Annotated in this window: 49 protein-coding genes (1 of these 49 only partly in view); 28 read left to right on the top strand and 21 right to left on the bottom strand. The window is 41.4% G+C overall.

Annotation, left to right across the window (positions count from 1 at the left end):
• The 5 genes from priA to H5186_RS05600 form a co-directional block, all read left to right on the top strand.
• Window positions 1-1,834: the 3' portion of a primosomal protein N' gene (priA, locus tag H5186_RS05620; protein ID WP_182717693.1), read on the top strand. The gene continues 353 nt to the left of window position 1, outside the view; the window shows 1,834 of its 2,187 coding nt (coding positions 354-2,187); the start codon falls outside the window, past its left edge; the stop codon is at window positions 1,832-1,834.
• Between the two features lie 21 nt (window positions 1,835-1,855).
• Window positions 1,856-2,386 carry an SPOR domain-containing protein gene (locus H5186_RS05615; RefSeq protein ID WP_149982624.1) on the top strand — a complete coding sequence of 177 codons (531 nt, stop codon included), beginning with the start codon at window positions 1,856-1,858 and terminating at the stop codon, window positions 2,384-2,386.
• An 80-nt stretch (window positions 2,387-2,466) separates the two neighbouring features.
• A complete protein-coding gene (gene hslV, locus H5186_RS05610) occupies window positions 2,467-2,985 on the top strand; it encodes an ATP-dependent protease subunit HslV (protein WP_145238496.1) in 519 nt (172 codons plus the stop codon).
• 11 nt (window positions 2,986-2,996) lie between these two features.
• Window positions 2,997-4,325, top strand: a complete 1,329-nt coding sequence (gene hslU, locus H5186_RS05605) for an HslU--HslV peptidase ATPase subunit (protein ID WP_182717691.1) — start codon at window positions 2,997-2,999, stop codon at window positions 4,323-4,325.
• 68 nt (window positions 4,326-4,393) lie between these two features.
• Window positions 4,394-4,768, top strand: a complete 375-nt coding sequence (locus H5186_RS05600; protein ID WP_182794228.1) for a gamma-butyrobetaine hydroxylase-like domain-containing protein — start codon at window positions 4,394-4,396, stop codon at window positions 4,766-4,768.
• Window positions 4,769-5,048: 280 nt separating this feature from the next.
• Here the strand turns inward: H5186_RS05600 and H5186_RS05595 are convergent, their stop codons facing one another.
• From H5186_RS05595 to H5186_RS05580, 4 genes are all read right to left on the bottom strand, one after another.
• Complete coding sequence (locus H5186_RS05595) at window positions 5,049-5,309, bottom strand: hypothetical protein (protein ID WP_182794227.1); 261 nt, start codon at window positions 5,307-5,309, stop codon at window positions 5,049-5,051.
• Window positions 5,310-5,893: 584 nt separating this feature from the next.
• A complete protein-coding gene (locus H5186_RS05590) occupies window positions 5,894-7,774 on the bottom strand; it encodes a methyl-accepting chemotaxis protein (protein WP_182794226.1) in 1,881 nt (626 codons plus the stop codon).
• Window positions 7,775-7,890: 116 nt separating this feature from the next.
• Window positions 7,891-8,919: an MJ1255/VC2487 family glycosyltransferase gene (locus H5186_RS05585; protein ID WP_149982619.1), complete on the bottom strand. Its 1,029-nt coding sequence runs from the start codon at window positions 8,917-8,919 to the stop codon at window positions 7,891-7,893.
• Window positions 8,916-9,455, bottom strand: a complete 540-nt coding sequence (locus H5186_RS05580; protein WP_182794225.1) for a phosphatase PAP2 family protein — start codon at window positions 9,453-9,455, stop codon at window positions 8,916-8,918. The genes H5186_RS05585 and H5186_RS05580 overlap by 4 nt, the downstream gene beginning before the upstream one ends.
• Window positions 9,456-9,673: 218 nt before the next feature.
• Here H5186_RS05580 and rraA point away from each other — a divergent pair, with 218 nt between their 5' ends.
• A complete protein-coding gene (gene rraA / locus H5186_RS05575; RefSeq protein WP_145238473.1) occupies window positions 9,674-10,171 on the top strand; it encodes a ribonuclease E activity regulator RraA in 498 nt (165 codons plus the stop codon).
• A gap of 3 nt (window positions 10,172-10,174) precedes the next feature.
• On the top strand, window positions 10,175-11,221 hold the full coding sequence (locus tag H5186_RS05570; protein WP_182731684.1) for a formimidoylglutamase: 1,047 nt from the start codon (window positions 10,175-10,177) through the stop codon (window positions 11,219-11,221).
• Window positions 11,222-11,228: 7 nt separating this feature from the next.
• Here H5186_RS05570 and H5186_RS05565 read toward each other — a convergent pair whose 3' ends face one another.
• Window positions 11,229-12,884, bottom strand: coding sequence for a GGDEF domain-containing phosphodiesterase (locus H5186_RS05565; RefSeq protein ID WP_179959215.1), 1,656 nt, complete (start codon window positions 12,882-12,884; stop codon window positions 11,229-11,231).
• Window positions 12,885-13,014: 130 nt separating this feature from the next.
• Window positions 13,015-14,262: an imidazolonepropionase gene (hutI, locus tag H5186_RS05560; RefSeq protein WP_182717687.1), complete on the bottom strand. Its 1,248-nt coding sequence runs from the start codon at window positions 14,260-14,262 to the stop codon at window positions 13,015-13,017.
• 108 nt (window positions 14,263-14,370) lie between these two features.
• Between hutI and hutC the strand changes: the two genes are divergently transcribed.
• The 3 genes from hutC (at window position 14,371) to hutH (ending at window position 18,389) form a co-directional block, all read left to right on the top strand.
• A complete protein-coding gene (hutC, locus tag H5186_RS05555) occupies window positions 14,371-15,078 on the top strand; it encodes a histidine utilization repressor (RefSeq protein WP_149982615.1) in 708 nt (235 codons plus the stop codon).
• Between the two features lie 102 nt (window positions 15,079-15,180).
• Window positions 15,181-16,854: a urocanate hydratase gene (gene hutU / locus H5186_RS05550; RefSeq protein WP_182794224.1), complete on the top strand. Its 1,674-nt coding sequence runs from the start codon at window positions 15,181-15,183 to the stop codon at window positions 16,852-16,854.
• Window positions 16,855-16,856: 2 nt separating this feature from the next.
• The gene (hutH, locus tag H5186_RS05545) at window positions 16,857-18,389 is read left to right on the top strand and encodes a histidine ammonia-lyase (protein ID WP_182740286.1); all 1,533 of its coding nucleotides are present in this window, start codon (window positions 16,857-16,859) and stop codon (window positions 18,387-18,389) included.
• On the opposite strand, the gene H5186_RS05540 is transcribed toward hutH, so the two are convergent.
• Window positions 18,386-19,159, bottom strand: coding sequence for an NADP-binding protein (locus tag H5186_RS05540; protein WP_182760688.1), 774 nt, complete (start codon window positions 19,157-19,159; stop codon window positions 18,386-18,388). The genes hutH and H5186_RS05540 overlap by 4 nt on opposite strands.
• 126 nt (window positions 19,160-19,285) lie before the next feature.
• On the opposite strand from H5186_RS05540, the gene H5186_RS05535 reads away from it, so the two are divergent.
• Together H5186_RS05535 and hemN are read left to right on the top strand one after the other, a co-directional pair.
• On the top strand, window positions 19,286-21,316 hold the full coding sequence (locus H5186_RS05535) for a methyl-accepting chemotaxis protein (protein ID WP_182794223.1): 2,031 nt from the start codon (window positions 19,286-19,288) through the stop codon (window positions 21,314-21,316).
• Between the two features lie 110 nt (window positions 21,317-21,426).
• The gene (gene hemN / locus H5186_RS05530; protein ID WP_182717683.1) at window positions 21,427-22,800 is read left to right on the top strand and encodes an oxygen-independent coproporphyrinogen III oxidase; all 1,374 of its coding nucleotides are present in this window, start codon (window positions 21,427-21,429) and stop codon (window positions 22,798-22,800) included.
• Window positions 22,801-22,862: 62 nt separating this feature from the next.
• On the opposite strand, the gene H5186_RS05525 is transcribed toward hemN, so the two are convergent.
• The 3 genes from H5186_RS05525 to H5186_RS05515 all read right to left on the bottom strand — a co-directional run bounded on the left by H5186_RS05525 (window position 22,863) and on the right by H5186_RS05515 (window position 25,347).
• Window positions 22,863-23,375, bottom strand: coding sequence for a DUF2489 domain-containing protein (locus H5186_RS05525; RefSeq protein ID WP_220491317.1), 513 nt, complete (start codon window positions 23,373-23,375; stop codon window positions 22,863-22,865).
• A complete protein-coding gene (yihI, locus tag H5186_RS05520) occupies window positions 23,375-23,959 on the bottom strand; it encodes a Der GTPase-activating protein YihI (RefSeq protein ID WP_182717682.1) in 585 nt (194 codons plus the stop codon). Before yihI ends, H5186_RS05525 begins: the two co-directional genes overlap by 1 nt.
• Before the next feature lie 755 nt (window positions 23,960-24,714).
• Entirely contained in the window at window positions 24,715-25,347 is a 633-nt protein-coding gene (locus tag H5186_RS05515) for a cytochrome c (RefSeq protein ID WP_149982610.1), read from the bottom strand.
• A gap of 295 nt (window positions 25,348-25,642) precedes the next feature.
• Here H5186_RS05515 and yihA point away from each other — a divergent pair, with 295 nt between their 5' ends.
• The gene (gene yihA / locus H5186_RS05510; protein ID WP_145238434.1) at window positions 25,643-26,305 is read left to right on the top strand and encodes a ribosome biogenesis GTP-binding protein YihA/YsxC; all 663 of its coding nucleotides are present in this window, start codon (window positions 25,643-25,645) and stop codon (window positions 26,303-26,305) included.
• Here yihA and H5186_RS05505 read toward each other — a convergent pair whose 3' ends face one another.
• Both H5186_RS05505 and H5186_RS05500 read right to left on the bottom strand, forming a co-directional pair.
• On the bottom strand, window positions 26,306-26,827 hold the full coding sequence (locus H5186_RS05505) for a DUF1285 domain-containing protein (protein ID WP_182717681.1): 522 nt from the start codon (window positions 26,825-26,827) through the stop codon (window positions 26,306-26,308).
• Entirely contained in the window at window positions 26,827-27,414 is a 588-nt protein-coding gene (locus H5186_RS05500; protein WP_182717680.1) for a YceI family protein, read from the bottom strand. Before H5186_RS05500 ends, H5186_RS05505 begins: the two co-directional genes overlap by 1 nt.
• 437 nt (window positions 27,415-27,851) lie before the next feature.
• Here H5186_RS05500 and H5186_RS05495 point away from each other — a divergent pair, with 437 nt between their 5' ends.
• The gene (locus H5186_RS05495; protein ID WP_182794222.1) at window positions 27,852-28,772 is read left to right on the top strand and encodes a triacylglycerol lipase; all 921 of its coding nucleotides are present in this window, start codon (window positions 27,852-27,854) and stop codon (window positions 28,770-28,772) included.
• Between the two features lie 3 nt (window positions 28,773-28,775).
• The gene (locus H5186_RS05490; RefSeq protein ID WP_182794221.1) at window positions 28,776-29,585 is read left to right on the top strand and encodes a lipase secretion chaperone; all 810 of its coding nucleotides are present in this window, start codon (window positions 28,776-28,778) and stop codon (window positions 29,583-29,585) included.
• A gap of 138 nt (window positions 29,586-29,723) precedes the next feature.
• On the opposite strand, the gene polA is transcribed toward H5186_RS05490, so the two are convergent.
• A complete protein-coding gene (gene polA / locus H5186_RS05485; protein WP_182717677.1) occupies window positions 29,724-32,459 on the bottom strand; it encodes a DNA polymerase I in 2,736 nt (911 codons plus the stop codon).
• Window positions 32,460-33,026: 567 nt separating this feature from the next.
• Between polA and elbB the strand changes: the two genes are divergently transcribed.
• From elbB to H5186_RS05470, 3 genes are all read left to right on the top strand, one after another.
• Complete coding sequence (gene elbB, locus H5186_RS05480; protein ID WP_149982603.1) at window positions 33,027-33,677, top strand: isoprenoid biosynthesis glyoxalase ElbB; 651 nt, start codon at window positions 33,027-33,029, stop codon at window positions 33,675-33,677.
• Window positions 33,678-33,869: 192 nt separating this feature from the next.
• Window positions 33,870-34,262, top strand: coding sequence for a cytochrome c5 family protein (locus tag H5186_RS05475; protein ID WP_149982602.1), 393 nt, complete (start codon window positions 33,870-33,872; stop codon window positions 34,260-34,262).
• A 188-nt stretch (window positions 34,263-34,450) separates the two neighbouring features.
• Window positions 34,451-37,030 (top strand): diguanylate cyclase domain-containing protein, encoded by a 2,580-nt coding sequence (locus H5186_RS05470; protein WP_182717676.1) that lies wholly within the window; start codon window positions 34,451-34,453, stop codon window positions 37,028-37,030.
• A gap of 47 nt (window positions 37,031-37,077) precedes the next feature.
• On the opposite strand, the gene rep is transcribed toward H5186_RS05470, so the two are convergent.
• Window positions 37,078-39,096: a DNA helicase Rep gene (rep, locus tag H5186_RS05465; RefSeq protein WP_145238754.1), complete on the bottom strand. Its 2,019-nt coding sequence runs from the start codon at window positions 39,094-39,096 to the stop codon at window positions 37,078-37,080.
• A gap of 113 nt (window positions 39,097-39,209) precedes the next feature.
• Between rep and H5186_RS05460 the strand changes: the two genes are divergently transcribed.
• The 4 genes from H5186_RS05460 (at window position 39,210) to H5186_RS05445 (ending at window position 41,391) form a co-directional block, all read left to right on the top strand.
• Window positions 39,210-39,482 (top strand): ubiquinone biosynthesis accessory factor UbiK, encoded by a 273-nt coding sequence (locus tag H5186_RS05460; RefSeq protein ID WP_145238407.1) that lies wholly within the window; start codon window positions 39,210-39,212, stop codon window positions 39,480-39,482.
• 112 nt (window positions 39,483-39,594) lie between these two features.
• Window positions 39,595-39,801 carry a ParD-like family protein gene (locus H5186_RS05455; RefSeq protein WP_149982600.1) on the top strand — a complete coding sequence of 69 codons (207 nt, stop codon included), beginning with the start codon at window positions 39,595-39,597 and terminating at the stop codon, window positions 39,799-39,801.
• A complete protein-coding gene (gene map, locus H5186_RS05450) occupies window positions 39,794-40,579 on the top strand; it encodes a type I methionyl aminopeptidase (protein ID WP_182758652.1) in 786 nt (261 codons plus the stop codon). Before H5186_RS05455 ends, map begins: the two co-directional genes overlap by 8 nt.
• 14 nt (window positions 40,580-40,593) lie before the next feature.
• Window positions 40,594-41,391 carry a helix-turn-helix domain-containing protein gene (locus H5186_RS05445; protein WP_182784092.1) on the top strand — a complete coding sequence of 266 codons (798 nt, stop codon included), beginning with the start codon at window positions 40,594-40,596 and terminating at the stop codon, window positions 41,389-41,391.
• Window positions 41,392-41,500: 109 nt separating this feature from the next.
• Here H5186_RS05445 and can read toward each other — a convergent pair whose 3' ends face one another.
• From can to ilvG, 7 genes are all read right to left on the bottom strand, one after another.
• Window positions 41,501-42,160, bottom strand: a complete 660-nt coding sequence (can, locus tag H5186_RS05440; RefSeq protein WP_145238393.1) for a carbonate dehydratase — start codon at window positions 42,158-42,160, stop codon at window positions 41,501-41,503.
• Window positions 42,160-43,353, bottom strand: coding sequence for a methyltransferase (locus tag H5186_RS05435; RefSeq protein WP_182717673.1), 1,194 nt, complete (start codon window positions 43,351-43,353; stop codon window positions 42,160-42,162). Before H5186_RS05435 ends, can begins: the two co-directional genes overlap by 1 nt.
• A gap of 32 nt (window positions 43,354-43,385) precedes the next feature.
• The gene (locus H5186_RS05430; RefSeq protein ID WP_182740394.1) at window positions 43,386-44,435 is read right to left on the bottom strand and encodes an ABC transporter substrate-binding protein; all 1,050 of its coding nucleotides are present in this window, start codon (window positions 44,433-44,435) and stop codon (window positions 43,386-43,388) included.
• Window positions 44,436-44,591: 156 nt separating this feature from the next.
• Window positions 44,592-46,142 (bottom strand): threonine ammonia-lyase, biosynthetic, encoded by a 1,551-nt coding sequence (ilvA, locus tag H5186_RS05425; RefSeq protein ID WP_182717671.1) that lies wholly within the window; start codon window positions 46,140-46,142, stop codon window positions 44,592-44,594.
• 2 nt (window positions 46,143-46,144) lie between these two features.
• The gene (gene ilvD / locus H5186_RS05420; RefSeq protein WP_145238380.1) at window positions 46,145-48,001 is read right to left on the bottom strand and encodes a dihydroxy-acid dehydratase; all 1,857 of its coding nucleotides are present in this window, start codon (window positions 47,999-48,001) and stop codon (window positions 46,145-46,147) included.
• A 115-nt stretch (window positions 48,002-48,116) separates the two neighbouring features.
• Window positions 48,117-48,359, bottom strand: coding sequence for an acetolactate synthase 2 small subunit (gene ilvM, locus H5186_RS05415; RefSeq protein WP_145238377.1), 243 nt, complete (start codon window positions 48,357-48,359; stop codon window positions 48,117-48,119).
• Window positions 48,356-50,005: an acetolactate synthase 2 catalytic subunit gene (gene ilvG / locus H5186_RS05410; RefSeq protein WP_182740395.1), complete on the bottom strand. Its 1,650-nt coding sequence runs from the start codon at window positions 50,003-50,005 to the stop codon at window positions 48,356-48,358. The genes ilvM and ilvG overlap by 4 nt, the downstream gene beginning before the upstream one ends.
• 567 nt (window positions 50,006-50,572) lie before the next feature.
• Between ilvG and H5186_RS05405 the strand changes: the two genes are divergently transcribed.
• From H5186_RS05405 to H5186_RS05380, 6 genes are read left to right on the top strand one after another with little or no spacing between them, the layout of a single operon-like run.
• The gene (locus H5186_RS05405; protein WP_182760682.1) at window positions 50,573-52,240 is read left to right on the top strand and encodes a phosphoethanolamine transferase; all 1,668 of its coding nucleotides are present in this window, start codon (window positions 50,573-50,575) and stop codon (window positions 52,238-52,240) included.
• A complete protein-coding gene (locus tag H5186_RS05400; RefSeq protein ID WP_182717668.1) occupies window positions 52,233-52,607 on the top strand; it encodes a diacylglycerol kinase in 375 nt (124 codons plus the stop codon). The genes H5186_RS05405 and H5186_RS05400 overlap by 8 nt, the downstream gene beginning before the upstream one ends.
• Complete coding sequence (locus H5186_RS05395) at window positions 52,598-54,562, top strand: LTA synthase family protein (RefSeq protein WP_182767482.1); 1,965 nt, start codon at window positions 52,598-52,600, stop codon at window positions 54,560-54,562. The genes H5186_RS05400 and H5186_RS05395 overlap by 10 nt, the downstream gene beginning before the upstream one ends.
• A gap of 56 nt (window positions 54,563-54,618) precedes the next feature.
• Window positions 54,619-55,293 (top strand): response regulator transcription factor, encoded by a 675-nt coding sequence (locus H5186_RS05390; protein ID WP_182717666.1) that lies wholly within the window; start codon window positions 54,619-54,621, stop codon window positions 55,291-55,293.
• Entirely contained in the window at window positions 55,274-56,722 is a 1,449-nt protein-coding gene (locus tag H5186_RS05385) for a sensor histidine kinase KdpD (protein ID WP_182794220.1), read from the top strand. The genes H5186_RS05390 and H5186_RS05385 overlap by 20 nt, the downstream gene beginning before the upstream one ends.
• A gap of 46 nt (window positions 56,723-56,768) precedes the next feature.
• The gene (locus tag H5186_RS05380; protein WP_182717664.1) at window positions 56,769-57,647 is read left to right on the top strand and encodes a TraB/GumN family protein; all 879 of its coding nucleotides are present in this window, start codon (window positions 56,769-56,771) and stop codon (window positions 57,645-57,647) included.
• The last annotated feature ends 24 nt before the right edge of the window (window positions 57,648-57,671 follow it).

The raw sequence follows: 57,671 nt of genomic DNA, 5'->3' as shown, positions 1-57,671 counted from the left end.
TATTAGTATGGTGGCACTAACTGCAAAAGGCGCTAAATTACCGTCTTTAAAAGCAAAGAGCCAACTAAGCTTACTCAAACAACTGGCAGATTCGGGTAAATCATCACTTACAGAATTAAAAGCGCTGGGGTTTAGTAAAAAAACTATCGACAGCTTACTTAACAAAGAGCTGATCAGCCAAACGATTGAACACGACAACCAATGGCAACAACAACTTCCCACCGTAGGCACTAAGCCGACTCTAAATAAAGAGCAAGCAGTAGCCTGTACCACCATTAATCAAGCGGTCGGTTTCAATAGCTTTTTACTAGAAGGTGTTACTGGCAGTGGTAAAACCGAGGTTTACTTACAATGCCTTGAAGAGGTTTTAAAACGCGGTGAACAAGCACTCGTACTAGTGCCTGAAATTGGCCTTACGCCACAAACGGTTAATCGATTTCGTCGTCGCTTTCCTGATACGCCGATTATGCTGTGGCATTCAGCACTGACCGATAACGAACGCTTACAAACTTGGCGCTTTTGTGAAAAAGCCAGTTGCGCAATTGTGATTGGTACACGTTCGAGTATCTTTTTACCATTTTTAAAGCTTGGTATGATCATTGTTGATGAAGAACATGACGGTTCATTTAAACAACAAGATACCTTACGTTACCATGCCCGTGATTTAGCCGCATACCGCGCTTTTCAACATAAAATACCGCTGATCTTAGGCTCAGCAACCCCGGCGCTCGAAACCTTGCATAAGGCAATTCATAATAAATACCAACTGCTGAGCCTAACGCAACGTGCGCAAACCAGTACCGACAATAAATTTCAGCTGATTGATATGAAAGGCCAGCCGGATCAAGCTGGTATAGCCCATGCCAGTCTTGCCACTATGCGTCAGCATTTAAAACGAGGCAAACAAGTGATGGTATTTCTAAACCGTCGCGGTTTTTCGCCTACCCTGATTTGCCATGAATGTGGTTGGTTAAGTGAGTGCACACGTTGCAGCACCAGTGCGACTTTTCACAAGGCCATCGGCCAGATGATTTGCCATCACTGCGGTGAGCAAGAACGCGTGCCGCATCAGTGTCCAGACTGTGGTAGTACACAAATATTTCCTAACGGCAAAGGCACCGAACAAATAGAAGAGTTTTTAACAACCGAGTTTCCTGATACCCCGATTAGCCGGATTGATCGCGACTCAACGCGTCGTAAAGGCAGTTTAGAAAAAGCCCTAGACGATATAAACCAAGGCGGTGCAAGGATTTTAGTTGGCACCCAAATGCTTGCCAAAGGTCATCACTTTGCTGATGTGAGCTTAGTATTGATCCTTGATGTCGACGGCGGCTTGTACTCGTGCGACTTTCGCGCCACAGAGCATTTAGCACAATTGGTTACTCAGGTGGCTGGCCGTGCTGGGCGCAGTGGCGAACCAGGTCATGTATTATTGCAAACTCACTTTCCCGAACATCCTTTATTACAAGATTTAGTCAATAATGGTTATCAAGATTTCGCCCGTTTTGCACTGCAAGAGCGCGATGACGCACAGCTACCACCAATAACTAATATGGCGATTGTCCGCGCTGAAGGTCACAACATAAAGCAAGTGGTCGATTTTTTAACAGATTTAGTTCCAGTCCAAGGTCTAACTGGTATACAATTGCTAGGTCCGATCCCTGCACCGCTCGAGCGAATTGCGGGGAAATATCGCTTTCAATTGCATATTCAAGCGCTCGAACGCCCTCTATTACACCAATATCTCGCGCAAATGGTAGACTACTTAAGTACCAGTAAATTAGCGCAAAAGGTGCGATGGAGCTTAGATGTAGATCCAATAGATATGATTTAAGGTTAGAAGCCCAATACCACCATGGCACAACACGATTTTATTAATAAAAAACCGGGCAACCGTAATAGTAAAAAAACAGCGCCACCGAAAAAACCATTCCCCGTATTATTAGTACTGGTTACCGTACTACTTGTTGGCGGTTTTAGTTTTGGTTTATGGTATGTCAAAACCAATGCAGATCCAAAGCTGGTTGAACAACAAGCAAACCCAACACCTGCAAAAGTGCAACAAGAGTTGCCTAAACCACGCCCTCCTGAATTCATAAAAGAAATCAAAGAGCATGAAATTCAAGTTGAAGTAAGAGAGCTTGAACAAAAAGGCCCTTATGTAATGCAATGCGGCTCATTCAGAACCCATGGCCAAGCAGAAACCTTAAAAGCTAAAATTGCATTTGCCGGATTAATCGCCGAAATTCGTGAAACAACCGGCACTAACGGTGTCTGGTATAAAGTGCGTTTAGGTCCTTATAAAACCAAACGTTTAGCCGAAAGTGATAAAAACAAACTAAAGCGTAGCAAAATAACTGGTTGCGGAATTTGGAATTGGACTTGATTTTAGCCCATTAACCCATATTAACTCATCATCAATCGCTTTTAACGAGTCGCCCCTGCGACTCGATGATGAGGAATAACATGACCACTATTGTAAGTGTACGTCGCGGCGATAAAGTCGTCATTGGTGGCGATGGCCAAGTTTCACTTGGTAACACCGTAATGAAGGGCAACGCCCGCAAAGTTCGACGCCTTTATAATGGCAAAGTGATCGCCGGTTTTGCTGGCGGCACTGCTGATGCCTTCACCCTGTTCGAACGTTTTGAAAGCAAGCTTGAAATGCACCAAGGCAATCTAACCAAAGCCGCAGTTGAAATGGCTAAAGATTGGCGTAGCGATCGCGCCTTGCGCAAACTCGAAGCATTACTTGCTGTTGCCGACTCCACAGCCTCACTGATAATTACTGGTAACGGTGATGTTGTGCAGCCTGAAAATGATTTAATTGCCATTGGTAGTGGTGGTAACTTTGCCCAATCAGCTGCAACTGCCCTACTTGAAAACACCGATTTAAGCGCCCGCGAAATTGTTGAAAAAAGCCTGACAATTGCCGGCAATATTTGTGTATTCACAAATAACTTTCAAACCATCGAAGAATTGTAATAGGAACTGCTATGTCTGATATGACTCCCAGAGAAATCGTTCATGAACTTGACCTGCATATAATTGGTCAAGCAAAAGCAAAAAAAGCAGTGGCTATTGCCCTTCGTAATCGCTGGCGCCGCATGCAACTAGATGAAGATCTTCGCGCTGAAGTAACGCCGAAGAATATCCTGATGATCGGTCCAACCGGTGTTGGTAAAACTGAAATTGCCCGTCGTTTAGCAAAACTTGCCAACGCGCCTTTCATTAAAGTCGAAGCGACTAAGTTCACTGAAGTGGGCTATGTTGGTAAAGAGGTTGAAACCATCATTCGCGACTTGGTTGATGTATCAATCAAAATGACCCGTGAACAACAAACTAAAAAATTCAAACATCGCGCAGAAGAAGCTGCCGAAGAACGTATTTTAGATGCACTACTGACTCCTGCTAAAGATTCGTCTGGTGAAAGCCAACGCGATGAAGGATCTTCAACGCGTCAGATCTTCCGTAAAAAATTACGCGAAGGTCAATTAGACGATAAAGAAATTGATATTGATTTAGCCCAAGCACAACCAAATGTTGAGATCATGGCACCACCTGGTATGGAAGAAATGACCAACCAGCTGCAAGGCATGTTCCAAAATATGGCGGGTGACAAGCGCACTAAACGCAAACTTAAAATTAAAGAAGCGTTTAAATTATTGGTTGAAGAAGAAGCCTCTAAATTAGTAAACCCTGAAGAGCTAAAAGAGCAAGCAATCTTCGCAGCCGAACAAAACGGTATTGTGTTTATCGACGAGATAGACAAAATCTGTAAACGCGGTGAATCATCAGGTCCAGATGTAAGCCGTGAAGGCGTACAGCGTGACTTACTGCCACTGATTGAGGGCTCAACCGTGAGCACTAAGCATGGCATGGTGAAAACTGACCATATGTTGTTTATTGCCTCTGGCGCATTCCAAATGGCAAAACCATCTGACATGATCCCAGAACTACAAGGTCGCTTACCTATTCGTGTAGAGCTTGAAGCATTAACCGCTGACGACTTTAAACGTATTTTAACCGAACCACATGCCTCGCTGACCGAGCAACAACATGCACTACTTAAAACAGAGCAAGTAAGTGTAGAGTTTAGCGATGACGCCATCGAGCGCATTGCCAAAGCGGCATGGCAAGTTAATGAAAAAACCGAAAACATTGGTGCACGTCGCCTACATACGGTAATGGAAAAACTGATGGAAGAAATTTCCTATGATGCATCAGAGCAAGCTGGCACCAGTTTAGTCATTGATGCCGCCTATGTTGAGAAGCATTTAGGTGCACTGGTGGAAGATGAAGACCTAAGTCGCTTTATTCTTTAATTTTAAAACTAGAACTTAGGGCCCAGGCTCTAAGTTCTTGGTTCTAGGCTCAATACACAGGCATAACAATGAAGCAAGTGATCAAGGTACATCATCATACCGTTAGCAAAACCCTTGATGTCTATTTTGACGATGACACCCACTGTACTTTTAGTAGTGAGTTTTTACGTGTTCATTCACCGTCTGCCGAAGTACAAGGCCATGGTAACGAACCAATGAAATTGGTACTCGGTAAATCGCAGGTTAGCATCAAAAACATCGAGCCAGTCGGCCACTACGCACTGCGTTTAGACTTTGACGATGGCCACAACAGCGGTTTATTTAGCTGGGTATACTTCAGCCACCTACAAGCCCAACATGACGATTTATGGCAAACCTACCAACAACGCATCGCAGAACATCAAGCCAATAAAGACAGCGTACCGATCAAGTTTGTGCCTTAGCGAGTTTGCGAGTTAAAAGGTTCAAGGTGAAAGTTAGCGCAGCTCGGCGTTAAAGTTAACTATGTCATTCTGGTTGAGTGTAGCGAAGCGTAACGAGAAGGTGCTAGGTAACTAGGTTTTTAATAAGTCCTAAAATAGTATGATTACCGTAAGCTACTTGCAGCTGCATCGACAGACGATGTAAACAAATTTGTTTATTGATTTTAAGTTTGGCCGTTACCGAATTTAAACCGTCAAAGGTAATACTATTGCCTATTGACTGAGTTAAGGCTCATATATGTTAGGGTTGCTTTCTGACTTTAAACCTATGATAAATAAAACCAATAACAAATGATATTACTAAGCATGCCGCAATTAGTTTTACACCTAACATTTCAAGAGGAGACTGACCTTTTGGAAAATAATCAAAATATGAAACACCACTGTTAAAGCATTCACCAAAATTTGGCTCAATAATATCAACAAAACCTGAACAAAATAATGCAGAACCACCATAAGATAATATAAATAATATCAGTAAAATCCAGCTTAAAAGTTTCATTGATACTCTCGTAATCCTAACGAGCCTGTAGAATAACTCGTTTTTAATTTATTGTTATTGATGGTTTAACCATAGCGGAGTTGCTATTTTGATTCAATCGCTTAGTAATATTCATGTTAGATTATCAGTTATTTAAGCATGCCAATACTAAGCGCTAAGTTTCCTTCATTTACTGCTCATTCCCTTCTCTGTGTGCAAAAAAATTTAGTGAATTATTCACAAAGAGGTCAAGAGACGCTGCGTTTTAGAGGTAGGGCCTAAAGGCTGAGGTTGGCGTAGGTCGTGCTTTAGCAGTCAATTCCAATAGTTAATTGATTTTCGCCATAAATGACGACCTACAATGGAGCTAGGCGTATACCCGCAGCTCGTTGCTCAAAACCCGAAGCTTTTCACTCCCTTCTCTTTGTGCAAAAGATCTTTAATTGAAATATTTACAAAGAGGCTCAGAGGCGCGGCGCTTATTTAATTATCCAAACAAAAAAGCCATAACTTTCAAACAACTCAGGGCTGCTTAAAACTTATGGCTTAGCGCTTAAAGCTCAGCTAACTCCTAGAGCCTAAACCCTAGAACCTAGCTTCTGTTTTTAAACCTTAAACTTATCTATCGCGGCGTAAAGCACTCTTGCTTGCTCTGATACCTCTTCGCTAGTTTGTGCATTTTTTGATGAATGAGCTGAGGCATCTTCGGCGATATCACGAATACGCACGACGTTTTTATTCACCTCAGAAGCAACTTGGCTTTGCTCGTCAATTGCGGTGGCAATATGCGTGCTCATTTCCATAATAGTTTGCACATCTTCGGTAATAGAGTTCAGTAGTTCACCCGCTTTTGTTGCTTGTGCTGCGCTTTCGCCGCCTTGTGTTCGGCATCGTTGCATTATGCTTACGACTTCTTGAGTACGCCCTTGTAAAATCGAGATAATGCTCTCAATCTCTTTGGTTGACTCTTGAGTCCGCTGTGCAAGTGAACGCACTTCATCAGCAACAACAGCAAAGCCACGGCCTTGCTCTCCGGCGCGCGCAGCTTCAATTGCGGCATTGAGTGCTAGTAAATTAGTTTGTTCAGCAATACCACGAATAACATCCAATACTGAGCCAATGGTTTCACCGTCTTTTTCAAGCTGTGATACTACGGTAGTGGCATTACCCAGTGAATCAGATAATTGATTGATCTGCTTAACCGTTGCTTCAACTTCCTTGCGTCCCTGTTGAGCACTTTGATTGGTTGATTCTGCTTTTTTGGCTGCAGCCTCGGTATTATGAGAAATGTCTTGAATGGTAGCTTGCATTTCAGTTGCGGCGGTTGCAACCATATCAGCTTCATGCAACTGCTCTTGCATGCCCGAGCTGGTTGCAGCAGTAGTCTCCGATAAATGATCGGTAGCGATATTTAAAGTTGTTAAAGCTGTATTCACTTCGTAGATCAGTTCTTTAAAATCATTTATGAGACTATTAAAATCGATCGTCATGGTAGTAACTTCGTCTTTACCACTATGATCTATTGTAAGTCGTAAATCATTGTTGCGACGAATTTCATTGATGGTGTGATACACCCGTTCAATCGGCACGATAATCGAGCGACTTGTAAAGTACACCAAAATCATCACCAGTAAGCTGGCAACAATAAAAATTGCGATAGCAATCATTTGTGCTTGTGCAGCAGTAGACTCAACTTGTTGTTTCGTTGCAGTCGTAATTAAAGTGACTAAATCATCACTTTGTTTAACGCTGTCTCTCATTTTACCAAGTGCACCTGAACCTAAATCCAGACCTAATGCAACTTGCGCATCAACTAACGACTTAAACTTACTTTTATAAATTGCAAGTAAACGTAACAGCTCAGACTGGTCACTTGAAGCCAAGTTTTCGTTGCGAATTTGACGTTCTAGCTGCGATACGCCGTCTTCAAAACGAGTTAAATATTTTAGGTCAAAACGCAGCATAAAATCTTTTTCAGAGCGTCTAAGCTGCAACATCAAAGTGAGTAAATGATAGTTATCTTGCTTATTTAACAGCGTTTCCATTTGATGTACAGCATCTCGTAGTTCGCCATAAAGCGCATCTTTAGGGTGCAAACCAATTTTCTTTTGTAATTTTACAACTTTTTGAAAGTCGTCATTATACTGCTTAGCAAGTGCTACAAATTGCTCGACTTGCGCAGTGGCAATATCAAGCTCGGCTGATAACTTAGCCAACATTTTTATTTTAACCTGTAGCTGCTCATATTCTTGATCGAATAACTCTAAGCTGCCTTCTTGCTTATAAAACAAAAAGTCTTTTTCGTACTTACGCATTGACAGTTCGTGTATATCAAGCTCTTCAGCATACTGAATCGTTTCATTTAGTTTCAGCATAATGCGTGCCTCATAGATAATGACGCACAACATAACGACCATAGCGAGACCAACAACTAATGCATTGACTTGTAAACGACGTTTAATAGTCAAATTTTGGAGTAAACTCATTAACAACAGCCTATAAAATAAATCACTGCAAGATAGTATAGTTAAATAACTAACAATTGGCTTACATTATTATTCTTTTTTACTACAGTGCTTTAAAAAATCCGTTGATTTTGAATTTAACCTACCGAAGCCCACAAATTTTGATGTAATTCCTGTGTGTTATGCCACTGTTTAGCTGCTAACCACTCAACTAATGGCTGTGGATCACTTGGAAAATTAATCTGTTTTTGTGATGTACTATTGAGCCAGTCATCCAACGCATTGGGGTTTAAGTAATTCATTACGTGCGCGGCTTTCATTGCTAATAATGTTTGTGCATTGGCGTCTTGTTCAAACTGCCCTGACAATGGTTTCAATAACAGTTTTTTACCTAATTTTAGTGCTTCGCTAGAGAGCTCAAAACCCGCATTTGCGATCACGCCACTGGCATTGGCTAAATCATTTAAAAAGCCACCACGTGAAGGGGCTCGTAGATGAATATTAGCGGATGAACTATCCTGAGCTTGCGGGTGGTAACAATAAAATTCTTTTTCAGGAAAATCTTGTAAGTAATCAATCACACTTCGCAGTTCTTCAAAAGGTAAATATACCAATACTTTATTGTCAACATTGACCGGATTATCATGTCGATGATGAGCAATAAAAGGAGGGATGATATTTTGTGCGAATGGCTGCCAATGCACGCCTAAATAGGTATCAGCAGGAGCATAATATTTTATTAATGAGCGGCGCAGTAAACTATGGCCAAACATTGGTACTTTGGGTGATAAAAATGCAGCTTGATGACTCATGCCTATTACTGGCACTGCTTGGCGTTTTGCTGCCCATGCAGTGATCGGTTCAAAGTCATTAAACACAAAATCATAACCCGATACATCTAACTGCTTTATGTCTTTTAGTAATCTACATATACGGCTATTTTTCACTGTTTGGTAACTATTGACTTGACCATTTTGAGTAGTAAAAGATAACCCCCGAAAGCTGCGATAATTAGTAAACTCGTCCATATCAAAGTAATTCTGCTGGGCTCGCCCTGAAAACACATAATCTACAGCAATCCCCATTTGCTTAAACGCATTCGCCATCACCCTTGCTCGGGTTATATGACCATTACCGGTCCCTTGAATGCCATAAAGTATTTTCATAAGGTAGCCACTATCAAGATTGCCAATAAACCACAGCTTCCCCCCATCAATGCACCAAGCATTACATCAACAGGAAAATGTACCCCAAGTAACACCCGCGATGCTGCGACCCCCGTTGCCCACAAAAAACATAACTCTGCGAATTGCGGGAAATACTGCGCTAAGATAACGGCAACTAAAAATGCGCCAGCACTGTGCCCTGACGGTAAACTAAATTTATCGCTGGGCGTAATGTAAGCGCCTTTTACTAAACAATCACATGGCCGAATTCTGGCAAAACTATTTTTAGCCACGTAATAAATGGGTCGCTCAATTAAAAAGCCCAGCAATAGAGTCATCGCCATAAGCCGTAATTCAGCTTCACTGCTAAGCCAGCCAAAACCAACAGCGATTAATACATAAAGCCCTCCATTGCCTGTTTTTGAGAAACCTAAAGCTGAATTTTTTAACCATTTTGGGGCATTGCCATTAAATAGCATCAAAAACAAACTTTGGTCCAGTTGGACAACTTTTTTTAGCATGTTGTTCTCACTCATTACTTGCTCCTTTAATTGTGCAAACTCTGTACACAATTTCAGCTTAGGCGGTGAAAATAACAATTGAGTGACGCTTTTAAGACACTAATATTGCTTTTCCTGTTTTAGCGCAATAATTGTTTAAAAAGAGCGCAATTTACTGTTATTAAGTCGTTGTTATTGCATTTAAGAAAGGTATACTGAACATCAGCTCACGTATCTTTAGAAAGGATAGAAAAATGGATTACAGCACTTCAGATTTATGCGATCACTTTGCCGATGTGGTCGATGTGCTCGAACCTATGTTTATTAACTTTGGTGGTCGTCACAATTTTAGTGGCCGTATTAAAACCGTCAAATGTTTTGAAAATAATGAACTGATCCGCGACATACTCTCTCAAGACGGCGAAGAATGTGTATTATTAATTGATGGGGGTGGTTCAACTCGTCGCGCATTAATCGATATCGAGCTTGCTGAACTAGCTGTAGAAAATAACTGGCAAGGCATTGTGGTATACGGTGCAGTACGTCATGTTGATGAACTTGAAGAGCTTGATTTAGGTATTCAAGCAATTGCTTCAATCCCTGTTGCAGCAGACAGCACCGGTGCTGGTGAAGACGGCATTGGCGTTAACTTCGCTGGTGTATCATTCTTTGATGACGACTTTATCTATGCAGATAGCACCGGTATTGTATTATCTGGTGAAGAACTTGAACTGGAAATCGTAGAAGAATAACGAGTGTCAAACCACCTACATATCTATGATGAAGCGACTGTAAAACCTTGGTGTAGCAGTCGCGCTAATGAAAGAAAAGCATGGCAGTCAATAGCCCTACTTGACACTGGTGTTGATCCTTTACAAGCCATGCACGATGCCGCGCAATTTGGTATTAAGTATGTATTACTAGGTATTTGCGAAGATATCGGGCCTCGCGCCAACTTAGGCAATGGTGGTGCCGAAGATGGCTGGCAAGCATTTCTTAAACGCTTTTTAAATCAACCTGATAACCAATTTTTAGCGAACGAAAAAGTTTTGTTATTAGGCGAAGTCGCGATCAGCGATTTGACTCTTGCGGCGCGCGATTTATCAAACCAAAATCCTCAGCAACTAACACAATTACGCCAGTTATGCGCCCAGCTTGATCAACGTGTTGAGCAAGTGCTGAGCTTAATTTTTGCTGCAGGGTTAGAGCCAATCGTTATTGGCGGTGGCCATAATAACTGCCTTGGTATTATTCGCGCATTAAGCAAGCATAAACAGCGCCCAATAAACGCGATCAACTTTGACCCTCATGCCGATTTCCGTGACTGTGAAGGCCGCCATAGTGGTAATGGTTTTCGCTATGCATATAACGAGCAACACTTAAATAATTATCATGTTATTGGCATGCACGAGCTGAAAAACAATCAAGCAATTATTGATGCTTTAGCTGCTGCCCAATTTAGTTATGATAGCTACCAAGCGCTGCAAGTGAGGCGCGAAAAAACCTTAACTGAAGCATGCCAGCAGGCACTATATAATCTAATTGATGCACCACTTGGGGTTGAAGTGGATCTTGATAGCATTTCATTAATGCCCGTCAGTGCGTATACCAATTGTGGTTTTAGTGTTAGCGATGCCGAGCACTTTGTGCATTTAGCTGCCAGTCAAGTAAACAGCCAATACTTGCATTTATGTGAAGCAGCCCCCAACCAACATCCTAGTGGTATACAGGCCGGAATGAGCGATGCAGGGCAAATAATCACAGCTCTCGTGAATGCTTATTTACAAGCCAAAGCAAACTAAAAAACGATTACGGATGCTCTATTTGCCATTGTTTTAACCAAGAGATCATGCCAACACTGCTCAGTGGATGACTGTAGTAATAACCCTGCGCAGCATAGGCGTTTAAACTTTTTACAAAATTAAGCTGCTCCAGTGTTTCTACCCCTTCGCAAATTACCTTCGCATTTTGTTGGTTATGCATATCAACCATACCACTTATCAAACTACGAACATGGCTTTGATGACTGAAATCAGCTGTTAATGAAGGCGCTATTTTCACATATGCAACGGCTAAATTTGGTAACTTAGCAAGCCAAATAGGGCTATCACCAAGGCCATCCACACAGACTTTAATACCAATGCTATTGATGCGTGCGACCATTGCTTTACCTTGCTCATCTAAACTCATAAACAGATTAAGTGGACACTCGACAATTAAATCGCCAGTTTGTAGTTGATGTTCGATAAAAATGTGATCAAGGAATTCGATAAATTCTTCATTTAGCATTTCAGAGCCAAATAAATTGATACTCAAAGGCATCGTTATGCCTTCCATGCGCAGTGCCATTGCAAGCTCTGCGGCGCGTTCAATAACAAATGTGGCTAATGGATAAGCAAGCCCTGCAACACGTATATCATCAATAAATCGATTAGCCGATAAAATCCCTTGTCTGGGATGTTGCCAACGCAGTAACAACTCTAAAAATTCAATTTTTTCATCGTGATTGCAAATGATGGGTTGGAAGTACAGTTCAAGTTCGCTAGAAAAATCGATATTTGCTAATTCTTGCAAACGCGCTTGCTGTTCTAGTTGCTCTATTCTCATTTGTTGATGGTACACCACCACTTGTTGTTTTGGGTGGCTATCTAAAGCGAGGTAAGCAAACGAAATTAAATTATCAAAGCTATTTTCTTGTTCATCGCAATCAACGAAACTGGCCCGTGCATTGACTTTAATAGTGCAATTAGCCACATTAAACGGCTTCAAGGTGGCCCCTAGTATTTGATTGATTAATTGCTCATGTAGATGTTTTTGCTGCGCTAAATTACATATAAATGCAAAATTAAGGCCACCAAGGTGAGCTAATTTTTGTTCCCCAGCTAAATTAATCACTTCTTCAATAAGCAGTAGTTGCTTAATACGGTTTGCAGACTGCGCTAATAGTAAATCCCCAAAGTCTCGGCCAATATGCTGATTAACCTGAGCAAACCCCTCCAACCGGATAACCACCAACGCAGCTCGTTGTTGATTGTTTTTACGCCAGTCGTAATAACCTTGTCGTAACTGCTTAATATCGGGAAGATTTAATAACGGCGCAGGCTCCATAAAGTGATTTATATGCGCTGCGTCATCAGCCTCAGCAACAAGCTCTTCATCATCAAAATAGCCAGACATAGCCAGTACAATGCTCGCCAGTACAATTAAATAAAGAGGTAACTCAAGTAGTAAATGAGCCGCTAAGCACACCGTAAATACAAGTGCTGAGCAACAGCTCAAAGTGAGCATAGTCCATTTATTTTGCGAAAATGCCAGCCATAAATGCAAACCAATACTCAGTGCAAATAGTAACTCCAAAAAGTTAAAGCCGCCGCTTAATACTGCCAGCCCAAGTACCCCATTGCTGAGATAGCTAAAGCGCAGTAATGGCTTTTTAACCACGCACAAGGCACAGATCATCGCCATAAAAATAGCGCCGGCTAAAAAAGTAGGCGTCAATATATTGTTTAAAAAAGCGCTCCCTGCAGAATATTCAAGTCCCGTATTTGTTAATAGCGCGATTAAAATCATTTTTTGAGTACAACATTACAACAGACTAATTTAGTCTACCCAAAATCCACAGATTTAACAGTTTATTCACGCCAAATTGATAACTTAATTGTGCTGGGTGGGATATTTGCCAATGAGCTATATCGGCACGCATGCCGACTTTTAACACTCCGCGATCAGTTAAACCCAATGCTTTGGCGGCATTACGCGTAACTCCGGCGAGAGTTTCTTCAGGAGTTAAGCGAAATAAAGTACACCCCATATTCATCATTAATTGCAAAGAACACAAGGGTGATGTACCTGGATTAAAGTCTGTCGAAATCGCTATTGGTACTTGATACTGTTTTAATAGCTCAATTGGCGGCTGTTTGGTTTCGCGTAAAAAATAAAATGCCCCGGGTAATAATACCGCCACAGCGCCTGCTGCAGCCATGGCCTTTACTCCAGCTTCATCTAAATGTTCAATATGATCAGCAGATAACCCATTAAATTCAGCGACTAATTGTGCTCCTTGCTGATTTGAAAGCTGTTCAGCATGACATTTCACTGGCAAATTATGTTTTTTTGCGGCATTAAAAACTCGTCGAGTTTGCTCATTACTAAAACCAACATTTTCGCAAAACACATCGACAGCATCGGCTAAATTTGCAGTGACCACTTGCTCAAGCATCTCATTACAAACCAGATCGATATACTCATCACTGCGACCTTTATATTCCAAAGGTAGGGCATGCGCCCCCAAAAATGTCGTTTTTACATCAATTGGGTGATTTTCACCTAACAAACGTGCCACTTCGAGGATTTTAACTTCATTTTCGCAATCAAGTCCGTAACCAGATTTGATCTCAACGGTACTCACTCCCTCGGCATAGAGGGCATTGAGACGATCCTTCGCGAGCACAAATAAAGCCTCATGATCCGCAGCTCGTGTGGCTGCTACCGTACTAGCGATCCCCCCACCTTGCGCTGCTATTTGCTCGTAACTAACACCTTGTAAACGCTGTTCAAACTCTTCAGCTCTTGAGCCGGCAAACACTAAGTGGGTATGACAATCAATTAAACCAGGTGTTAGCCACTGCCCTTTTGCTGAAAGCATCGGCGTTGCTAATACGTCGAATTTAGGTAAATCGGCCTGTTTACCCAACCACACAATGACACCTTTACGGATTGCCAGCGCTGCATTTTCGATGGCGCCATAAGGTGCTGCAATACTGCAATCCATAGTTGCGATATTGGCATCGGTGATCAATAAATCCCAGTCATTAGCCGGATCATTTGCAGTGATTGTTGTCATATTAACTCCGAAAATTATTTTTTCTCAGTCTAACAAGTCATCTTGTATATACAAGGTAAATATGCCATCTTATAGTTAATAGTAAATTTAAAAGACCATAATAATTTAATGACGACACCTAAGTTCGCACAAATAAAGCAATTTATTGTTGATAATATCCGCAGCGGCGCATGGCTTGAAAACCAACGTGTGGCTTCTGAAAATGAATTGGCCGAACAATTTAGTGTTAGTCGAATGACTGCGCGCCGAGCGTTAAGCGAATTAACCGAAGCAGGTATTCTTACTCGTAGCCAAGGTTTAGGCACGTTTGTTGCCAGTTTTAAATCACAATCATCATTGCTTGAAATTAAAAATATAGCAGATGAAGTCAAAGCCCGTAACGGCAATTACAGCTGTACAGTATTAGTGCTTGAATCTATCAGCGCCATTGCGCCAATTGCGATTGCACTGGGTGTTGAAGTAGATAGCGTGGTGTATCGCAGTGTATTAGTGCATAACGAAAACGAACAGCCACTGCAAGTTGAGGAGCGCTTTGTTAACCCGGCCCTAGCAACAAGCTACCTTCAACAAGATTTTACTGCGTTAACTCCGCACGAATATTTATCGAGCGTCGCACCATTAACTGAAGCGCGCCATACGGTAGAAGCAATAATGCCTAACAGCGAAATGTGCCAATGGCTTAATTTATACCATGAAGAGCCATGCTTACAGGTGATTAGGCGTACTTGGTCATCATCTGGGATTGTTAGTTTTGCCCGTTTAGTATCACCGGGTAGTAAGTATCGCTTAGGCGGACATTTAACTTTTAAAAAGTAATATGTAAAAAATAACATTAGAAAGAATATAAAAATCAAAATGATGCGCTTCACAGCGTATTTTTTGAAACCAATAAGCTTGTATATACAACAGGAGTAATCTATGAACAACAGACTTGATGAATCTCGCGTTATTCGCGCCCCACACGGCGATAAAATCAGCGCTAAGAGCTGGCTCACCGAAGCAGCTAAGCGCATGTTAATGAATAATTTAGATCCTGAAGTAGCCGAACATCCACATGCTTTAGTTGTGTACGGTGGGATTGGTCGTGCAGCGCGTGATTGGCCTTGCTTTGATAAAATCATCGAAACTCTCGACAGACTCGAAGACGACGAAACGCTACTCGTACAATCAGGCAAACCTGTTGGGGTATTTAAAACTCACAGTAATGCACCGCGAGTATTAATTGCCAACTCAAACTTAGTACCTCACTGGGCTAATTGGGAGCATTTTAACGAGCTCGATAAACTTGGTTTGATGATGTATGGGCAAATGACTGCGGGATCATGGATCTACATTGGATCACAAGGCATAGTACAAGGTACCTACGAAACCTTTGTAGCAATGGCAAAACAACATTTTAATGGTGACGCTGCTGGAAAGTGGGTGCTAACCGGTGGCTTAGGCGGTATGGGCGGCGCGCAGCCACTTGCGGCAACCATGGCGGGATTTAGCGCACTCGTAGTTGAATGCGATGAAACGCGTATCGATTTTCGGATCAAAACCCGCTATGTGGATGTTAAAGCAACCGATTTAGATCATGCACTGGAGCTTATCAACGAGGCGTGTGGCAAAGGCGAAGCGCTGTCAGTCGGCTTACTTGGTAATGCCGCTGATGTATTTAGTGAGCTTGTTAACCGAGCTATTACTCCCGATGTAGTGACCGATCAAACCTCTGCTCACGACCCGTTGAATGGCTATTTACCGCAAGGTTGGAGCATGCAACACGCGGCTAAAATGCGTGAACAAGAACCACAAGCGGTTGTCAAAGCAGCTAAGCAATCTATGGCTGTGCAAGTCAACGCAATGTTAGCACTACAACAAGCTGGTGCTGCAACAACTGACTACGGCAATAACATTCGTCAAATGGCATTTGACGAAGGCGTAACAAATGCCTTTGATTTCCCAGGTTTTGTGCCAGCTTATATTCGTCCATTATTTTGCGAAGGAATTGGTCCATTCCGTTGGGTGGCATTATCAGGCGATCCTGAAGATATTTATAAAACCGACGCAAAAGTGAAAGAGCTTATTCCTGACGACAAACACTTACATAACTGGCTTGATATGGCTCGTGAACGTATTCAATTCCAGGGCTTACCTGCTCGTATTTGCTGGGTTGGCTTAAAAGACCGCGCTCGTTTAGCGCTGGCGTTTAATGAGATGGTCAAAAATGGTGAGCTTAAAGCACCGATTGTGATCGGCCGTGACCATTTAGACTCAGGCTCAGTTGCGAGTCCAAACCGTGAAACCGAAGCAATGAAAGACGGCTCAGATGCAGTATCAGATTGGCCATTACTTAATGCATTACTGAATACCGCAGGAGGTGCAACATGGGTGTCACTTCATCATGGTGGTGGTGTAGGTATGGGCTTTAGCCAACATTCTGGCGTAGTCATTGTTGCTGATGGCACCGACGAAGCAGCTGCGCGGGTTGGCCGCGTATTATGGAATGATCCTGCAACGGGCGTTATGCGCCACGCGGATGCAGGTTACGATATTGCAATTAATTGTGCGACCGAGCAAGGCCTCGACCTGCCAATGTTAAATAAGGAATAATCATGTTTAAACTCACCCTAACACCTGGAAAGCTCGATTTAGCAACACTGCGCCAAATTAATTTATCACCAGTGACGTTAACGCTCGCCAAAGATAGCGAGATAAAAATAGCAGCCAGTGCACAAACCGTGCAAGACGTGATTGATCAACACAGAACGGTATATGGCATTAATACCGGTTTTGGCTTACTCGCCAATACTAAAATTGCTGAACATGAATTAGAGTTACTCCAGCGATCCATTGTACTTTCCCATGCTGCGGGCATCGGTGCTTATATGGATGACAGCACAGTACGATTGATGATGGTATTGAAAATTAATTCATTATCACGTGGCTTTTCTGGCATTCGCCTAAAAGTGATCGAATTCTTTATGCAGTTACTTGCTGCACAAGTCTATCCATGCGTGCCAAAAAAAGGCTCGGTAGGTGCATCTGGCGATTTAGCGCCACTTTCACATATGTGTTTACCACTGCTCGGCGAAGGCGAAATGCGCTATCAAGGTAAACTCATTAGCGCCAATGAAGGTCTTAAAATAGCCGGTCTTGAGCCATTAACACTGGCCGCTAAAGAAGGCTTGGCTTTGTTAAATGGCACTCAAGCCTCTACCGCATTTGCGCTTCAAGGTCTATTTCGGGCTGAAGATTTATATGCACAAAGCTGCGCGATTGGCTCAATTAGTATTGAAGCTGCAATGGGAAGTCGCTCGCCATTTGATGCACGTATTCATGAAATTCGTGGCCAACTTGGTCAAATCGATACCGCGGCAATGTTTCGCGACATGCTCGGTGAACATTCACAGATCAGCGAAGCTCATGTGGATTGTGAAAAAGTACAAGACCCGTATTGCCTACGCTGTCAGCCACAAGTACTTGGTGCATGTTTAACGCAAATTCGCCAAGCCGCCGAAGTGTTGTTGTGTGAATCTAATGGTGTAACCGACAACCCATTAGTATTTGCTGATGTAGGCGATATTATTTCGGGAGGTAACTTCCACGCCGAGCCTGTGGCTATGGCAGCCGACAATTTAGCATTAGCGATTGCCGAAATTGGTGCACTAGCTGAGCGCCGTATTGCGTTACTGATTGATTCAAACTTATCAAAGTTGCCACCTTTCTTAGTTGAAAACGGCGGCGTTAATTCAGGCTTTATGATTGCACAAGTAACCGCAGCAGCATTAGCGTCTGAAAATAAATCATTGGCGCACCCTGCTTCTGTGGATAGCTTACCAACTTCAGCGAACCAAGAAGACCATGTTTCTATGGCAACTTTTGCAGCACGTCGTCTGCAAGAAATGGCTGATAACACGCAAGGCGTACTGGCAATTGAATGGTTGGCATCTGCGCAAGGGTTAGAATTTAGAAAGCCATTGCAGGCATCAGCCAAAGTTGAACAAGCTAAAGCAACACTGCGCACAAAAGTGAGCTACTACGATAAAGACCGTTATTTTGGCCCAGATATCGAAGCAGCTAATTTATTATTACAACAAGGTGAGTTGTGTAATTTATTACCTAAAGGCGTATTACCGTCGTTTTAAATAGCAAACTGATAGTTAAAACCAAGTGATTCAATAGCCGAACCATCAATGATGCGTTCGGCGCTTTCGTCACTCGTAAATGTAGGAGGGGTTGTTCCGTATTGCTGGCATTTTTGCTGATAGTAATCTGCTTTGCTTGGATGAGCTGGATTGACGACATTGTAAATTGGCGCTGCAACTTGCCAATTCTCCAACACACTAACAATCGCATTAATAACATCTTGTTGCTGCACCATATTAACGGTTTGGTTGCTCGAACTTTGTAGTTCTTTGCCTGCCACAAAACGCCCAGGCTCTCGCTCTGGCCCAATTAAACCACCGAGTCTAAGTACTTTTCCACCCGCATTTAATACCAGTTGCTCAGCATCAATTAATGGCTGTTGGCGTGCAGTACTTACTTTAATCTCACTTTGCTCTGTATAGGTTAGATTATCTTGATCATAAACAGCCGTTGATGAACACAACAAAAAACCTTTTGCATTCATGGTGCCTGCCAGTTCAATGGCTAATTTTAACGTGGCTAAATAATGGCTATCAGCGTGGCGACTACGTGGTGGTATAGCACACACCCACCACGCATTATATAAATCTAGTTGATGAACTAATTGCTGATCTGCAAATACTAACTGGCGCTGAAAAGCATGTTGATGCTCAGCGCTACGATGAGTGCCTTGAACATCCCAGCCTTTTGCAAGCTGTTGTAAGCACAATGGCTGACCCAACCAACCTGCGCCCAATACTATTAATTGGTCTTTATTTGTACCCGCCACGCAACATTCCTCTTACAATTAAATAGAAATTTGTTCACTTCTCTCATCGCACACAATAGCGATTAAGATAAAGATATGATTAGATAAGAGTGCTTACTCTACTAAATAATAAGAATGTGTGCACTTATGTTACGAAATCTATCATTACGAAAAAAAATCCTGTTATTAATTGGTGGCACTATCAGTGTGCTGTTACTTATTGCCTCGGCTTACTTTGTGAACCATATAGCCGCCTTGTCTCGTCAAAGTATTGAACGCGAAGCATACAGCTACTTACAAAGTGAACAGCTGTCAATGCAGAGCTATTTTGCTCAATATGGCAAAGTTGTAGAAACTTTTGTGAATAATCCTCATCTCGTTAACTGGTTTGACGCATGGGATAAACGCGACCAAACACTCCAAGGTGCGCTAGGCTACGACGAAGTAAATCAAGACTTTATACGCATTAGTAGCAATGATGAAAATATTCTCTCGGCATTTTTTGCCTCCGCCAAAACCGGTGAATATTTTAAAGAGCATGAACGTACTACCCACTATAATGGCCAGCCGTATTACGCTTATAAACGTGGTTGGTGGCAAGATGCATTAAAAATTAACCGTTTATATGTCGGGCCCATTTCAGTTGATTTAACCACAGGTAATGCCTCTGCGGTTGTGCAACAGCCTGTTTATAATAAGCAACGCGAACTAATTGGTTTTGGTGGCGTAGATTTACAACTGAATAAAATCAATAAAATGGTCGAAGATATTCGTTTTAACGGTCAAGGTTTTGGCTTTTTACTCGATGGCGACCAAAAAGTGGTGCATTTCTCAAAACGTACCAACCATAAACTTTCAATCACCGATGAAGGCCCTAACGGTAAAGAAGGCTTAGAAGTACTTGAAAAACAATTTAGCGACACGCAAGGCTTCAGTGCGCTCAACCAGCAAATGAAAAATAACGTCGCTGGTGATGCCAAAGTAACCTTGCAAGGGCAAGAGTACTTTGTGGTTTATAACCGCTTACAATTAGAGCATCCTTATTTAAACTGGTACGTGGGTATTTTAGTGCCACGCACTATGATTGATGAGCCAGTAAATGACGCGGTCATGACCACCACCAGCTCGGTCGTTATTATTTTATTAATCATCATCGCAATGATTTTGTGGGCCACACAGATGATCTCACAACCGATCATCACCTTAACCCATATTATGCGCGATATTGCTTCTGGGGATGGCGATTTAACCCAAAAAATTACTATTGATAGCAAAGATGAAGTTGGCCAGTTAGCTCATCATATGAATACCTTTATCGATAAATTACGCGTTATGATGCTTAATACCGCAGTACAGGCTGAACAACTTACCGATGCGGCGGCACAATTAAAATCGGTTTCGCAACAAACTAATGACGAAATTCAACAAGAAAAACAGCAGGTTGATAGTGTTAGCGCTGCAGTAACCGAAATGGCGACCACGGTTATGGAGATCTCCCGTAATGCACAACACACCAACAATGCAGCTGAGGAAGTCCAACAGATCACTGCAGATGGCGCCACTCGCTCGCAAAATGCACAAAGCGTGATGACCGCCTTAGCTGACCATATTGGCGAAGCTGCTAAAGTGGTCGCAGGCCTAGAGCAAGAAAGTGGTAACATCGGCGCCGTAGTTGATGTGATCAATTCCATTGCAGAGCAAACCAATTTGCTGGCGCTGAACGCTGCAATTGAAGCCGCCCGTGCTGGTGAGCAAGGCCGTGGCTTTGCGGTCGTAGCCGATGAAGTTCGCTCGTTGGCCAGTCGCACACAAGAGTCAACTGATGATATTCGCAACATGATCTCACGCTTACAGCAAATTGCACAGCAAGCTTCAACTATGATGCAACAAGGACAAGAGCGCGCGCAAAGCTCGGTTACGCAAACGCAAGAAGTACTAGATGCATTGCAAAACATTGCTGACTCAGTGACTAAAGTACAAGATCAAAGTCATCACATTGCCACCTCAACCGAGCAACAAACGGTGGTTGCCGAAGATATAAATAATAGTTTAGCGGCAATTAATCACTTAGTGAACAGCACTGCAGATCATGCCCTTGAGCTTGCTGATGAAGCCAGGGACCTTAACGAGCTTGCCAGCTTACTAAATAAAACCGTTAATCAGTTTAAGCTTAAGTAAGCCAATATTGATAAGCAAAAGAGTGCTCCGGCACTCTTTTTTGTTGTAGATCAATATTCCCTCGACGCATCCTTTTTATACTAACGAAAATGATATAAAAGGTGCGCGTGATGATTAATTTACCCAAATGGGATCAAAGCTTAATAAATAAGTACAATGTGTCTGGACCAAGATACACCTCCTACCCCACAGCATTGTCGTTTAATGATGGCTATCAACAACAAGACTTGATCAGTGCAATTAACTCATCAAACAGTCGCAGCTTATCTTTATATATCCACATTCCGTTTTGCAGTCAGCTTTGCTATTACTGTGGCTGTAACAAAGTAATAACCCGCCATCAATCAAAAGCTGACTTATACCTAGATTATCTTGAAAAAGAAATCATCGCTCAAGCGCTGCTATTTGATAGCTATCAAGTACAGCAACTGCATTTAGGCGGTGGCACGCCCACTTTTTTAACAACCAGCCAAATGAGCCGTTTAATCGCGCTACTTGAGCTGCACTTTAAGTTTGCTCCCGATGCAGAGCGTGGTATTGAAATAGACCCTCGCTCACTGGCAACTGACATGCTCAGCCACTTGCGTAGCCTTGGCTTTAACCGTGTATCATTTGGCATTCAAGATTTTAATGATGATGTACAGCTTGCCGTTAACCGTCCACAAAGTGCTGATGCAGTAAAAAGTTTGATTGGTGAAGCCCGTGAACTCGGCTTCAAATCAATTAATGCAGATATGATTTATGGCTTACCACTGCAAACCCCTGAGAGCTTTAAAGAGACTATTGAGCAATTAATTGCCCTTAGTCCTGATCGTGTATCGGTATTTAATTACGCGCACTTACCGGATCGCTTTGCCGCTCAGCGAAAAATTAAGGATGCAGATTTACCTAGCGCTCACGATAAGCTCACCATGTTTAAGAATACCTTAGAACAAATGAGTAACGCAGGTTATCAGTTTATTGGTATGGATCACTTTGCAAAAACCAGTAATGAGTTAGCTATTGCACAAAATAGTCAGCAATTACATCGTAATTTTCAAGGCTACACCACTCATGGAGACTGTGATTTGCTGGGTTTAGGGGTGTCATCAATTTCACAAATTGGCACTGCTATTTTGCAAAATCAAAAAGAGTTAAAGCATTACTATCACGCGATTGATAATCAGCTTGGCAGTGCAATCAGCAAAGGTATGAAACTTGATAATGATGACGTTATTCGCGCTGATGTGATCAAACAGCTTATTTGCCACTTTGAACTGAATATGCAAAGTATTGCTAATACCTATCAACTCGACTTTAAAGATTACTTTGCCAGCTCACTGCAAGCTCTTGAGCCACTAATAGCAGATGGCATGGTGACTATCGATGCAGACTTAATAACCGTCACAGCACGCGGCAATTTGTTTATTCGTATCATTTGTATGTGTTTTGATGCTCATTTACAAAAACAGATTAACGCGACTCGGTTCTCTCGGGTAATTTAATCTGAGTGCACAAGCATAAAAAAAGCAGACCGAGGTCTGCTTTTTTTATTGATACTGTAAAATTAGTTAAACACCACGTTTTCGCTACCAGGGGCTGCTTTAAACTCTTCAATGATTTTCTCACAGTCAGCTTTAATTTGCTCTGCATGAGTTTCTTCAGCACGCCAGCGAGCGCTGTCTTGTTTAAATATTTCTTTTTTCGAATATTTTTTACGAGCGTCATGAGTTGGCATTTCTTTTACCACTTCATACATCGCAAATATGCCTGGATAACGCCCTGGAAGGTCTTCGTCATCCTCAAAGCTGTATTGCGACATTAGCACCCAAATACGCAAACACCCTTCTGAGAACTCACATTGCTCTTGGTGCATAGCACGGGCGATTAAATGAATGCTGTCTGCGAGCTTGGCATTACGCTCTAAGCGCGACTTAGCTAACTTAGCTTGCTGCTTTACCTGCTCTTTCGCGATCAGTTTTTTTTGCGCACTGAGTTTATACAGTAATTGGCCAGCATAAAATGCCAGCCCCGCAATGATCACAGCGCCAACACACAGAGCCAAGATCATTATGTTCATTATTTATCGTCCTCGTCATCTAACCATTCATTGGCTAAATCATTCGACAAGTAATGATCAAAGTCACTATTAGCTTCTTCGCTAAACTCTTCATCATCAAAATCGTCAGCTTCGTCTTCAATACCAAGCAATTCACATAACACTTGATGACGTGCAATACGGCTGTTGAAGTATTTTGCATCTTTACCTGTTAATAACTGGCCACTTTCATGTAACTCAACCAGCTTCAATAAGCGCTCGTCATTTTCTAGCGCTTCTAATTCTTGCTCTGGTGAAAGCTCAGGCTGAACTACTTTTTTCAGTTCAACTTGTGGCTTCAAGTTACGTTTAAGCTCAATAACTGGTTCAACTGCAACGGCAATTAAAGGGATTGGTTTTTTACTACCAACACGTTTGTCTTTATGTTGCTGATTACTATTACTCTCAGGCTGTAAAGCGTCTATCGAATTACGTGAACCGGGCTTTGCACCTTTGGTCTTTTTAACGCGTTGTTCTTTCAATGCACGCATTTCTTTAAGCTTATCTTTGCTTAAACGAACAGGACCGTTAGACGGGATTTTACGTGACTTTTTAGTTCTACTCATATCTTGATCATCTCACTTAAGAGGTTTTGAGCAACGCGCATTTTGGCGTTGCGATGCTGGCCTTGCCAGAAGAATTCGGTTTGTGCGGATTGAGGTTGGGTAACTCGACTACTTGCGCACTTTCTATACATTTAAGTATAAACGATGGCTATTGTAACAGGACAAATAAAAAGGCGGTAGAGAAAACATCTCTACCGCCTGCTAATCTGAGCGCCATTTAACTGGACACTTCTCCCTTCGACTTTTTAGTCTTTATTATTGTTATTATTTTTGTTGTTCCATGTTGTTATTATTTTTACCTTCCGTGTAGCATTCCATTTTGTTTTTATTTTAAACTTCCGTGAGATTTTATTATTCTCGGTCTTCATTGACTCTTTTTTAATATTCCTTCGGTGACATCAACCGATGTCTTATCCCCGATAATCACGTCACACTACTTTCCGTGTAGTTTAGTCCATTTTGTTCTTATTGTTTCAGCGACAAGGGTTAATTTACGCATTAATAATTTTGTTACAACTAATTTATATAATTTTTCTTACGCAATACAAATTGCAACATAACCAAAACATTAAATTACAATAAGTTATGATAAAAACAAAAATAAAAATAGGATTTAGCTTACAGCAAGGCATGGTCAATGTCTTACAAGGAAAGAGGTAATATCGACAAAACACAAATACAAAAAAAGCAGCTTACGCTGCTTTTTGTAACCACTATAGATTTTAGGATTAATAATAAAACTAATCTATACTACTTTAGTGTAGTCCACCTAAGTACTTAGAAAGCACTTCGATATCTTTGTCTGTTAGCTTGGTGGCAATATCTTGCATCATGCCATTTAAATCATTATGACGCACACCATCACGGAATTTCTCAAGTTGTGACTTGATGTATTCTGGATGTTGAAAAGAAATTTTTGGAAACTTAGCTAATGATGAGCCATTACCACGTGGGCCATGACATGCTGCGCATGCTGGAATACCACGTTCTGCGTCACCTGCTTTATAAAGCATGGCGCCAACGTCAACGATATCTTTAGGTGTTGCACCCTCTGACATGTTAAGTGACGAAAAATAAGCAGCCAAATCTTTCATGTCTTGATCGTTCAATGGCATTGCCATCGCGCTCATGACTGGATCCATACGACCCTCTTTACCACCTGAAGTCATACCTAACTTCAATTCAGTAAGTTGCTTATAAATATAATCCGCGTGTTGGCCTGCAAGTTTTGGGTAGATATTAACCGGCGCGTTACCGTCTGGGCCGTGACAAGCCGCACACGTTGCTGATTTTTCTTTACCTGCGTTTACATCGCCATCAAATGCTGTTGCGTTGCTTGCTGACAACGCACCAAGCAATATAGTTAAAGATAGTGCTATTTTTTTCATGGTGAATTCTCTGTTTCCGACCCTGTATCATCTACAATATGGATGTTGTGATTTACATATTCTACACGATAATAAATTCTCTGGCACGTTTTCTACTCATATTAAACTTATAAATTATAGGGTTTTGACCTAGATTAAGCTTTGGCCGTATCATTTTAGTTGATTTTAGGCTGCTATCTTAGTCTAAATCCGCTTTTTAATAGTGTAGTAATAGTATAAAATGCGCCCCTTAAGTGAACTTTAATTAAGTAAAGTTTACTCGCTGTAATACTTAATTAAGTTTCTAGGAGAGCCTGTGCTCAAATCTCGTATCAAATATAACACTGCGTCGTTCGTTACCAGCGCTCCAGATATCACTAAATTGCCTGCTGATACGGGAATTGAAGTTGCCTTTGCTGGCCGCTCCAACGCCGGTAAGTCTAGTGCTCTTAATGCATTAACTGACCAAAAGCTGGCACGTACTAGTAAAACCCCTGGTCGTACGCAACTGATCAACACATTTGAATTAGCCGATGTTGATGATATGCGCCTAATCGATTTACCTGGCTATGGTTTTGCTAAGGTACCGATCGAAATGAAAAAGAAATGGCAAAAGTCATTAGGTGAGTACCTGCAAAAACGTCAAAGTTTAAAAGGTATCGTGATCTTAATGGATATTCGTCATCCTCTTAAAGATTTAGACCGCGATTTAATTAATTGGGCAATTGGTAGTGAAATTCCAGTATTGGCGCTATTAACTAAAGCCGACAAACTAAAGCAAGGTGCACGTAAAGCACAGGTGCTGCAAGTTCGTCGCGAGTTAAGCAGCTTAGAAGGTGATATTACCGTTCATGCGTTTTCATCTTTAAAAGGCACAGGATTACCTGAAGTTGCTAAGAAATTAGATGAATGGTTCCTAGGGCCAATTGTTGCAATACCACCTACTGATGTTGAACAAACGCCTGAATCAGATGCTTAATCACACGTTTAAGTAAAAACGCTGACCCGCAGATTGAATGAAATAGCCTTGCTTATCAGCTTGTGCTATTTCTGCCCACTGATAAAACACACTTCTTGATACCCGAGCACTACAGCCATACGGTAACTGTAAATACGGCACATTATTGCCCTGATAATCTTGTACTACTAAAGGTTGTTCGCAGGTTACTAGCCAAGTTCGCTGTAAATTATCCACACAACATAACACTTGCCCTTGCTCTGTCATTTCAAAGCGCCAATTAACGATTATAAAGGGAGCATCATGGACAGTAATAGCTATTTTTTCGATTGGTGTTTTTAAGTAAAAAGTATCCTGCTCTTTGCAAAGAACTGAGGCAAACAGCTTAACCATAGCGATACGAGTAATTTTACTGCCACCGTATAACCACTCACCTTGCTGATTGATGATAATTGGCAGCTCGCCACAATGCTGCGGCTGCCATTGAGAAAATGGCTTGCTTGGCTGCTCAAGTGCAGTGGCAAGCTCATTCAAAGAGTGCATTATTTAAGCTTGTTCATCGTTAATGAAAAACTAACAGGTACTGCCGTTGCTATCGATGGTAAACCTGCTAACTTTTGCAATTGCATAATGCCATCAATGACAGCAAAGTCTGCGCCATTAATGATAATTGGGCTCATTGATGAAACGCTGATATCCCCTTGCGATGACAAGTTGGCGATAACATCCACTGTAATCTCTTTCTTAGCACCATGAAAATCAAGTTCAGCACTAATACCTTTAAATACATGTTGGCCAGGCTTAAGCGCTTTTAATTGCTTGCTTAAATTAGCTGTTATGGTTGCGGTTGGAAACTTCGCTGTTTCAAATAACAACTTGGTCATGCGTTCATTACGAATAGGGATCATCGTTTCAACTGAGCTCAGATCAATATCGACTGATAAAGAGCCATTTTCAGCTAAACTACCTGACACATTTTTGAAGTGATGCACTTCAGCAATACTATTTGACTTAATAGACACAAAACTTACTTTGCTTTGATCATTGTTAACCTGCCAGTCAGCACAGGCAACACCAGAGACTAATAGGCTTGATAACGAAAGACCTAATATCGCAATTGATTTAACCATCACGCATTCCTTTCAAAATGAAAATGAGATTCAATGGTATCACTTGTTCTATGAAGTGCAATCAATAGCATAATAAATAACAGAGACAAAAAAACGACCCAACAAATTAATGCTGGGCCGGTATAGCAAACTGGGGAGAAGCTATCAATACGAGCACCCTTTCGAGTGCATCATCAACAGGATGTCCTACAGGATGAGGACGACGCGGACTTTACCAAACTAACCATGATAAATAAACTAAATACAGGTACTAACTAGTCGAATTGATAAACATATAACTAATACTACAAATTGCATGTTAATTTAACTTAATATTAACATTGAATTTCAGCTCAAAATTTGCTCTATTAACTAATTAGAATAAAAAATCCACACACTTTGTCTGTAAACAGCAGTTCAAAGCGTGATCAAACACACACAATAAAAGAGCACTGATCATGAAAAAAATAACCACTCTATACTTATGCTGCCTGCTATTTATCTTCAGTAATAGCGCTAATGCAGGCTATACCCAAACTAAATACCCAATTGTATTAGCACATGGCTTGATGGGTTTTGACGATGTATTAGGTGTCGATTATTTTTATCGGGTACCAGCAAGCCTCAGTCGTGATGGCGCACAGGTTTTCGTCACGGCCGTATCCTCGCTGAATAGTTCTGAACAACGAGGCGAGCAGTTACTACAGCAAGTTGAACAGATTATTGCACTAACTGGTGCAACAAAAGTAAATCTCATTGGTCATAGTCAAGGTGCGCAAAGTATTCGCTATGTTGCCTCACTACGCCCCGACTTAGTTGCCTCAGCGACCAGTGTTGGCGGTGTTAATTTTGGTAGCCCTGTTGCTGATGTGGTGCGCCAAGGACTGACTCCTGGATCTAAGCTAGAAGGTATAGCTAAAACAGCCTTTGATGCATTTGGCGGGTTAATCGCATTACTCTCTGACAATAGTCAGTTACCACAAGATGCGCTTGGTGCACTGGAGAGCTTAACCACTGAGGGCGCGCTGGCCTTTAATCAAAAATATCCAGAAGGCCTACCTGCTGAGCAATGCCAGCAAGGACCTATGTATGCCAGTAATGGCGTATATTACTTTTCTTGGAGTGGCACTCGAACTTTAACAAATATATTTGACCCATCAGATGCAGCACTGGCGATCACTGCAATACTGATCCCAGGCGATGACGATGGCTTAGTCTCTCGTTGTAGTAGCCATTTAGGTTATGTATTAAAAGATAATTACCGCATGAATCACCTTGATGAAGTGAATCAACTGATTGGCTTTCATCATTTATTTACAACCGATCCACTGACAGTCTACCGTCAACATGCTAATCGCTTGAAAAAATTAGGCTTATAAACAATGAAGCAGTTGCTCATTTTAGTGTTAGTGATATCTATCACTAGCACAGCTATGATTTTTTTACTCAGCGACGATAAGCTTACAAGTGCAACGCCACCACATATCGATCAACCGATGGCAATCGATAGCATTTTTGAACACGTTATTTTAGCTAGCCAAGAGTCCGGTGAGTTTAGTGCTTCGCAGGCTCTAGAACAGTGCGAGAAGTTAGCTGCATGCGAAATCAATAGTGAGCTATTTAATCGCTACCTCAGCTTTAAAATAGCGCTGGCAGAGCTGCAGCAACAACTCGCTCATTTGCCGCTAAGCGAACAATTAATTGCAATGATCGCTTTTCAACAACGCTACTTCAATGCAGCTGAAATTAATCTTTTATTTAACGATGATAATGAGTGGCAGCACTATACAATTGCCAAGCTTGAAATTAATCAGAACAACCATATTAGTGATGAATTAAAGCAACAATTGTTATCTAATTTAGAGGGCGAGCAACCTGAGCGTATTACCCAGGCACTTAAACCTAGTAACGATCTAAAAGCTTTAAACACTGAGCTAAAAGATGCCCTGCAACAACAAGACTACAATCAACTAGCAGCGGAATTTGGCGATGCTGCGGCAACAAGGTTAATCGCTCTAGAGCAACAGCGCCGGCAATGGCAAACATTGAGTGAGCAACTCACACAACAAATTAAACAGTTAAAGCAACACTATGAGCCACAACAAGCAGAGCAAAAAATTACCCAGCTACTTGATGAGCATTTAACCACAAATCAAAAGCGACGGTTTTTAGTGTTATATCCATTGCATTAAATGAGTGACCTACTATAGCGTTAAGAAAGTAGCCGAATGGCCACCTTTTAAAAAAAACTGACTACCCTATTCACAGACATAAAAAAGCGCGGCTTCACTCAATGCAGCCGCGCTTATATGATTTAAAAAGCTCAGTGATTAATGGGCTTGTTGCCAATTATCTCCGCTATCAGCTTCAACCACTAATGGCACATCTAATTTCGCAGCATCAGACATTAACCGGCAAATTTCTGCGGTGTATTGCTCAACACACTCAGTTTTGATTTCAAATACCAATTCATCGTGTACTTGCATCAGTAATTTAACCGTATTCGGTGCTTGTTCATACACCCATTTGTTGACTGTTAGCATGGCTTTTTTGATGATATCAGCAGCGGTGCCTTGCATTGGTGCATTAATCGCAGCACGTTCGGCTCCTTTACGGCGCGCGCCATTACGGGCGTTGATCTCTGGTAAATGTAAGCGACGACCAAAAATAGTTTCAACATAGCCATTTTCAGCAGCTTTCTCACGGGTTGATTCCATGTACTCAAGCACACCAGGGAAACGTTCAAAATACTTATCAATGTAATGTTGCGCTTCATGGCGCGGAACATCAAGTTGACGTGCCAAACCAAATGCCGACATCCCATAAATTAAACCAAAGTTAACCGCTTTAGCTTTACGGCGCATATCCGTGGTTACATCTTCTAACTCAACACCAAACACTTCCGCAGCAGTTGCACTGTGTACATCAAGACCATTGGCAAACGCATTTAACAAGCCTTTATCTTGCGATAAGTGCGCCATGATACGTAGTTCGATTTGGCTGTAATCGGCAGCCACTATTTTATAGCCATCTGCAGCAATAAAAGCCTCACGAATACGGCGTCCTTCTTCTGAACGAATAGGAATATTTTGCAGATTAGGATCGCTTGAACTTAATCGGCCAGTTGCCGTTACCGCTTGATGATAAGAAGTATGCACACGCTTCGTTTGCTCATTCACTATCAGTGGTAATTTATCAGTGTAGGTTGATTTAAGCTTAGATAAACCTCGGTGCTCAATAATAACTTTAGGCAGCGGGTAATCGTGAGCCAACTCTTGTAGTACTTCTTCAGCTGTAGAAGGTGCGCCTTTTGGCGTTTTTTTAATAACTGGCAGTTCAAGTTTTTCAAACAACAATACTTGTAATTGCTTTGGTGAGCTTAAGTTAAATGGTTCACCAGCAATCTCATGCGCTTCTTTTTCCAGCTCAATTAAACGCTCACCCAAACGCTGGCTGTGCGCGGCAAGCATTTTGCTATCAATCGCAACACCGGTACGCTCAATATCTGAAATAACGCTGACAAGCGGCATCTCTATATCTTCAAATACCGATTTAAGCTTTTCATCGGCTGCAAGTTTCGGCCATAATACTTGGTGTAAACGAAGCGTAATATCCGCATCTTCTGCGGCATAAGGTGCCGCTTTATCAAGTTCGATTTGATTAAATGTCAGCTGCTTTTTACCTTTACCAGCAATGTCTTCAAAACTGATATTTTTATGGCCTAAATATTTTAGCGCCAACGAGTCCATATCATGGCGAGTACCAACACTATTAAATACGTAAGATTCAAGCATAGTATCGAATTTAATACCCTTTAGCTCAAAACCGGCATTAGCCAATACACTCTTATCATATTTTAAATTTTGACCAACTTTTGCTTTGTTTTCATCAGCTAAAATTGGCCCGATCTTCGCCATCACCGTCTCTAAACTTAACTGTTCGGGCGCGCCAGGATAATCATGGGCAACCGGTAAATACACGGCTTCGCCAGCTTTAACAGCAAAACTCATCCCGACAAGTTTAGCTTGCATGTAATCAAGGCTGGTTGTTTCAGTATCAAAGGCAAATAGTTCAGCGGCATTTAATTGCTCGACTAAAGTATCTAATTGCTCTGTTGTCAGGATTGTTTCATAGTGAGCATCAGCCACTTGCGGTAATTCATTCGCTTCACTGGGGACAGCCAAGTGAGTGTCTGCATCTTTTGGATTATCTAATAACTCAGCTAACCAGCGACGGAACTCACACTCGCCATACAAGGCAATCAGTTCATCGCGATTTGGCTCTTGCAATTTAAAGGTATCTAAGTCTGATTCAACTTCAACATCGCATTTAATGGTAGCCAGTTCATAACTTAGCGGTAAATGATCGACTGCGGCGGCAAGCTTTTCGCCGATCTTACCTTTGATCTCATCAGCATGATCAAGCACACCTTGTAATGATCCGTATTTTTGTAACCACTTAACCGCCGTTTTAGGGCCGCATCCATCGACACCTGGGATGTTATCTACTTTATCGCCCATCAAAGCTAAGTAATCGATGATCAGTTCAGGACCAACGCCAAATTTTTCAACCACAGTGTCTGGATCAGAAATACTGTCGGTCATGGTATTGATCAAAGTGACATGCTCATTCACTAACTGAGCCATGTCTTTATCACCGGTTGAGATCAATACATGGCGCTGCTGCTCTGAAGCAATACGGGCAAATGTACCAATCACGTCATCCGCTTCAACACCCTCAATACTAATAAGCGGAAAACCCATCGCCCTAATAATATCGTGCAGTGGCGCTATTTGCGTGCGCAAATCATCGGGCATTGGCGGGCGGTTGGCTTTGTACTCACTGTACATATCATTACGGAAAGTTTTACCTTTAGCATCAAAAACCACCACCATATGGCTTGGATCATACTGTTTGATCAGGCTTTTCATCATGTTAACAACGCCATAAATAGCGCCTGTTGCTTCACCTTTTGAGTTAGTTAAATGCGGTGGTGAATGATATGCACGGAATAAGTAGGAAGAGCCATCGACTAAAATAAGTGGATTTTCAGGGATCTGAGCCATGATGTAATTGGATCCTAAATGAGAGAAAACGAAATATCTGTAAGCATGCCATAAGGGCACGCATAAAACGACTGTGAATTAAGCTTTGTTTAAACCGTTAAATAAGAGTAAGTTGTGGATAACTATGTAGATAACACCCACAAGCTATTCCTCCAAAGTAATTTAAAACTACTTAGAAACAAGTTAAGTGTATGTTTTGTTTTAAAAAGATAATACGAGGTTCTTTTTTTATTATTTTTATCACAATGTGGAAAAACATTTTATTGCTTTGCTTGATTGTGGCTTTTTACAACTAAAAAACGGTTAATTCATTCCTTATAAATAACCGGACGAGCATTCTATCACAATGGATCAAAGATCATAGCGATCCTTTATAATTTTTTCCTATTAGCCAACTTAAAAAAAAGCATATAGCGCGTTTTTGCTCTGCCTCGAGTGGATTGATCAAATAAAAATAATCTTTAACTCATCATTATTGATGATCACAAAATGATCTTAATAAGGCCATAACAGTCAGCAAAAGTCATGCTAAACTGACTTTATGAATAATAAATAAGGGCATAGTATATGAAAAAAATAGCTGTAATTTTAGCAGGTTGTGGAGTTTATGACGGTGCAGAAATCAACGAAGCCGTATTAACGTTATTACATATTGCCAAAGCCGGAGCAAGCTACCAGTGTTTTGCCCCTGATATTGAGCAATTGCACACGATCAATCACCTGAATGGGGAACAAATGACCCCTAACCGGAACGTATTAGTCGAAGCGGCACGCATTGCCCGTGGCGATATCAAAGCGTTAACACTGTTAGATGCTAATGACTTTGATGCTTTGATTGTGCCTGGTGGATTTGGCGCGGCTAAAAACCTGTGTGATTTTGCGATCAATGGTGCGCAAGCACAATTAAACCCTGAAATGCTCCGTGCTGCTAAAGCATTTGCGAATGCCAAAAAACCAGCAGGATATATGTGCATTGCTCCAGCAATGATCCCATTGATCTACAGTGCTGGCGTAAAAACCACTATTGGTAATGATGTTGATACTGCCAACGCACTACAAAGTTTAGGCGCTCAACACATTAATTGTGCAGTAGATGATATTGTAATTGATGAGCAACATAAACTCGTAAGCACTCCAGCTTACATGTTAGCGCAATCAATTTTAGATGCTGATGCAGGTATTGAAAAACTAGTCGCTGCGCTTTTGAAAATGAGCTAATTAGGTGCTAAAAAAACCGCAAATCAGTCATTCTAAAGTAGCTGCTTTGTTGCGCTGGCGCAAAAAAATAGTGTTTTTTCATAAGAAAAATACATCGTAGCGTTTTATAAATTGCGGCTTAGCGTTATAATCGTTCTAAATTCCGTCATCTATCGTGATTGATCACGTTCAAATCGAAGTGAGCAAGGCAAAATGAAAAAACTATCAGCAGCATTATTATTGCTAGCAACCACCGCATACGCACAGCCATATGATAACTCTATGACTGAAGATGCGATCAAAAAACGTATCGCGCCTATAGGTGCCGTTTACTTTGAAGGCGATAAAGCAGCAGTTGCTGAAGTGCCAACAGGTCCTCGTACCGGTGAACAAGTTTACCAAGGTGCGTGCTTTGCATGTCATGGTACTGGCGCACTTGGTGCACCAAAATCAGCAGATGACTGGGCTCCACGCTTAGCGAAAGGCGCTGACACGCTTCTAAGTCATGCAATTAATGGTTTTAATGCAATGCCACCACGCGGTACATGCATGGATTGCTCAGATGATGAAATAAGCGCAGCTATTGATTTTATGAGCAAAAAATAATACTTAATTCTGTACTGTTTTTTTATTAAGGCTGATTTTTATCAGCCTTTTTCATTATAAAAATAAATATCCCCACACCTTTATCACTACTTATTATTATCATTTTCTAATACTATTGGCCGCTTGACGATTAACCAAAAAAGTGAAAATATAAGTCCAATAAATATACAATAATAAAAATCGGTTTAATGTCACTGGAAGATATAACAGCTTTACTACATAAGCTGGAGCATAAAAATAATCGTTTAAAAGCTCTAGTCCAAAAGTATAAGCAATCCCACCACTTACAAAATGCCCTGATCCAATTATCAGAGCAAGCTAGTTCTGTTGCCGAATTAACGCTACTTTACCCTGCTATTCATGATATTTTGCAAGATTATATGCCAAGTAAAAGTTTTTACGTGGTGCTGTTAAATCAATTTAGTAACACCCTTGAACTCTCTTACTTTGCTGATGAAAAAGATGGTATCTCTGTGCCACTTAATCAAGATAATAATTTTATCCAAGGTGTCACTGGGTATGTTTTTAAACAAGGTAAAACCACCTACTTCCAAGGTGATGAAATGCAGGCTGCTGCCAACAAGGGGTTATTTAAATTACTTGGCACACCAGCAGAACATTGGGTAGGCGTGCCGGTATACCGAGAACAAAGCATTATTGGGGTGCTTGTCGCACAAAGTTACGATAAACAACAAAACTACTCTGAGCAACAAATCGAGCTATTAGAAGTAATGTCGCTCTACTTATCAACGGCTATCGAGCGGGTAAAAAAACGCGAACTATTAGAGTCTGAAGTAAAAATAAGAACTCGCGCATTAACGCAAAGTAATGAAGCACTTAACCTCGAAGTAGAACAACATAAAAAAACCCTCGCACGGCAACATATTCTGTTTAAAATTTCAGAGCTAGCGACGCAAACAAAGCATATTGATGAAGTATATCAACAAGTACATGAAATAATAAAATCAATAACTTACGCTGAGAATTTATACATTGCATTGTATGATCGCGAAACGGGTTGGTTAAACTTTCCGTACTGTGTGGATGAATATAGAGATAACACTCAACCGCGCCCTTTCGCCAAAGGTTATAGCGAATTAGTGTTACGTACCGAACAAACTCAACTCATTGATTGTACCCGAGCACAAAAACTGCTCAAATCCGGTGAAGTAGAAAGACCAGGGCAAGTCAACACTTCAAACTCAGCAACTAGCTGGTTAGGTGCGCCATTAAAAACAGCGCAAGGTGTGATTGGCTTAATAACTTGCCAAGCCTACAATCATAAGCATATTTTTAATCAAGACGACTTTGAATTAATTACCTTTGTATCGCATCAAATAGCGACTGTATTACAAGCACATTTAGCTGCTCAAGCCTTAAAACAAAGCCATCAACAATTAGAGTTTCGAGTTGCTGAAAAAACCAAAGAGATCCTCCAAACCAATATGCATTTACAAATGCAAATTGAAGAGCGCAAAAAAATAGAGCAACAGCTTTATCATGATGCCCACCACGATCCACTTACTGGCTTGCCTAATCGCAGTCTGTTTTTAACCCAATTAGAAAAAACTCTACAGCATTATCAACGTTACCCTGAACAACAGTTTGCTGTGCTGTTTATTGATTTAGACAAGTTTAAGGATATTAACGATCAACTTGGTCATCAAGCCGGTGATCAGTTTTTAATTAGCGTCAGTGAGTCTTTTTCACAATGTATTCGGGAGCACGATTTACTTGCGCGCTTAGGTGGCGATGAGTTTGTAATTTTATTAACGCACTTAACCGATCGCCAACAAGCCGAAGATGTTGCTAAGCGATTAATTGAACTGATGAAAAAACCATTTTGTATGAAAGGTATTTGTGTACAAAGTGGTGCCAGTGTCGGTATTACCTACTCAAAAACAAACTACAAGCACACGGATGAAATTATTCGTGATGCTGATGCTGCCATGTATTATGCAAAAAATGCTGGTCGCAGCCGGTTTGAGTTTTACCATCCACTGCTTAGTGCCGGCACAAGCCCATATGAGTTGGAAACCAGTCATCACTTAGACTCTTTACCAATGCATTTTCGCTGCTCTGAAATTATTACACTTGATGAACAGCATCAATCAGAATCATTGCTTGAGGCATTTGGCGAACACCCAGTACTTGGCAGCACCAGTTTTGAAATATTAAAGAAGTTTGCCGCTGATAAAGCACAACAGCTGGAAGTGGAATTACAGTTATTAACCAAGGCGTGCCAGCAGATCAAAACGGCACAACTGCAAATGGTGTTATTCCCTTGCTCGGGTTTATTACTGGAGAAAAATGAATTTCAGGCGTTATGCTTAACAATGCAAAAGCACAGCATAACAAAACAAATTTGTTTATTATTTAACGAACAAGAGATCCGTTACGCTTCAGCGGTGCAAATTAGTAATTTAAAAATGCTAAGTGAACAAGGCTATTCGATTGGCTTAAATGATTTTGCTAAAGATCGCTGCGAACTTAATTTACTTTGCGATCTTAATTTCGATTATTTATTACTTAGCTCTACCTTTAGTAAGCGAGTGTTACAACAACAAAGCTTTGATTTACAACTACAAGGTGTACTAGCAATAACTAAGATAAAACAAATAAAAGTAATCGCGAAAGGCCCTTCAATATTAAATTATAGAGCCTTACTCGACACTCATGGTTTATCGCTATTTATTGGTAGGCAGCATGCAATTAGTTCCACAGCAACACTCCCAGCTGACTCTTCGAACGAGCAAATTTTAAATTAACGATATGCGTCGCGGATAACCAGTTTATTATCCGCAGTTTAGATGAACTACTCAGGCTTTTTCAGCATGGCACGTAAATTAGCGACTCTGGCTTGGCCCTTTTCCATTCGTTCGGCTTGCGTATTTGGCGCTTTTTTATTTTCAAATGCTAAATCATCTTGCGGTAGCTCTTGTATAAAGCGGCTCAACTCGGTTTGTGATGTTTCGCCAAATTGACGACGAATTTTTGCATAGGTCATGGTCAGCTCTTGCTGAGCACGAGTGATCCCCACATAGGCTAAGCGACGCTCTTCATCAACGTTTTCTTCATCAATACTTACTTGATGCGGTAATAAGCCCTCTTCCATGCCGACCATAAATACGTAAGGATACTCCAAGCCTTTAGAGGCATGTAACGTGAGTAATTGCACCGCATCGGCTTCATCTTCTTCTTCGTTACGTTCTAACATGTCACGCAACGTTAACTTACTCACCACTTCAGCAAGCGTCAACGGCGGATTATCCGCATCACCTGTGAGCATATCTGTGATCCAACGGTACAACTCAGAAACATTCTTCATGCGCATTTCTGCGGCTTTCGCACTCGGTGATGACTCGTATAAATAAGCTTCGTAATTTATTTGTCTGACTAAATCTTTTACCGCTTCAAGGGTATCACCACGTACCGCATTATCTGACAGCTCAACTACCCAACGTGCAAATCCGGCCAACGAGTTTAAACCACGACCTTTTAAGCGATAACCTAAGTCGTTATCAAAACAGGTGGCAAATAAACTGGCATGTTTTTCATTGGCTAAGGTACCCAACTTTTCCAGCGTAACTGTGCCTATTTCACGGCGCGGAGTATTCACAATACGTAGAAACGCATTGTCGTCATCTTGATTCACCAATAAGCGCAAGTACGCCATTATATCTTTGATCTCAGAGCGTGAGAAAAACGACATTCCGCCACTGATCTTGTAAGGTATTCGGTTACTCATTAACGACTTTTCAAAGCCACGCGCTTGGTGATTACCACGGTATAAAATAGCATAATCTTTATAACTGGTGCGTTTCATAAATTTATGCGAGATGATCTCAGCGACGACCCGCTCTGATTCATGCTCTTCATCACGACAGCCAATCACTTTGATCGGCTCGCCATTTTCTAACTCACTAAACAGTTTTTTATCAAATTCATGAGGGTTATTGGCAATCAAGATATTAGCAGCTTTTAAAATACGCTTCACACTGCGATAGTTTTGCTCAAGCTTAATGAGCCGTAAACCTGGAAAGTCTTTGCTTAATAACACTAAGTTTTGTGGTCGAGCACCGCGCCATGAATAGATTGATTGGTCGTCATCACCTACCACGGTAAAACGCGCACGCTCACCCACAAGCAACTTAACTAATTGATATTGACTGGTATTGGTATCTTGATATTCATCCACCAGCAGGTAACGGAAACGTTGTTGCCAACGCTCACGCGAGGTTGCATTATTGATCAGTAATAAGGTGGGGATCATGATCAAGTCATCAAAATCCAAAGCATTATAGGCGCGTAACTGGGTTTGATAACGCGCATACAATTGCGCAAATAGCGCTTTTTGTGGCTCTCGCGCTTCGCGAATCGCTTGCTCTGGTAAAATAAGCTCGTTCTTCCAGCTGCCTATTTGCATTTTTAATAGATTGAGTAAATCTTTGTCTTTTTTTAGCTCTTCTTCAGTTAAGTCAGCAATTAATTGCCCGGTATCTTGATCATCAAATAATGAAAAGCCTGGTTTAAAACCCAGCGTTGTTAGTTCTTTTTTAATGATCTCAAGGCCTAAGGTATGAAAGGTAGATACCCACAAGCCTTTTGACTCTTTTTTACCTAACGTTTGAAAAACTCGCTCGCGCATCTCTTTCGCCGCTTTATTAGTAAAGGTCACCGCGGCAATATTACGTGCTTGATACTCACATTTTTGTACTAAGTAAGCGATTTTATTAGTAATTACACGAGTTTTTCCTGATCCCGCCCCCGCCAGCACTAGGCATGGACCACTAATATATTTTACCGCTTCATCTTGTTTAGGATTGAGTTTCATATCGACCAAAGAGATTGCATTAAAGACGGGCAATTTTAACGTAATCACTACAATACGCCTAGCCAATAAGGTAACATTAGCCATTATCATTTACGCGACAGTAAGGGACAGACATGATCAACCCAGCAAAACTTGAAGAAATTGCCAAACAGATTTCCAGTAACATGCCGCAAGGCGTTAAAAACCTTGCCGATACGTTTGAAGCAAAAACCAAACAAGCTATTCAAAATAAGCTTGCTGAGATGGACTTTGTCAGCCGTGAAGAATTTGATGTACAAAGCCAAGTACTAATTCGCACCCGCGAGAAGCTCGTTGCATTAGAAGCGAAAGTTGCACTACTTGAGCAACAACTCAGTAGTAATAAGCAAAGCGAGCAACCCGAATAATACCGTTTTAGTTATTACTTCAGGCAGCTTCGGCTGCCTGATTTGTTTTACGCCTTGCATACACGCGAACACCTATATACGATACGTATACGTTTTATATATAGGCACTGTTATGGGTATCGTAAAAATCAGCGATCAACTGCACGAAGAGATCCGCAAAGCCAGTACCACTATGGTACGATCTATAAACTCTCAATCTGAATACTGGATAAAGATAGGCATGCTAGCTGAGCTTAATCCAACCATGACCTACGCCGAAATAATCAAACAGCAACTTGCACAAGCCGATGTAACAGCTGGAGAATCTTTGCATGAGTGAAATAATTATTAAAACTCCCGCACAAATAGAGCTAATGCGTGAGTCTGGTCGCCTACTGGCAAAGGTGTTTGCCTATTTAGATCAACAGGTCAAAATCGGCATCACCACAATGGAGATCAATGATTTAGTAGAGCGCTATATTGTTGATGAACTTGCTGCACGTCCTGCCAGCAAAGGCCAATACGATTATCCTTATGTGTTAAACAGCTCAGTAAATGAAGTAGTCTGCCATGGTTTTCCAGACTCTAAACGCGCATTAAAATCAGGCGATATCGTCAATTTAGATATTACCCTTGAGAAGAATGGCTTTATTGCCGATTCAAGTAAAATGTATATGCTTGGTGAAGTGTCTCCGTTGGCCAAGCGCTTAGTCGAAAAAACTTATCAAGCAATGTGGCAAGGCATCAAGCTCGTAAAACCGGGAGTGAGGTTAGGCGATATAGGCAACGCTATCGCTAATTTTGCCCATACTAATGGCTATAGCGTTGTACGTGAATACTGCGGACATGGTATTGGCGAGCAAATGCACGAAGAGCCGCAAGTTTTACATTATGGTAAACGCAATACCGGCGTTGAACTTAAAGAAGGTATGACCTTTACCATTGAGCCGATGATCAACCAAGGGGCGGCAAAAGTAAAAACTAAGCCGGATGGCTGGACTGTGGTTACTCGTGATAAAAAGCTTTCTGCGCAGTGGGAGCACACCATTGTCGTCACCGCTGACGGCTATGAGGTACTGACTTTACGCGAAGAAGAAATCGCTATTGCGACGATATAAGTCAGGTTAACACCATGGCCATTTTATTAGTAAATGATCCATTGCCCCATTTGAGCTTTCAAAAATTCGCACCCGATCAACGCTTAACTGATTGGGTGCAGTGTTATTGGAAAATAGGTTCAACAACCACACAAACAGCACAGTTATTTAAAGAAAAGCTCTACCCTGATGCAGGCGCAAGCCTAACAATTAATTTTAGCAATGCGACACCCGTTATTACCTTCGCATTTAATCGTCAAACGCAGGCAACAACTTTCAGCAATCAGGATTATTTAGTCAGTATTCGTTTTGCGCCTACTGGTGCTTATCACTTATTAGGTATAACGCTACACGAGTTAGCTGAAGAAAATTATCTACTCGGTGAAGATTTTACCCCAAGCTGGTATCACAGTTTAATAGCATGTGTTGAACAAATGCAAAGCAGTCCACTAACCAGCCAACTGTATTTACTCGAGCAGTGGTTACTCAGCCAAGCAATTAGCAATCAACTCGTAAAAAGCAATACCATTAAAGTGATCAAGCAGCTTATTCAACTCAATAATTCCACCAGCTATGTAGGCAAACAACTTGGCCTGACACGTCGTACTCTTGAGCGCCGCTTAAAAAAAGAAGCCGGGGTTAGTCCAGCTCAATTACAGCAATTTTACCGACTAAAAGCCGCACGCACGCTTCTAGCTGACAGCCAAACACCGATAACAGATATAGCCTTGCAATGTGGCTATTATGATCATGCTCACTTTTGTCATGCCTTTCATAATTTTACTTTTGAAACACCACTGCAATATCGCAAGCGAAAAACACCGAAAGTATAGAGGGTGTTTTCACCACACAAAAAACACATCGACTTAGCCTTTAAAACTAAGATTACAATTACTGAAGGTAGCCCGTGCCCAGATAGGACGCAGTGCTTAGGTTACGTACTTATTCTACTACGTAACGTTCAAACACTTTAAGCCCAGCACTTTTATAGTTAACATCAACTTCATCGGCACAAGTAACGACTGACTCTAAGTCGTGTAAGTGACCGTTTGCTAGACCATAAACCCAACCATGAATAGTCAACTCTTGGCCACGCTGCCATGCTTCTTGGACGATATTAGTACGGCATACATTGCGTACTTGCTCAATTACATTCAATTCAATCAAGCTATTGAGACGATCTTTTTCTGCGAGTGCATTGATCTTTGAGGTGTATTTTTCTTTTACATCACCGACGTGACGAAGCCAGTTATCAATTAAACCAAACTTAGCATCTTTGAGTACTGCCTGAACACCACCACAGCCATAGTGACCAACAACCATAATATGTTTAACTTTTAACACTTCAACGGCGTACTGCATCACTGATAAGCAGTTATGATCGGTATGCACCACCACATTCGCCACATTACGATGAACAAATAGCTCACCCGGCATTAGATCAACGATTTCATTAGCCGGTACGCGAGAGTCCGAACAACCAATCCACAAGTATTCTGGGTTTTGCTGCATGGATAGAATTTTAAAAAATTCTGGATCATCTTTACACGTTCGTTCAGCCCAGCGTTTATTATTTTCAAATAAGTTTTTTAATTTTCTCATTACATCTCTTTTCTGTCTTTGACGGTAGCTTGGATCAAGATATTACGTGGCGTTAATTGTTTTTCGCAAAACGTCTGCACACTGACTTGATAACCTTGTTGTTGCAAATATAAAGCACGATCGAGCACAAGCCAAACCTCAATTGCTCTTCTAAACACATGACGGACCAGTTCGATACGTTCAGTGACTTTTTTGCGCATTTCGCCTTTTTTTAAAAATGACTCATAATCAATACCTTGTGGTATATCTAGCGCCTTTTTCTCCGCGGCCCATGCACAAAAAGCTTTAAATGAATCTGAAAAAATAGCTTTGTTAACTGAGGGCACACTGACGTAGTTTTGTTCGCTGGTGAGACTTTTGCGTAAAGCATCAAAACCCAATCGCCATTGCACTTCAGTTTTACGAACTTTATCTACCCGAGAAGGCGCTGTCACCGTCTCTTGTAGTGCTAATTTTAAATCACGATGCGTTAACTGCAGTTGACTACGCTTACCGGCATCGCTCATAGCTTGATAATCATTCGGGGTGAATAAGTGATAGCAACACGGCGATAGACTGATTTTTTGCGTTTGCGCGCTAGCCGCGTTACTCATAAACGTCTGATGTAACGCTCCGCAAGCATGCAGCGCTACGGCATGTTGTGCTTGTTGAAAATACTCAGTTACATCATCTTTAAGTACATCTGCTTGGCTAAAGTGCATGGCTAACCCTTGTTGCAGAGCACTTTGCTGACCTTGTTCACATAAATGTTGTTGCAGTTCGATGCTGTGCACACTCGGCGCACGGTTAAATGCCAGCATACGTCCTAAATGGCCTTTCCCTGCACACCATTCTAATACAGGTAATTGTGATTCTTGGCCAAGCGCACAGACAAAATCTTGCAGCTGTGCAAACTTGCGCCCTTTAATACCATTGCTGATCCAAAACGGATATTCGCAACGCGTAGTGGAGGCTTGAGGTAAGTCACACAATGTAGCTAAGTTATTGACTACGGGAATATACGGGCTAAAAAATTGATACAAGGCATCTTGATTGCTATCGAGTTCAGCAACTTGTTGATCGCTCAACAGCGTTAATGGTTGTTCTAATTCAGGCCATGGCAGCTGATCAAAATCGAATGCAGTGCATTGCCAATAGTGGCGAGTACTATGTAATAAGTTATCTAGGGCTGTAAACTGCTCAGCAAGGCTCATGTGATTTTAGCGATGGTCATTTCATTTATGCATTATACGCTTTTTCTGAACATCAAGCGTAAATAAAGTGGTATCGATAACAAACTAATTATAATTGCTGTAATAAGCATCCACGACATTTTAATTTTTTCAGGTTCAACATACTGGTAAATAAAGCCATCTTGCGCCTGATTAAAGGCATCTTGCTCAATCCCGTATAGATCAGCAATCAACCGCCATTTCGCTATCGACATAGATCCTAAATTAGTGCCAGGTGGTAAAATATAATCACTCAATACTTCAGCTTCATAGGCAAGCTGAGAAAAGCTTTTATCAGGTGCGTATTGGTGTTGAGTTAATGCAATTGTTTCATCCATATGCATCATTGCATAGCGCCAGCCCTTTAAGCTGGCCTGATAAAATGCTTCAACTGTTTGCGGATGTTGTTCGAGCATATTTTCTGTGGTGTAAAGAATATCGCTATAAACATTAATTCCATACTTCTGCGGGCAAATAAGTCTATAGTCGATGCCTTGCTCACGCATTATATACGGCTCATTAGTCACGTACACTTGCATCGCATCAATACTCCCAGCTAACCAATCCGTAATGCTGTTACCACTTTCATAAGAAGGTAAATTATTTGTTTGGATACCACTGCGTTCGAGCATTACCAATAATTCGGCATTTTCTTTGCGGCTGATACTGCTAAGACGCTTATTGACAAAATCCCGAGGATGAAAAATATCGGAGCTTTTTTTTACCATCCAACAATAAGGAGAAAATTGTAAAATAGCAGCCATTGCCACCAAGGGTTTACCTGCGATCCGTTGCTGTAAAATACCTGAGTGCCCGACCCCGAAGTGAGCTTGGCCAGCCAACACTTTACTAAAGGTATCTGGGTTCTCAGGATCTGCCGGTAAAATAGTGACGTTTAGCCCTGCCGCTTTGTAAAAGCCTTGTTGCTGAGCCATATAGTAACCAGAAAATTGAAATTGATGCGTCCACTTTAGTTGTAAAGTCACATCCGCTGCCGCAACACTTTGCCCGCTGAGTATAAGCAAAGTAGCATAAAGCTGAAATTTCAGTCCTTTTAATGACAAATCGTAATCTAATTAGTTGGCTAATATTGCTATAACTATAAACCCAAGACATTGAGTTTGCAAAGAGACAAAAAAGCACCTAAATTGAGGTGCTTGCTTATACTAAAACCACCTCAAGCTACAGAATTCGTATCTTGAGGTGGTTTTAGTATATATTTAATTATTAACCGCTTTCACCCTATCAATGGGACGTTGAGTAGTTAAAAATTGGGTAAAACATGGATTCAGTGTTTCATCTTGCACACTGTAACCTAAGCGATTTAAATGCTCGTTGAATACCTCATACTGACTAGGCTCAATCGCAAACCCTGCTAATACATTACCCATCGAACCACCATGATTACGATAATGAAACAAAGTAATATTCCAATTGCTACCTAAGGTATCTAAAAAGCGCGCTAGTGCGCCTGGATATTCAGGAAACTCAAAGCGTAATAACCGCTCATGCATCTGCTCAGGTGCTTTACCACCAACCATATAACGAACATGTAATTTAGCCAGTTCGTTATCTGATAAATCACAAAATTGATAGCCATTGGTGGTTAAATCAGCTGTCAGTTCATCTAACTCTTGCTGACCTTGGCGCAGTGCAACACCAACAAATATTTGCGCTTCACCAGGGCCTGCGTAACGGTAGTTAAATTCAGTAATTGCGCGACCACCTAATGAGGCGCAAAACTGTTTAAAGCTGCCTTTTTCTTCATTGATGGTTACTGCTAACAACGCTTCGTTTTTCTCTCCCAGCGCAGTACGCTCAGCCACATAACGTAAGCGGTCAAAGTTTAAGTTTGCGCCAGATAACACAGCTGCTAAATGCAGCCCTTTTTGGCCTGTTTGCTGACACCATTTTTTCAGCCCAGCCGTTGCCAGCGCACCTGATGGCTCAGCAATCGCACGGGTTGAAACAAAAATATCTTGCATCGCCGCACATATTTCATCACCGGTTACAGTGACTACTTCATCACAAAACTTTTGCGCCAAACGAAAGGTTTCGGTACCAATAATTTTTACCGCAACACCATCGGCAAAACTGCCAACCCGTTCAAGCTCGACGGGTTTGCCTGCTGCAAGTGCCGCTTGTAAACAGGCACTTTCATCAGCTTCCACACCGATTACTTTTATATCTGGGCGCAATGACTTTATATACACGGCCATACCAGCAAGTAAGCCACCACCACCAACTGGAATAAATACCGCATCAAGTTGATTAAGCTGCTGCATTAATTCACGTGCAACCGTGCCTTGCCCTACAATTACATCAGGATCATCAAATGGAGGAACAAATATGCCGTCGCGCTGCTCAGTAAGTTCTAGTGCATAAGCTTTGGCAGCATCAAAATGATGGCCATGTAAAACCACTTCGCCACCAAGCGCACGTACCGCATTGACTTTGATTTCAGGGGTCGTCACTGGCATTACAATCGTTGCTTGATGCCCTAAGTGTGACGCACTGAGCGCCACCCCTTGAGCATGATTTCCAGCTGAGGCAGTGATCACCACTGAACCGGCTGGCAGTTTAGCCAGTTTGTTGTATGCACCACGCAGTTTAAACGAATAAACTGGCTGCTGATCTTCGCGCTTTAGCCATACTTGATTACCAAGACGAGCACTGAGTTCAGCCATTTCGCTAACCTCAGTAACTTTTGCCAGTGGTTCCATATTGGCTTGGATAATAGCGCGAAAATAATCGAGCTCTTGAGAAACCATAATTAACTAAGCTCCTCCAGTTTGGCTAAATCACGCACCGCGCCTTTATCAGCACTGGTTGCAAGTAGCGCATACGCTTTTAGCGCAGATGATACATAACGTTCACGATCGAGTGGTTTGTACGCTTGTTTACCACGAGCAAGTTGCTTTTGCTTACGCGCTTCAAGTTCTTCATCTGTTAACGCTAACGTGATTTCGCGGGTAGCGATATCGATAATAATTTTATCGCCGTTTTCAACATAAGCAATGGCACCACCACTGGCCGCTTCTGGTGAAACGTGGCCAATTGATAAACCTGACGTACCGCCCGAGAAGCGACCATCGGTTATAAGTGCGCACTGCTCAGCCAAACCTTTTGATTTTAAGTAACTGGTTGGATAAAGCATTTCCTGCATGCCAGGTCCGCCTTTCGGTCCTTCGTAGCGAATAACGACTACGTCACCGGCTTTTACTTCGTCATTTAAAATGCCTTCAACTGAATCATCTTGTGATTCATACACCACGGCGGTGCCTTCAAAGTGTAGCATTTCATCAACCACACCCGCGCTTTTCACAATACAACCATCAACAGCTAAATTACCCGATAGTACGGCTAAGCCACCATCTTGACGAAACGCATGTTCAACGCTACGGATACAACCATGTTCACGGTCATTATCGCCTTCATCCCAACGACATTCTTGGCTCATTGCTTTGGTGGTGCGAATACCTGCAGGTCCCGCTCGATAAAACTTTTGTGCGGCTTCGTTGTTTGGATCAGTGGCATCCCATTTTTTAACTAGCTCTGCCATAGTCATACCAGCAACATGGTTTACCGACAGATCCACTAAGCCCGCTTTGCCAAGCTCGCGAATTATTGCCATCATGCCACCTGCACGATGCACATCTTCAATATGGTATTGCGCGGTTGCAGGCGCTACTTTACATAAGAAAGGTGTTTTACGAGATAACGCATCAATGTGCGACATATCAAAATCAACACCGGCTTCTTGCGCGGCGGCAAGTAAATGCAATACGGTATTTGACGAGCCACCCATAGCAATATCAACCACCATGGCATTCATAAACGCGGTTTTATTAGCGATAGCACGCGGCAAGACTTCTTTATTATCTTTTTGATAATACTCACGGCATAAATCAACAATTCGTGCACCGGCTTCGACATACAGTTGTTTACGATCTTTATGAGTCGCAAGTGTAGTGCCGTTACCAGGTAGTGCGAGGCCAATTGCTTCTAATAAACAGTTCATTGAGTTGGCGGTAAACATGCCCGAACACGAGCCACAGGTAGGACATGCTGAGCGCTCTACTTGCTCTGAGTCAGCATCACTTACTGATTCATCAGCACCTTTTACCATGGCATCAACTAAATCTAGTTTGATATCAATATTGGCAAGCTTAGTTTTACCTGCTTCCATTGGGCCACCAGACACAAAGATTACTGGAATATCTAAACGAAGTGCCGCCAGCATCATTCCTGGGGTGATTTTGTCGCAGTTAGAAATACAGATCATTGCATCGGCGCAGTGACCATTTACCATGTATTCAACTGAGTCAGCAATTAAGTCGCGCGATGGTAATGAATACAACATACCGCCGTGGCCCATGGCAATACCATCATCAATGGCGATAGTATTAAATTCTTTTGGCACACCACCCGCTTGAGTAATGGTTTCTGCCATAAGCTCACTGAGTTGGTTAAGGTGCACATGACCCGGTACAAATTGCGTGAATGAGTTTACAACCGCAATAATCGGTTTGCCAAAATCGCTATCTGTCATTCCTGTTGCACGCCATAATGCACGAGCACCTGCGCGCTTTCGACCTTCAGTTGTTGTTGCACTTCTTAATTTAGCCATAGTTACCTCAGTGTTTGCAGTTACTTTTAATATGTAACTGACATCCTCATTCTTAAATTTTTATTGCTAAGGGGAAAAGACCCAATAGCCCTGTTGATTTAGTTTTTACAGCAAACTACATTGCTTGCTGTTGTAAATTTTCTAGCGTTACTTGCTTAACGTCCACCAGCTTATTGAGCTGTGTGGTTAATAAGTGAATTGGCTTATCACTGTCGACCGTCATAGCCACATGGTAATGACCATCATCCATATTCAATTGAAAATGGGTTAAATCAAAACCACGATGACGAACTACACGCAAAAAGCGCTCAACGGCGATACTTTGATTTTTTAAAGCGACTGTTAAACTGTGTTTCATTTTCCACTCTCCGTCATCATTTCGTCATTCGCGGCACCCGGCGGTACTAGCGGCCAAACATTTTCTTTATCGTCAATACAGGCATGTACTATATAAGGACCTTTACTATTTACTAATGCTGTAATTGCATCATCAACTTGGTTAGCGTGGGTGATCGTTTGCCCAGCAATACCAAATACGGCAGCCAATTGCACAAAATCAGGGTTATCTGATAAATCAGTTTCAGAATAACGCCCTTCAAAAAATAACTCTTGCCATTGACGAACCATACCTAAACGTTGGTTATCCAAAATTAATATTTTTACCGGTAAATTGTTACGACGAATAGTGGCTAACTCTTGAATGTTCATCATGATTGAACCATCACCAGAAACAGTGATCACAAAATCATTTGGTCGAGCGACTTGCGCACCAATGGCCGCAGGTAAACCAAAGCCCATAGTGCCTGCGCCACCACTACTTAAATGGTTGCTTGGATGACTAAACTTCATATGTTGTGCCACCCACATTTGGTGCTGACCAACATCACAACACACAACGCCTGTACTTGGCATCCGCTGGCTTAGTTGGCTTAATAAATACGGGGCATATACTTTTTCGCCCGGATAGTCATAACGCCATGCATGTTCAATCATCATCTCTTTGGCATGATCACGCCATGCTTGTTCAGTTACAAAGCACTCTAATTGCGGCAATGAGGTTTTTAAATCAGCAACTAATGATGCTTTAACTGGTTTACGCTTACCAATTTCAGCAGCATCTATATCTAAATGGATCACTTTTGCTTTAGCCGCAAACTTGCCTAAATTGCCTGTTACACGGTCATCAAAGCGCGCACCGATGCATACTAGAACATCACACTCTTGTACCGCTAAATTTGCAGCTTGGCCGCCATGCATACCTAACATACCTAAGTTATATTCGTAATCAGGTAATACACTGCCTAATGCTTTTAGCGTTGAAACCGCAGGCATTTGGGTTTTTTCTAAAAATTGCATTAGCTGCACTTGCGCATCAGCCGCCTGTACACCGCCGCCAACATAGGCAACAGGCCGTTTGGCTTCGCTTAATAGTTGGTTAGCAATAGCCACTTGCTTTAAATCTAACATCGGTAAGTAATCATCAGCCGCAAGCCAAGGATGAAAAGGCACTTGCGCCATTTGAATATCTTTTGGTATATCTACTAACACAGGGCCTGGACGACCTGATTGCGCTAAATGCATGGCTTCTTGCAGTATTTCGGCTAAATCTTCAGGACGTTCAACCATATAACTGTGCTTAGTGCAGGATAATGACATACCTAATACATCAATCTCTTGAAACGCATCAGAGCCAATGGCAGCAGTTGGTACTTGGCCTGTGATCGCAAGTAATGGTACTGAGTCCATCATCGCATCAGCAAGCGCGGTGATTAAGTTAGTAGCCCCAGGGCCTGAAGTCGCAAAACACACCCCAAGTTTACCCGTGCTACGAGCAAAACCAACAGCAGCAAAACCCGCACCTTGCTCATGACGAGTGAGATAATGTTTAACCGGCGCACCATACAGCGCATCGTAAATTGGCATGATTGCCCCACCAGGGTAACCAAATACTTCTTTTACGCCGTGTTTGGCTAATAAATCAATTGTTAACTCTGCGCCTGTCATTAAATAATCCTCATTCCTCAGTGACATATCTATACTTAACTATTGCTAAACCCTGAAACTAAAAAGCCCCCCGACTGGTTAAGTGCGGGGGGCTTTTATAATGCTTTACGTATTTTTAAAGCACTAAGTAGCCCCCGCGGTAATAATAATCACCACGACGTTAATAAGGACTAGGTTTAGTGCGTTTGTAAGCATGTAATAAATACCAAAATTTGTTAATTTACGAAGGAATTGCAACTCCCCCGCTGTCTTTTTATATTAGTACCGCGATGGGAGTGCTAAGTCAACCTTAAAATCAATCTAAAAAAACACTCACCAATCAATTTTAAAGGCATAAAAATCCAATATGTAAGCCTAAATAGATTAATTTTCCTAATATATGAAGCTATTGATATTTCATACCTCGTTATAACCAATTACTGGTTTGATTAATTTTTGACGAAATCACAATAAATCATTCTTTTTTAAATCACCTCATTCAGGAAATGACTAGTTACCCTTAAGTGTTTCTTAAGTCTTGGACTCTACCATGCAGGTATTAAATTATTATTATTGAGTTCTCAATTTATGTTGGTAAGCCAATTTCTCAGCACAGGTTTTAAAAAGCGCTTCTACATTACCTGTAGCGCCAATACTTTTATCATCGCATTAGCATGTTATTACTGCTTAATCATCAATATCCCTTTTATGCATGGTGCATTTAACGCAATCACCACATTGCCCTCTTTTTCGTGGTTATTTTTACTCTCAGTGCCGTTACTGTTGCTGTGCTTATTAATTATTTTCTTTTCATTCTTATCTAGTCGCTGGCTACTCAAACCAATTAATTACATATTATTGTTAAGCTCGTGCGCCGTTCTTTACGGCACTTTAAATTATGGAGTGGTATTTGACTATTCTATGATTCAAAACACCTTTGAAACTGACGGTCATGAAGCGGCAAGCTATCTTAACTTGCAATTTATTATATTCTTTTGTTTGTTCGCCTTACTGCCGCTATTGGTTTTAATCAAAACCAAGGTTCGCTTTAGTCTGGTTAGCAAAGAGCTGGTGAGTCGTTGTAAACTGCTACTGGGCTGCTTTGCCTTAATCGCCGTAATTGTATTGAGTTTTTATGCCGACTATGCCGCTACCGGACGTAACAATCAATTATTAAAGAAAGAGTTAATTCCATTCCAATATTTAAGCAGTGGCTATAAATATATTCGCGATCAATGGCTGGTCTCTGACGAACCATTTCAAATTTTAGACCCAGCACCAGTACTAAGTGCATCACAACACACTCAAGTAACCGTTATCGTGGTAGGTGAAACAGCACGTGCTGAAAACTTTGCTTACCAAGGCTATACACGCGATACCAACCGTTTCACTCGACCTTTCAAAGTAACGTACCTGAACAATGTAGCATCCTGTGGAACCGCAACAGCGGTATCGGTCCCTTGTATGTTCTCACAACAAAACCAAGCTGAGTTCTCACGTAACGAAGCTGATAACCAGCAAAATATTCTCGACATTGCCCAAAGCGCTGGCGCTGATGTGTTGTGGGTTGATAATAACAGTGGCTGTAAAAATGTCTGTAATCGCGTTACCAACATTACCATCAAGGTAGATAACTCTGCACTTTGTGAACAACAGCATTGCTATGACGAAGCGTTACTAGCACCACTTAAACGTAAACTAGCTAATTTAAGCCAAGCTAATACGGTCATTGTATTGCATATGATGGGCTCTCATGGACCCACTTACTTTCAGCGCTACCCAGATCAATTTAAGCAATTCACACCAACCTGCGACCGCAGTGATATACAAAACTGTAGCACTGAGCAGTTAGTTAATACTTATGACAACACCATAGCGTATAGCGACTACGTAAATTCATTAATGTTAACCGAACTAAATAACTTACCTGACAATATTGATAAAACCTTTGTATATATTTCAGATCACGGTGAGTCGCTCGGCGAAAATGGCGCCTACTTACATGGCTTTCCGTATAGCTTTGCTCCTAGTGGCCAAACCCATGTCCCTATGTATATGTGGGCTGCCAAAGGCAACCAACGTATTACAGAAAGTTGCTTAAAGAGTGTTGATCAACAACAAGCTGCTTCTCACGACAATATATTCCATACATTAATCACTCTAATAGGCATCAAAAGTAAAGCCTATGAACAGTCTTTAGATTTAGTAAGTAACTGTAAAGCAATTAATAAAAAAGTGAAAAACAATAATGAATAATTCGAAAACGGTACTCAAACGCCAAGGACTACTACGCCTTTTATTTACCTTACGCCATACTTTCAATGGCTTAAAATGGATGACGCGATTTGAAGCTGCATTTCAGCAAGAACTCGCGCTATTTTTATTACTTGGAGTGTTTGCGTGGCTGGCGAATATTCCCACCAGCGATAAACTTATTTTAATTGCCAGCTTGCTGTTTGTACTATTCGCCGAGTTAGTCAATACCGCGATTGAAGTGGTGGTTGATCGTATTGGTACAGAACATCATGAACTCTCTGGGCTGGCTAAAGATATTGCCTCTGCCAGTGTATTTATAGCAATGATGATTAGCACACTGGTTTGGTGGGCTATTTTATGGGCATAACTGATAAATTTAGTCTTGCGCAACTACAAAATAGACTCGGTCCATATTGGGTATTGCTAACATTTTTTAGTTTATCGCTAACTATGTTAACCCTGGCTCGTTTTAGCTTAAGTGTATGGCAAGGTGAGCGAGTATTTAGCTCTCATGCTTGGCTAAATATTTTTGTTGGCGGCTTGCGCGTTGATACGGCTACCTTAAGTTATATTTTAATGCCGGCATTGTTGTTGATAATTATCAGCACATTAGTCTCTAAACAGCAGCTTATTCGTGGCATCATTAAATACTATTTATTGCTAATGACCGCGTTGCTGATCTTCTTTGAAGTGATCACTGCGACCTTTATTAGTGAATATGATTTGCGTCCAAACCGCTTATTTATTGAATACTTAATATACCCAAAAGAAGTCTCTCGCATGATTTTTGCGGGGTATAAAATAGAGGTATTCACCACTTTATTATTCTTGATCGTTGGGGTAAAACTGGCTACAAAAGTTTTTACCAGCCAATGGCGTAGCCACTGTCAGTTGCCAATCATAAAACACTCCTTATTGGTGATTAGCTTACTGTGCTTAACCGTTCTAGGTGCACGTAACTCACTAGGTCATCGACCGTTAAACCCTGCAATGGTGGCATTCTCAACTGATCATTTACTTAATGATCTTAGTCTTAACTCGTTGTATAGCGTAGCCTTTGCAATTAAACAACTCAGTAATGAAAAATCAAGCCAAGACTTTTATGGCACCATGGCCGAAGAGGAATTATTAGCCTTAGTACGCGCGAGTATGCAAAATGAGCAAGCTGTTTTTAACGATGCCAGCGCACCAACCAAAACCTTTCATCAAGCGGCGTATCAAGGGAAGCCCAAAAACTTAGTTATCATTTTGCAAGAAAGTTTAGGAGCACGTTATGTGGGTACTTTAGGCGGCTTACCTTTAACCCCTAATATAGATAAACTTTATCAGCGAGGTTGGGGGTTTGATAATCTATACGCCACGGGCACACGCTCAGTTCGCGGTATAGAAGCGGTTATTACTGGATTTACCCCCACCCCTTCTCGCGCAGTAGTAAAGCTTGATAAATCGCAACGTGATTTTTTTACCATTGCTGACTTTTTAAGCAAACAAGATTACCAAACCCAGTTTATTTACGGTGGTGAAAGCCACTTTGATAATATGCAAAGCTTCTTTTTGGGTAATGGTTTTCAACACATTGTAGATAGTAATGACTTTGCCAATATTGATTTTAATGGGTCATGGGGTGCATCGGATGAAGACTTATACAACCAAGCAGATATAGAACTCACCAAGTTGCAGCAGCAAGGGCAGCCATTTTTTAGCTTAGTATTTTCCAGCTCTAACCATAGCCCGTATGAGTTCCCTGATAATAAAATTGCACTTTACGATAATGAAAAACAAACTCGCAATAATGCAGCAAAATATGCCGATTATGCGCTAGGCACCTTTATCGAAAAAGCAAAGCAATCAAGTTACTGGGACGATACCGTCTTTATAGTGATTGCTGATCATGACTCGCGCGTATCGGGAGCAAGTTTAGTACCGATTGATCACTTTCGTATTCCTGCGGTTATTTTTGGTAAAGGTATCAATGCCAAGCGTGATCATCAGTTGGCTAGCCAACTTGATATTCCTACGACATTATTATCATTGATTGGAGCCAGTGGTGAACATCCAATGATAGGTCGCGATCTTACGCAGCCAATCGCAGATAATAAACAACGCGCAATGATGCAATACGATAAAAACTTTGCCTACATAACCGGTAATAGTGGTCAAGGTAATAAGGTTGTAATTTTACAACCACAAAAACCAGCAACCACTTATATATACACACAAGATAAATTAGTGCCCACCAGCAACGACCCACAATTGGTGAAAAAAGCACTGGCACATGCCAATTTAGGTAATTTAGCCTATCAAAAGAGTTGGTATCATTAATCTATAAGCCTTGCTAAAGTAGCAAGGCGAACATGTTATTTAATTGAGTTAAGATCATGAAGATACTCGTAATCGAAGATTCTGAACCGCTTAGACGCAGCCTAGATGTAGGCCTTAATAATCTCGGTTTTACCGTGGACGGTACCGGTGATGGTTCACACGGTTTAAGCATGGCACTGTGTGGCGACTATGATTTAATCATTCTCGACTTAATGCTACCAAGTGTTGATGGCATGAGTATTCTCAAGGCACTGCGTAGCAGCTCGAGTCAAACTCGGGTATTAATTTTATCTGCTCGCTCTGAAGCACAAGACAAAATAAACGGCTTAATGAAAGGTGCTGATGATTATCTAACGAAACCGTTTTCGTTTGAAGAACTACATGCCAGAGTACTGGCGCTGTCTCGGCGAGGCCAATTACAAAACCAGCAAAACACACTCTGTGTAGGAGAATGCGTGTTAGATTTGAGCTTAAAAACACTGCATTATCAGCAGCAGCCTATAAACCTTACTCGCAACGAATATAAAATCATTGAGTGCTTATTTAGTGCCAAAGAACGGGTATTAGGCCTTGAGATGATCAGCGAAGCCGTGGTCGGCCAATTTGATATGCTGTCAAAAAATGCGCTAGAAGCGCATATTTCAGCGATCCGCAAAAAAGTACGGCTGCTCGGCGGCGAACTACCAATTAAAAATAAACGTGGATTTGGTTATGTCGCCTCTCAAAACTGAGCTGCCAAAAACTAAACGTCACTCTATCAAGCGTAAACTCGTCAATAATATTAGTGCCGTAATATCGATTATTCTAGTTACTATTTTTTTAACCGTCGATTTGAGTGTTGATTCTTGGGTTGAAAATCAATTTAATCAATCTTTAACTAATAAATCTAATTATTTAAAAACCTTAGTGAAAGATCATAATGGCAAACTAGAATTTGATTTTGCTGGCGAGTTTATGTCTGAATATGAGCAGGCCAATGCCAGCGAATTTTATCAGCTATGGCACGAACAACAGACGTTTGAAAAATCAGATTCATTGCAACTATATCAAAATATTGATTTACCCAATTTAGCGATCCCCATTAACGAATTTAAAATTATTGATTACACTCTGCCTAACGGTGAAGAGGGTCGCGCTATGATCAGCCACTTCATTGCCCAGCAAGAAAATGAAGCAGCGCGCGGCAGCGGTCATTTTAAGACCATGGTTTTAACTATCGCCGCTCCTATTTCATCATTAAATAAAGTATTGCTGATCATTGATGTGGTTTTTATTCTGACCTGTATTATCGCAGTTTTTGGAGTGCGTTATTTAGTCACTCGAATCGTTAATCGTGGCCTCTTTCCACTGAACAACTTAAATGAACAAATAAAATTACTCGATATCACTGGCGCCTCACAAACTATCAAAAGCGACTTTCAGGTCGAGGAAATTGAGCCAATTCGTAATGAGCTGAATAAATTTATTACCACCAATCAACAGCTCTATCAAAATGAAAGGCGCCTAACCAGCGACATCGCACATGAATTAAAAACACCAATTTCTGAGCTGATCAGCTTGTCGGAAGTGGCACTGCGTTACCCTGATGATGAGCGTATTAGCGCCACATATACCAGCGACATTTTGGCTATATCACAGCGTATGAAAACCATCGTCAATAACTTACTGCTATTACAACGCGCTGGTAGTAGCGCTGTAGAGCTCAATTTAGAAAGCGTTAATTTAAGTGACTTTATTACGCAATTAAGCAATGAACTGCAGTTTAAACATGCCGATATTGAGCAGCGCTTACAGCTAGATGTTGCAACTGAGCTGATGATCACCGCTGACCGATTTTGCCTGCATACCATTTTATCTAACTTGCTCGATAACGCATTGTTTTATGGGCTTAGCACCCAACCTATCAACTTACAGGTCAAACAAACTAAATATCACACCACAATCACGCTATGCAACGCTTTAGCTAAGCCTTTAAGTGAACAACAACTTGAGGCTATTTTTGATCCCCTTTACCAGCTTGATAGCTCACGAACGAATAACCAACGCCACGGCTTGGGGCTAGCGATAGTTAACAGTTTATGTAATCTCAATAACTTTACCATCAGCGCAAAAAACAAGCCAAACTCTCGCTTAGCATTAATTTTAACGTTACCCAATTAAACGTATTGGTTTAATATGGATATATACCCAACCAATAAGGACAATTATGAACCTCACTCAGCGTATTAGCAGTTACTTTATTTTATCCCTTTTACTGTGTATTAGTTTTGCTAGCCACAGTGAACCTGGGTTGTGGCAAATAGAAAAAAATGGCGTTAAATCATATTTGTTTGGCACTGTGCATGTCGGTGATGCCACTATGAAAGGGCTACCTAAAAAAGTAACCGACGCGCTTGATGCCAGCGATCAAGTAATTGTTGAAGTCGATGTTAGTGCAATCAGCCCGATGGAAATGCAGCGCCGCTCTATGCCATTTATGATGCTAAAAAACGGTAATACTCTACAAAGCGAATTATCTGAGCAAAACTATAAAAAGCTTCAGCAATACTTCAGCAACAAATCAATTGATATAGCGATGTTTAATAACCTAGCTCCATGGGCCGTAATGGTTACTATGCTGCAAATGGAATTTCAAAATATTGGTTTTTCTGATCAATATGGCATTGATAAACAAGTGCTTGCCTATACAAAAGCGAACAATATACCGGTTGGCGAATTAGAAACGCTCGAATATCAAATGGAGATGTTTAATAATCTATCGTTGTTAAGTAACGAAATGATTGAAGAAACGTTTGAACAGCTTGCCGATGTTGAAACCTACTTTATAACCTTAGTTAATGCATGGAAAAATGGCGATATGGCCACCTTAACTAAGTACTACAATGAAAGCTTTGATGACAGCAACTACGGTGAGATCAGCGAACAAGTTATGCTGATTGAACGTAACAATAACTGGATAAAAGAGCTCACACCTCGCATTGGTAAAGAAAAACTATTTATCGCCGTAGGCGCCCTGCATTTGCCAGAACAACACGGTTTATTAAAGCAGTTTAAAAACCAAGGTTTTACAGTAACTCGCCTGTAATTACTCACGAAAAGACAACTCACC

Origin of the sequence: Pseudoalteromonas sp. SG41-2, from assembly GCF_014164535.1 — a bacterium.
GTDB classification, from domain to species: Bacteria; Pseudomonadota; Gammaproteobacteria; order Enterobacterales; family Alteromonadaceae; genus Pseudoalteromonas; species Pseudoalteromonas rhizosphaerae.
This window is presented reverse-complemented; position numbering and strand designations above follow the sequence as displayed.

Bases quoted from the DNA above. Each gene is read 5' to 3' on its own strand.
- H5186_RS05615 (WP_149982624.1), top strand. From the start codon at position 1,856: ATGGCACAACACGATTTTATTAATAAAAAACCGGGCAACCGTAATAGT.
- hslV (WP_145238496.1), top strand. From the start codon at position 2,467: ATGACCACTATTGTAAGTGTACGTCGCGGCGATAAAGTCGTCATTGGT.
- hslU (WP_182717691.1), top strand. From the start codon at position 2,997: ATGTCTGATATGACTCCCAGAGAAATCGTTCATGAACTTGACCTGCAT.
- H5186_RS05600 (WP_182794228.1), top strand. From the start codon at position 4,394: ATGAAGCAAGTGATCAAGGTACATCATCATACCGTTAGCAAAACCCTT.
- H5186_RS05595 (WP_182794227.1), bottom strand. From the start codon at position 5,309: ATGAAACTTTTAAGCTGGATTTTACTGATATTATTTATATTATCTTAT.
- H5186_RS05590 (WP_182794226.1), bottom strand. From the start codon at position 7,774: ATGAGTTTACTCCAAAATTTGACTATTAAACGTCGTTTACAAGTCAAT.
- H5186_RS05585 (WP_149982619.1), bottom strand. From the start codon at position 8,919: ATGAAAATACTTTATGGCATTCAAGGGACCGGTAATGGTCATATAACC.
- H5186_RS05580 (WP_182794225.1), bottom strand. From the start codon at position 9,455: ATGAGTGAGAACAACATGCTAAAAAAAGTTGTCCAACTGGACCAAAGT.
- rraA (WP_145238473.1), top strand. From the start codon at position 9,674: ATGGATTACAGCACTTCAGATTTATGCGATCACTTTGCCGATGTGGTC.
- H5186_RS05565 (WP_179959215.1), bottom strand. From the start codon at position 12,884: ATGGCGATGATCTGTGCCTTGTGCGTGGTTAAAAAGCCATTACTGCGC.
- hutI (WP_182717687.1), bottom strand. From the start codon at position 14,262: ATGACAACAATCACTGCAAATGATCCGGCTAATGACTGGGATTTATTG.
- hutC (WP_149982615.1), top strand. From the start codon at position 14,371: ATGACGACACCTAAGTTCGCACAAATAAAGCAATTTATTGTTGATAAT.
- hutU (WP_182794224.1), top strand. From the start codon at position 15,181: ATGAACAACAGACTTGATGAATCTCGCGTTATTCGCGCCCCACACGGC.
- hutH (WP_182740286.1), top strand. From the start codon at position 16,857: ATGTTTAAACTCACCCTAACACCTGGAAAGCTCGATTTAGCAACACTG.
- H5186_RS05535 (WP_182794223.1), top strand. From the start codon at position 19,286: ATGTTACGAAATCTATCATTACGAAAAAAAATCCTGTTATTAATTGGT.
- hemN (WP_182717683.1), top strand. From the start codon at position 21,427: ATGATTAATTTACCCAAATGGGATCAAAGCTTAATAAATAAGTACAAT.
- H5186_RS05525 (WP_220491317.1), bottom strand. From the start codon at position 23,375: ATGAACATAATGATCTTGGCTCTGTGTGTTGGCGCTGTGATCATTGCG.
- yihI (WP_182717682.1), bottom strand. From the start codon at position 23,959: ATGAGTAGAACTAAAAAGTCACGTAAAATCCCGTCTAACGGTCCTGTT.
- H5186_RS05515 (WP_149982610.1), bottom strand. From the start codon at position 25,347: ATGAAAAAAATAGCACTATCTTTAACTATATTGCTTGGTGCGTTGTCA.
- H5186_RS05505 (WP_182717681.1), bottom strand. From the start codon at position 26,827: ATGCACTCTTTGAATGAGCTTGCCACTGCACTTGAGCAGCCAAGCAAG.
- H5186_RS05500 (WP_182717680.1), bottom strand. From the start codon at position 27,414: ATGGTTAAATCAATTGCGATATTAGGTCTTTCGTTATCAAGCCTATTA.
- H5186_RS05495 (WP_182794222.1), top strand. From the start codon at position 27,852: ATGAAAAAAATAACCACTCTATACTTATGCTGCCTGCTATTTATCTTC.
- H5186_RS05490 (WP_182794221.1), top strand. From the start codon at position 28,776: ATGAAGCAGTTGCTCATTTTAGTGTTAGTGATATCTATCACTAGCACA.
- polA (WP_182717677.1), bottom strand. From the start codon at position 32,459: ATGGCTCAGATCCCTGAAAATCCACTTATTTTAGTCGATGGCTCTTCC.
- elbB (WP_149982603.1), top strand. From the start codon at position 33,027: ATGAAAAAAATAGCTGTAATTTTAGCAGGTTGTGGAGTTTATGACGGT.
- H5186_RS05475 (WP_149982602.1), top strand. From the start codon at position 33,870: ATGAAAAAACTATCAGCAGCATTATTATTGCTAGCAACCACCGCATAC.
- H5186_RS05470 (WP_182717676.1), top strand. From the start codon at position 34,451: ATGTCACTGGAAGATATAACAGCTTTACTACATAAGCTGGAGCATAAA.
- rep (WP_145238754.1), bottom strand. From the start codon at position 39,096: ATGAAACTCAATCCTAAACAAGATGAAGCGGTAAAATATATTAGTGGT.
- H5186_RS05460 (WP_145238407.1), top strand. From the start codon at position 39,210: ATGATCAACCCAGCAAAACTTGAAGAAATTGCCAAACAGATTTCCAGT.
- H5186_RS05455 (WP_149982600.1), top strand. From the start codon at position 39,595: ATGGGTATCGTAAAAATCAGCGATCAACTGCACGAAGAGATCCGCAAA.
- map (WP_182758652.1), top strand. From the start codon at position 39,794: ATGAGTGAAATAATTATTAAAACTCCCGCACAAATAGAGCTAATGCGT.
- H5186_RS05445 (WP_182784092.1), top strand. From the start codon at position 40,594: ATGGCCATTTTATTAGTAAATGATCCATTGCCCCATTTGAGCTTTCAA.
- can (WP_145238393.1), bottom strand. From the start codon at position 42,160: ATGAGAAAATTAAAAAACTTATTTGAAAATAATAAACGCTGGGCTGAA.
- H5186_RS05435 (WP_182717673.1), bottom strand. From the start codon at position 43,353: ATGAGCCTTGCTGAGCAGTTTACAGCCCTAGATAACTTATTACATAGT.
- ilvA (WP_182717671.1), bottom strand. From the start codon at position 46,142: ATGGTTTCTCAAGAGCTCGATTATTTTCGCGCTATTATCCAAGCCAAT.
- ilvD (WP_145238380.1), bottom strand. From the start codon at position 48,001: ATGGCTAAATTAAGAAGTGCAACAACAACTGAAGGTCGAAAGCGCGCA.
- ilvM (WP_145238377.1), bottom strand. From the start codon at position 48,359: ATGAAACACAGTTTAACAGTCGCTTTAAAAAATCAAAGTATCGCCGTT.
- ilvG (WP_182740395.1), bottom strand. From the start codon at position 50,005: ATGACAGGCGCAGAGTTAACAATTGATTTATTAGCCAAACACGGCGTA.
- H5186_RS05405 (WP_182760682.1), top strand. From the start codon at position 50,573: ATGTTGGTAAGCCAATTTCTCAGCACAGGTTTTAAAAAGCGCTTCTAC.
- H5186_RS05400 (WP_182717668.1), top strand. From the start codon at position 52,233: ATGAATAATTCGAAAACGGTACTCAAACGCCAAGGACTACTACGCCTT.
- H5186_RS05395 (WP_182767482.1), top strand. From the start codon at position 52,598: ATGGGCATAACTGATAAATTTAGTCTTGCGCAACTACAAAATAGACTC.
- H5186_RS05390 (WP_182717666.1), top strand. From the start codon at position 54,619: ATGAAGATACTCGTAATCGAAGATTCTGAACCGCTTAGACGCAGCCTA.
- H5186_RS05385 (WP_182794220.1), top strand. From the start codon at position 55,274: ATGTCGCCTCTCAAAACTGAGCTGCCAAAAACTAAACGTCACTCTATC.
- H5186_RS05380 (WP_182717664.1), top strand. From the start codon at position 56,769: ATGAACCTCACTCAGCGTATTAGCAGTTACTTTATTTTATCCCTTTTA.